This is a genomic window from Blochmannia endosymbiont of Camponotus modoc (assembly GCF_023585785.1).
Classification (GTDB): domain Bacteria; phylum Pseudomonadota; class Gammaproteobacteria; order Enterobacterales; family Enterobacteriaceae; genus Blochmanniella.
The window spans coordinates 749,728-790,674 of the sequence record NZ_CP097765.1; the positions used below are offsets into that span (position 1 = coordinate 749,728).

Genomic DNA, 40,947 nt, shown 5'->3' on the forward strand with positions numbered 1-40,947 from the left:
GGCTCGTTTTATATATGCACTAGGTATTTATGGCGTAGGAGAAACAGTAGCTAGTAATTTAGCTATTGTATATAAAACCATAGAAAATTTGGCCTCTGCTGATTTACAGTCATTATCAAATTTGAAATATGTAGGACCAATTATAGCTAATAACATATATCATTTTTTCAGAAATCCAGACAATTTAAAAAATGTTCAAGATTTAATTGATCCGGCTATTGGTATTCAGTTACATGTTATTGCATGAAAATGAGAAATTTAAAAGATTAAAAATTATGGGTATATTAAAATTAGAGTTATGTATATTAGGAGATATCTATGATTAACAATCAAAAGGATGCAAATTCAAATTGGGTAATGAATACATCTTAACTATGTTTTAAGAGAGTTTTTGTTGTTTACATCCGATTTTAAAAAATGTATTCATTTTAAAATCGGATGCTTCGGCTTAGAGGTAGTGGAGATTGAGTTGATTACCTAGCAATCGATAAAATTGTTAGTGTGATAGAAAATAAACAATTTTTGGGTCGTGCAGGATTCGAACCTGCGACCAATTGATTAAAAGTCAACTGCTCTACCTTCTGAGCTAACGACCCTAATTAAAATTTAGAACGATAAAATAGGTGATGGCGGACTCGAACCGCCGACCCTCTCCTTGTAAGGGAGATGCTCTGCCAAACTGAGCTAATCACCTTTTCTGTTGAATTGCATTATATGGATTCATTGATACGAGTCAATGGGTTTTTATAAAAATAGAGATTTTTTAATTGTATTTTATTAATGTGAAAATTAAATTTCATTTTGTATTGACTTAAATGAAAATTTAATGATTATCTACAGTCAGGTACTTAATTTTTATGAATATTAAAACTCGATTTGCACCCAGTCCTACAGGTTCTATACATATTGGAAATATTCGTACTGCTTTGTATTCTTGGTTGTTTGCTAGAAAGCAAGGTGGTAAATTTTTATTACGTATAGAAGATTCTGATTCGCAACGTTCTATAGATGATACAGTTGAGCTAATTGTTGCAGGGATGAATTGGCTTAGTTTAAATTGGGATGAAGGTCCTTATTTTCAAACTGATAGGTTTAGTCGTTATAACAGTATAATAAGTTATATGATTCAACATGATATGGCTTATAAGTGTTATTGTTCATCAGAAAGATTAGAATCATTGCGATCAAATCAAATAAAAAACGGAGAAAAACCTAAATATGATGGTTATTGTCGTTTTAAATCTACGGCTATACATAATTCTTCTATTAGTTCTTATGTGGTACGTTTTTGTAATCCTAAGGAAGGCGTAGTAATATTTAATGATCAAATCAGAGGTACAATTACATTTAATAACAAAGAATTAGATGATCTAATTATTCGCCGAGCCGATGGTTCTCCAACATATAATTTTTGCGTTGTAATAGACGATATGGATATGCAAATTACTCATATCATACGAGGTGAAGAACATATTAATAATACTCCGCGACAGATTAATATTTTAAAAGCATTGCGAGCTCCAATACCAACGTATGCTCATGTGTCAATGATATTAGATAAGAATTCAAAAAAACTATCAAAACGCCGTGGAACATTGGGTATTATGCAATATCGTAATGATGGATTTCTCCCTGAAGCAATACTTAATTATTTAGTAAGATTGGGATGGTCGCATGGAGATCAAGAAATTTTTAGTATTGAAGAGATGATAAAATATTTTGATTTGAGTAGAATTAGTAAATCTCCTAGTATTTTAAATCTTGAAAAATTACTTTGGTTGAATCATTATTATATTAATCATTTACCAATAGACTACGTAGCTTCACATTTATCATGGCATATGCATCAACAAAAAATCAATATACAAAATGGTCCAAAATTAACTGATATAATAAAATTATTTGCAAGACGTTCACGTACATTAAAAGAAATTGTAAATAATTGTCTATATTTTTATATAGATTTTGATTTATTCGATAATAAGGTAGCTAAAGATTATTTAAAACCTATTGCGATAACACCATTAAAATTTTTAAGAAAAAAATTCAGTAATATAGTTGATTGGACGCCAGAGATTATTAAATCTATAATTATAGAAACCGTCAATGAATTTAATACTAGCATAGATAAAATAGGTATGCCACTTCGTGTAGCATTAACTGGAACGGATTGTTCTCCAACGCTCAGTATTACCATACATGCAATTGGTCAGTCTCGTGTATTAGAGCGCATTGATCAGGCTGTACGCTATATTTCAATATAGTATTAGATGGGAAATACAAAAAAATAATGACTGTTGTGCATATACTTATTTTTAATTCTTATGTTAAGGTTATATTGTCTATATATATAGCGTTTTAATAGTTATTGTTATTCAACACAGGTGTAAAAATATCATCAGGATTATGATTGTATAGAACAGATGATAAAAAGGGGAGATTTATAAATGGGGCTGTAGCTCAACTGGGAGAGCGCTTGCATGGCATGCAAGAGGTTGGCGGTTCGATCCCGCTTGGCTCCATTTATTTTCTTGATAATATTATATGATTTTTAAATCACATAATATTAATGTGTGCGTGTTTTTATTTTATTTTTTGTTTTATGAGATTGTATTTTGCCTGTATTAAATAAAAAATTATATGCTACATGCAATTTAGATTATTAGCAGTTTTATCTCTAAATAATATTAAAATATCTTGATTTATCATTTAATCGTTAGCAATAATCATCATATAAGTAAACCAACTATTGAAGCAGATAGCATATTGATAAGCGTAGAGCTATATATTAGCTTAAATCCGAGATGTGAAATCATATTACCTTGTGTTTCATTAAGTCCTTTAATAGCACCTGCAATAATACCAATAGATGAGAAGTTAGAAAATGAAACTAAGAAAACTGATGCTATTCCTACAGTTTGAGGCGATAAATCATTAGAAATTGTTTGTAGGTTTATAATTGCAATAAATTCATTAGAAATTAATTTAGTTGCCATAATACTGCTGACTGGTAGTATTTCATCAGTAGGTATACCCATAATCCAAGCACAAGGAAAGAAAATATATCCTAAAATTTCTTGTAAAGATGTATTAAATAATATTTTAAATGTGAAATTAAGAGCGGAAATGAGCGCAATAAACCCTATCAACATTGCAGCAACAGTAACAGCTATTTTAAATCCAATTAAAATATATTCTCCTATAATTTCAAAAATATTTTGGTTACTGATGTAAAAATCGGTGATGTCTAAATCTCTTTCTTTATCTACTACATAAGGATTAAGTAATGATAATATGATAAAAGCACTAAACATATTTAATATTAATGCCGCTACAACATATTTTGGAGCTAGCATGGTCATATAGGCACCAATTATAGAAAGAGATACTGTAGACATGGCAGTTGCCGCCATGGTATACATTCGTGGTGCAGGTATTTTTCCTATAATATTTTTATATACTATAAAATTTTCAGATTGCCCTAAGATCAATGAACTGACAGCATTGAAAGATTCTAACTTTCCCATGCCATTAATTTTAGATAAAATAGTTCCAATTATTCGAATAGAAAATATTAATACATGAGTATATTGTAAAATACCAATTAGCGCGGAAATAAAAATTATTGGACAAAGTATGTTTAAGAAAAAAGTAGCCAATCCCTGTGCATGCATTCCTCCAAAGACAAAGTTTGTTCCTTCTGACGCAAAAATTAACAGTGTATTAAACAAAGTACATAATTTTCGTATAGAATTTGATCCTAATTGGGAATGTAAAATAAAATATCCAAATAAAATTTCTATTATTAATACTTGAAAAATAAAGCGTACACGAATGTTTTTTGGATTACTACTGGCAATTAGTGACAGAATTATTATTGCAGTAAATCCTAAGATAAAATGAAAAATGCGAGACACAATCTTTACTCCAGCAATATTGTACAGAAATTATTTGTATTATTCTATATAAAATAGCAATTCAATAAAGTTATTTGTACATCTTGTAATTTAATGAAAACTCTATTTGCACGTTATGCATCGTATTTATTCAAAGATAATTAATGGATTTAAAAAAAATATAATTTAAAAAGTTAGCCTATGCTATACTTATTTGTATTCAAAAACGTAACCATCTATAGTGAAATTAGATCTTCATATTCGATCGCTAATTATATATATCCATTATAGTACAATTACTTTATTTAATGTACATAAAATAAGCTCGAATAAGATGATTCTATGAGGATTGCCAGTATGCTAAATGAGCAAGATTCAGTAGCGGAACATCGTTCTACAAGAAAAATCAAATTCGCGTTGCTTGGTCCTGCCTTTATAGCTGCTATTGGATATATCGATCCCGGAAATTTTGCAACTAATATACAAGCTGGAGCTACTTTTGGTTATCAGTTGCTGTGGGTTGTAGTATGGGCAAATATAATGGCTATGCTAATTCAATTACTTTCTGCAAAATTAGGTATTGCTACTGGTAAGAATTTGGCAGAACATATTCGAGATCAATTTCCAAGATCAGTGGTATGGATGTATTGGATTCAAGCTGAAATTATTGCTATGGCTACAGATTTAGCAGAATTTATTGGAGCTGCTATTGGATTTAAAATATTACTCGGTATATCTTTGTTACAAGGTGCATTATTAACGGGCTTGATTACTTTTTTAATTTTAACTTTACAAAGATATGGAAAAAAACCATTAGAATTTGTTGTGGGAGGTTTGTTATTTTTTGTTGCAATTGCTTATGTTATTGAACTTTTTTATTCAAAACCTAAATTTATTATGTTAGGTATGAGCATGTTACTTCCAATACTTCCAAATAGAGAAGCAGTGTTTTTATCAGCAGGAGTGTTAGGTGCTACAATTATGCCGCATGTTATTTATTTACATTCTTCTCTTACTCAAGATGAGAGTATAATCGCAAGTAGATCGGAGCGATATTCTTCTACAAAATTGGATGTCGCAATCGCAATGACTATTGCTGGATTTGTAAATCTATCTATGATGGCTACTGCAGCGGCGGTGTTTCATTACGGCGGATATACTGGCATTTCTAATTTAGATGAAGCTTATTTAACATTGTCTCCTTTGTTAAATCATACTGCTGCTATAGTTTTCGGTTTAAGTTTAACAGCAGCTGGATTATCTTCAACAGTAGTAGGTACTTTGGCGGGTCAAGTGGTCATGCAAGGATTTGTTCGTTTTCATATTCCTTTGTTGTTGCGCCGTGTTATTACCATGTTGCCGTCATTTATAGTTATTTCTTGTGGAATTGATTCCACACGTATTTTAATAATGAGTCAAGTGTTACTTAGTTTTGGAATTGCGCTTGCGTTAATACCGTTGTTAGTATTTACTGGGGATGTTAAATTAATGAATGAATTAGTGAATTCTTTATGGATTAAATTAGTTGGTTGGTTAATAACAGTAGTAGTAATAATTTTGAATATATATTTATTAATTGGCATTATTATTTGATAAATCAATAAATTAATGTAGGTGATTGCTTTAAAAATTTTCTATTTTACCGTGTAGTGGTTTATTATGCGTGTTTTTATTATCATTAGAATTTGTTTTAATTTAATCAAATAAAACGTTTTATAGATTTTTATATAGAGCTAAATATTAGTTATAAATTTTTGTCTCTATTTTAGAGAAAATATATAATTATTAATTATTTAATTTTTTATAATTGTTTATATTTATGTGTTTATCACATAGATATATCTTACGATTATATATTATTGTATTTAATAGGAAGTTGTGATGTGAAAATGTCTATTTTAAAGTTGTAAATTTAACAGAAACAAGATTATGTTTAGTACTGTAATGCACTTATTTAAATGTATTTAATATCGAGTTATATATGATTATATAACTGTGTGTCTTCGACAGGAATCGAACCTGTAATTAGCCTTTAGGAGAGGCTCGTTATATCCTTTTAACTACGAAGACCTGTTAATTATACATTCAAATTATTATTACATTCCAATAAACATAAATCTATGTATGTTATTTGTACGTTTTTTTTGGATACTGCAAAATGATAGATGTCTTTATATATAAAGACAGATATCTGTGTGCATAGAACTGTTTCAAAATGTAAAATTTGTTAAAAAATGATTTTATTGATTTAATATAGATAACATTATATCTACTTATGATTTGATTTTTGCATGCATAATTGTAAAGATATTGCGCGTGGTTTTTAGTAAACATACATGTGTTTATTTTTTAGTTTAACCCTATATTTTATTTTTAGATTATTATATTTTTTCACATTGTGCGCGTTGTCTAAGTAGATGATCCATTACAACAATTGCCACCATAGCTTCTGCTATGGGTACTACTCTAATTCCTATGCAAGGATCATGTCGTCCTATAGTAATTACGTGTGTTTCTTCATTTTCACGTGTAATAGTTTTTCCTGGTACTGTTATGCTTGAGGTTGGTTTAATAGCTATATGCATGATTATTGGTTGACCATTGCTAATTCCTCCTAATATTCCTCCGGCATTATTGCTGTTAAATCCATCTAATGTCATTTCGTCTCGATGTTCGCTACCACGTTTAGTAACAACTGAAAATCCATCCCCAATTTCTACGCCTTTTACTGCATTAATACTCATCAATGCATGAGCTAAATCAGCATCAAGTCGATCGAATACAGGTTCACCTAAACCAATTGGTACATTTTCTGCTATTATTGTTATTTTTGCGCCAATAGAGTCTCCAGATTTTTGTAAATTATTTATTAATGTATCTAATGCAGTTAATTGTTCAATATCAGGGCAAAAAAATGGATTGTTATTGACTTGCCGCCAATCTTTTAAATTACAATGAATATCGCCCATTTGTGCTAAGAATCCACGAATTTTTATATTTTTTTTATTAAATAGATATTTTTTAGCAACAGCTCCTGCTGCTACTCGTACTGCTGTTTCACGCGCTGAAGAACGTCCTCCGCCACGGTAATCTCTAAAACCATATTTTTTTTCATAAGTATAATCAGCATGTCCAGGTCGGTATAGATTTTTTATTTTTTCGTAATCTTGAGGCCGATGATCAGTATTTTTAATGATTAATCCTATACTAGTGCCCGTTGTTTTTCCATTAAAGACACCAGATACAATTTCTACCGTATCTAATTCTGATCGCTGACTAGTATAACTAGAAGAACCCGGACGTCTACGATCTAAATCGTATTGTAGATCTTTTTCTGCTAAAGGAAGGCTTGGCGGTACTCCATCAACAATACCACCTAATGCAGATCCATGTGATTCTCCAAATGTTGTAACTCTAAAAAATTGCCCAATACTATTCCCAGCCATTATTAAAATTTCCTCAATTGTTGACTATTCAGTGTTGTTAAAAGATAATAATTGCTTATAAGTTAACATAAATACGCCTTTTCCTCCGTTAGAAAGACGCAACCAACGAAATGGTATATTTGGATAACGTTTTATTAATGCCATTTTAGTACTACCTACTTCGCATATTAAAGTTCCGTTTGTATTTAAATGATGCATAACGTTCATTAATATTTTTTGAATTATTTTTAATCCATCATTATCTGCAGATAATGATATCACAGGTTCATAATGAAATTCTTTCGGTAATTTATATATATCCGAATTCTTTACATAAGGAGGGTTAGTTATGATTAGATCGTATTTTAATTGTGGCAAATTGCTAAATAAATCGGAATGAATAGGGAAAACACGATGTTCTAAATTATATAGTTTTATATTGTGTTCAGCTACTTTTAATGCATCGATAGAAATATCTACTGCATCTATTTCGGATTTTTGGTAAACCGTAGCTATTGCAACAGCGATACATCCGCTGCCAGTGCCTATATCAAGAATACGATATGGGTAATGGGGTAACAGATCATTAAAACATGATGTAATTAGCTCTCCAATTGGAGAGCGAGGAATAAACACTCGTTTATCTACGTAAAACTTTAAACCACAAAACCATGCTTGATAAGTTAAGTAAGGGACTGGTATGCGTTTATTGATGCGATAGTTAACTAACTTGATTATCTTAGAGCGCTCGCTAGAGGTTAAACGAGCTTGATATATTTGGGTTGGAATATTTATAGGCAAATATAAACTAGGTAGTATTAAATGTAATGTTTCGTCCCAAAAATTATTAGTACCATGTCCATAAAAAATTGGGTTAGCATTAAATTGACTACTACTCCAACGTAATATGTCTAATATAGTATGAATTTCTGGCAGTGTTTCCTTAGTTATTTTCTTCATAGATTGTAATTCCTGTGATTATATTCATATACGGATTTTATAAAGTTATTGTGTTCGAGAGTGTAATTTGTTTTATAATTAAAAATTAAAGTATTATATATTTGTAATATATGTACAAATAGTGATATTGGTGTTATAGCTAATTTAATAAATGTATAATATGAGAATGGTTATCATGTAATGACGTATTAGTGTTTATTGACTGTATATATAGATATTTTATATATGATTTTGTACTTTGTTGTAGTTATATGTTGATTTTAATTTATTAAACTTACTAATTTTATGCATATGCAATACAATTGCATTAAATGCGCTTTGTAATTAATACAATATTTTGGTTTAAAATCAGTACTAGTTGTAAATATATGTTTATGTTTCTAGTGAACTATCATTGTTGTGTTTATATTTTCCATAAATGTGTTACGATTTTTTTTGTTCTATGAGATGTAGTGTTATTTATTTTGAAACAGTATACTTTGATGATTAAATCACATTATATATAATTATATTAGTATACGTTTGATACTATCATATATTATAACGGTATAAATAATTATTAGATCGTAAAATAATACAGTTTTTGTAGTTGGATTACAATTTAAGGGGATATATCCTGAAGATCAATAGAATATTCTTTTAAATATTTATATAAGTAATGGTTTGGTTTTTAAATTATTGAGTTCTTTCTTATGTTAATAATTTTTACCGTACGATTTAACATTTTAAGTAGATATGTTTAGGTTTAGTACGATTTTGATATTACAAAACATTATTATCATGAGGGTATATAAAAAAAATGAAACGCGCTGTTATCACTGGTTTAGGGATTATATCAAGTATTGGAAATAATCAGAATGAAGTTTTGGTTTCTTTAAAAAATGGTAAATCTGGGGTCACTTTTTCTCAAGAATTAGAAGAATCTGGAATGCGTAGTCATGTTTGGGGTAATATTAAACTTAATACATCAGGATTAATTGATCGTAAGATTGCTCGCTTTATGAGTGATGCATCTATTTATACTTATTTATCTATGGAACAGGCCATAATAGATTCTGGATTGTCTGAAGGTATGGTTTCTAATGATCAAACAGGATTGATTGTCGGATCTGGAGGGGGATCTCCACGTAATCAAGTTTCTGGATCTAATGGAATGCGTTTGCGTGGTTTGAGAGGAGTGGGTCCTTATATGGTAACTAAATCTATGGCTTCAGGTGTATCAGCATGCTTGGCTACTTCTTTTAAAATTCGTGGGGTCAGTTATTCTATTAGCTCCGCTTGTTCTACATCTACACATTGTATCGGAAATGCGGTTGAATTAATTCAATCAGGAAAACAATCTATTATTTTTGCTGGAGGCGGAGAGGAATTATGTTGGGAAATGGCTTGTGAATTTGATGCTATGGGCGCCTTATCTACGAAGTATAATACGACACCAGAGAGAGCATCTCGTCCTTATGACATTAATAGAGATGGATTCGTAATTGCGGGAGGCGGAGGGATAGTTGTAATAGAAGAGTTAACGCATGCTTTAAGTCGTGGAGCTTATATTTATGCAGAAATTGTTGGGTATGGAGCTACGTCTGATGGATGTGACATGGTTGCTCCTTCTGGAGAAGGAGCAATTCGATGCATGAAAATGGCATTAAGAAATGTTGGAGGTTCGATAGATTATCTTAATGTGCACGGTACATCAACTCAAATAGGTGATATTAAAGAAATTTGGGCTATTCGTGAAATTTTTGGTGATCAACATCCTTCTTTTTCTTCTACTAAGTCAATGACCGGCCATTCATTAGGTGCCGCTGGAGTTCATGAAACTATTTTTACTTTATTAATGTTAAAACATAATTTTATCGCTCCAAGTATTAATATCGATCATTTAGATCCATATATGAAAAACATGAAAATTATTGTTAATAATTCTGTTTATCGTAAATTGAAAACAGCCATGACTAATAGTTTTGGGTTCGGAGGAACAAATGCTACATTAATTATGAGTAAATATTCCTGAATGTTTTGTCAATATTTTGGTTATATAAGATTTAGTGCCGTACATTGTATTTTATGTGTATAAAATACAATGTATAATTGTAAATGTGTATGTTCAGGGATGTTGAGGTTTAAACTTATATTACATTTATATGATCGGATATGACGAATCATGCAAGCGTGGTGAGTAGTTATTATGATTATTTTAATTTTTGCATAATATAGTAATTTGTTTGGAGGATTAATTTGAGAATTTTGGCTGATAAAAATATACCACATATTTATAAATTATTTGGTTTACATAATACAGTGACAATTTGTGAAGGACGTGTTATTTCTGGTAAAGATGTAAGAGATATAGATATTTTGATAGTACGTTCAGTGACAAAAGTCAATAAATTATTATTAGATGATAGTTCTGTAACATTTGTGGGTACTGCAACCGCTGGAGTTGATCATATTGACCAAAATTATTTAAAAAAATATGGAATTAATTTTGTTTATGCTCCAGGAAACAATGCTGTAGCAGTAGTAGAATATGTTTTTTCAGCATTACTTTGGTTGGCGCAGCGCGGTAGGTTCTTTTTGCGCGACAAAATTGTTGGAATTGTGGGGGTAGGACATATTGGTAGTTTGTTGAATAAGAGATTACGTAACTTCGGTATACATACTTTATTGTGCGATCCGCCATTAGAAAAAACAAACTCAAATAAACCTTGGAAGTCTTTTGAAACGTTAGTTGCTGAAGCAGATATTTTAACTTTTCATACTCCTTTAATTTATTATGGAGATTATCCTACATGGCATATGGTTGATATTGATGTGTTAGAGGCGTTGCCTTCTAATCGTGTTTTAATTAATACTTGCCGAGGCTCTGTAATAGATAACAATGCTTTGCTAAAAGTTTTAGAAAATGGTAAACAATTAAATGTGATATTGGATGTGTGGGAAACAGAACCAGAATTATCTTTACCTTTGTTATCTTACGTGGATATAGGGACTCCTCACATTGCTGGATACTCTACTGAAAGCAAAACACGTAGTATTGTACAAATATATAATGCATACTGTAATTATTTTAACATTTTTAATGTAATTAATTTATCTGCGTTGGATCCTTCTGTGATTTATTATTTAAGAGTTCAGAAAGAAATAGATGAAAAGTTGTTATATAAATTGGTTAAATTTGTGTATAACATACAATATGATGATGTTATATTAAGACGATTTGCTGCTAAATCAGGAGGATTTGACAAGATACGTAAACATTATTTAGCTCGTAGAGAGTGGTCTTCATTACGCGTAGAAACATACATAGATTCTAATAATGAAATATTAACTAAGTTAGGTTTTAATGTATGTTGTGTGTAAAATTATATTTGTGTATGTGTTGTATTGCATCTATGTTTACTAGTTTTGGATTGTAATGCATATTGAGTGGGTTATGACTGTATTTTTTTAGGGTAAAGAGTTTTTGTATTATACAAGCATTTTTTAAGGATTATTGTGTGTATGTGTTGAAAAGTGTTTTATGTACAATTTATTCTGAGTTAGGTATATCTATTTTTATATATAGTAGATAAGCGTTCATATTTTTTGTTGATAAAAGAATGACATGTAGTATATGGATTTTCCCATTAACAGTTATTACGTGTTGATTTTACGATATTTTTTATCTTTTGAAGATATAGATTATGAACCCATTGTGCTTTGCGGTTCCATTTTCATTGAATTTAATTAGCTTGTGTTTTATGTGTATGCATTGTTTTGTTAATATAAAATATCAGTTATGTATCTTTATATTTAATTGGAACTCATGTAAACAGTATTAATCTCATATAGATTCATCATATATTTATAAAAGTTATAGTGTAATGCAAAAATTAGCTTTAGGCATTGAATACGATGGGTCTTGGTACTGCGGCTGGCAAAGACAAAGAGATGCGCCAAGTATCCAGAGTTACATAGAAAACGCTATAAAAAAAATAACAGATGAGTCAGTAACGGTATTTTGTGCGGGCAGAACCGATTCTGGAGTACACGCTTTGGGACAAGTTGTTCATTTTGAAACTTATTCTCGGCGCTCAAAATCAGCTTGGACATTGGGTATGAATCGTTATTTGCCGTCAAGTATTTGCGTACGCTGGGCTAAATTAGTAAATAAAAACTTCCATGCTCGCTTTAGCGCTATTTCTCGTCGTTACTGTTATATAATCAATAATAGTTGTATACGATCTGCTTTGTTATTTAGAAAAACTTGGCATTATAAAAAATATTTAGATCACAATAAAATGTGTGATGCTGCTCAGTATTTATTAGGAGAAAATGACTTCTCTTCGTTTCGTGCCGCAGGGTGTCAGTCATATTCAACGCGAAGGAAATTATATCATATACGTATCATACGAAAAGGTCAATGTATTGTGATAGATATTAAAGCTAATTCTTTTATGTATCGTATGGTACGAAATATTGTAGGTAGTTTAGTAAAAGTTGGTTGTGGGGAGCAACCAGAAACATGGATTGCAGAGTTATTAGAAAATTGCAATAGATCACTAGCTGGTGTAACAGCTCCAGCTAGTGGTTTATATTTGGTGGAAGTTAAATATCCTTCAGATTTTTCTATCCCTTCTTCTTTCATCGAAGAACTGTGGTGTGCATAAATATTTTACATTTTGTATTGCATTATTATCATATTTGCACATATTTCTGTGAATCTATGTTCTAATGAGAAATGAATTACATGTTTATAATTATTTTTATAAGATGTCTTTATGCGATTGAATTATTTTTATTATATTTTGAAAAATATGTACATGAAAATAATTATATATATCATATATTCGACGTAGTATATTACTCTCAATGAGGCGGTAGTTCTATTAAGCTATATTTTTAATAATGGATTTATTTTTTATAAATAATTTATGAACATGGAATTATTAATATTTACAATATATAAATATATGTTAAACATGTTTAATTTTGTTAAAAATTTAAAGGTTAAAAATGAGTTGGATTGAACGAATTCTTAATAAAAGCACCATTATACCCACCAGAAAAATAAATATTCCAGAGGGAATATGGACTAAGTGTGATAATTGTGGCCAATTATTATATAAAAAAGAGTTAGAACGTAATTTAGAAGTGTGTCCTAAATGCGATCATCATATGAGAATTGCAGCGAGGGTACGTTTATTTTCCTTTTTAGATCAAGGAAGTACATCTGAATTAGGAAGTGAATTCGAACCCAAAGATATTTTGAAGTTTAGAGATTCGAAAAGATATAAAGATCGTTTAATTTCAGCACAAAAAATAACAAAAGAAAAAGATGCATTGATAGTTATGCAGGGTACTTTATATGGTATGAAGATTGTTGCTGCTTCTTTTGAATTCGCTTTTATTGGCGGATCGATGTCTTCTGTAGTGGGAGCTCGTTTTGTGCATGCAGTAAATCAAGCCTTAAAAATTAGGTGTCCATTAGTTTGTTTTACTGCAAGTGGTGGTGCTCGTATGCAAGAAGCTCTTATGTCTTTAATGCAAATGGCGAGGACTAGTGCCGCGTTAGCTAATTTACATGAGCGGTGTTTACCATATATTTCTGTTTTAACTAATCCTACTATGGGAGGAGTATCCGCTAGCTTAGCCATGCTAGGCGATCTGAATATTGCTGAGCCAAAAGCACTGATAGGATTTGCTGGGCCTAGGATTATTGAGCAAACAGTTCGAGAAAAATTACCGTTGGGATTTCAACGCAGTGAATTTTTGTTGGAAAAAGGATCGATTGATCTAATTGTACGTAGACCAGATTTACGATTTAAAGTAGCAGGATTATTAGCTAAGTTAACTCAACAACCAATACCAAAAGTTGATTATAGGCATTCTGTTGAATAGATACCTATATTTGTATTAATTTATATCCATGCAAAATACTACAATAATTAAAATTTTTGTAAAATATGAATAAAATTTTTCATACTCCCACCGTGCAATCATCTCTTGGAAAATGGCTGCATTATATTGAATCTTTAAGTCATATATTAATTGATTTAAATCTCGATAGGGTACGAAAAATAGCTACTGATCTTGACTTAATACATCCCGCAGAGTATGTTATACTAGTCGGAGGTACAAATGGTAAGGGTACCACATGTTGTTTATTAGAAACTATTTTATTAAATAATAATAATACAGTTGGTTTGTATACTTCTCCCCATCTACTTTCTTATAATGAACGGATTCGAGTGTGTGGAAAAGAGCTGCCGGATAGTACGCATATTGAAGCATTATCTGTTATAGAGTCCGCACGTCATCATATTGCACTAACTTATTTTGAATTTATTACTTTGTCTGCTTTGTATATATTTAAACGGGCTAAATTAGATTTAGTTATTCTTGAAGTTGGATTAGGTGGTAGATTAGATGCTACAAATATTGTCAACCCTGATATTTCTGTAATTACTAATTTTGCAATAGATCATACTGATTTTTTAGGTATAAACCGTGATATGATTGCACAGGAAAAATCAGGTATTTTTCGTTTTAAAAAACCAGCAGTAATTGGTGAAAGTTGTTTTCCAGTGATTGCGCGAAAAATGGCGCAATATTGCGGAGCAATGTTGTTTGCGCGTGGAAGGGATTGGAATTTTCGTGTTTATGGAAATAAATGGATTTGGTGGGGGGAGCGCTCTAATGATTGTAGATTATTACATGATTTACCGTTACCTATAATCCCAATAGAAAATGCCGCTACAGCGTTAAGCGTATTATATTGGTTACCTTTTTTGGTTGATAAAACAGCAATAAGCTATGGGTTGCAAGTAGCTACTTTGCCAGGACGTTTTCAAATAGTTACTCGCAGACCGTTTGCAATATTAGATGTAGGGCATAATCCTCATGCTGCTCATTATTTGACTCAACGATTATCTGTTATTCTTTTAAGAAGGACAGGTAAAGTGAGAATGGTTATAGGAATGTTAAAAAATAAGGATATTAAAGGTACCATATGTTGTTTAAATCATTTAGTTGATATCTGGTATTGTTCTGATTTAAATGTCCCGTTTTCTGCGAGTTCTGTAGAACTATCTGATTGTTTGTTGAATTGTAATGTTCAGAGATTTAGTAATATATTAGATGCTTGGAATCAGGCTGTATTAGATGCATCATTTGATGATTGCATTTTAGTATTTGGATCCTTTCATGCTGTCAGTCCAATTATGAGAAATATAATGAAATAGTTATAAATTTATATTTTGGTGTATATGCTGATCAGTGTTAGGAAATTATGGTCTTTGATGTTCTTGTTATTAAATAGTTTTACATTAATTATTTAATATTAATATAAGTAGAAAATAGAAAATCAAAAACTAATGATCTTAGGTCGTTAGATATTTTAGTTGTATATAAATTGTATGTGTCAGAAAATTGATCGTAAATTAATTAAATAAATTTAGAGAAATTATTTTTCTATTATTTTGTGATTATTTATTTGGAAATTGCATTCTTTAAGAGAATGCTATCAGTAATATATTGAATTTTAAATTTTAGTTAATTTAATTTATATTTTATACTTATGATCGCTGTAATATATATTATATATGTTCTATATATAATATATATTTTGTGCAAGGATACACCAGTTACTATATAGTATACAGAATCATATCGCCCATTGTGTTGTATAATGCTGTATGTATGGGGTTTTGTATCATTTTTTTAATTTTAACTTGTACCAAATAAAAATGGATATAGTAAATAGTTTTATAGATTCATGAAATCAATTATTAAGTATGTCATTATGAGTGTATTTTTAATGAAACGGGATAGTAAAAATTTAAATGTTTATGTTTTATAGTAGTGAAACTTATAATTTGATGTAAATGTAGTGTTCAATAACAAAAAAAAGCAGGTATATAATTTGTGTGATACTTATCATTGGGGTTTAATAGCATTTATAGTTGGAATCTTATTTTTATGTGTTTTTATGTTGTCTTGTGGATATTTTCTGGGAGGATGTTCAAGTTCACGTTCTAAAAATGTGCCATTTGAGTCGGGAATTAAATCTATAGGGAATGCTAGAATACAATTCTCTGTTAAATTTTACTTAATTGCGATGTTTTTTGTAATTTTTGATGTAGAAGGAATATATGTATATGCTTGGGCTGTATCTGTGCGAGATGTGGGTTGGATAGGGTTTAGTGAGATTTTTATTTTTATTTTTGTTTTATTAGTAAGTTTAGTATATTTGATACGAATTGGTATGTTTGATTGGATAGAACAATCATCACGATATGTCCATTGTGTAGATGATTTTGATATTGATACTTCGAGATATTTAAAAAAGTAATAAAAGGTAGCAGATATGAAATATACTTTAACGACAGCTCGAACAGATAATAGTGAAGATGAGCAATATCCTCTTCAAGAAAAGAAGATTGTGACAGATCCGTTAGAAAAGAATATTCAACGGAATGTTTTTTTTGGAAAATTAAGTGTTTTTTTACATAAAATTGTTAATTGGGGACGAGGCAATTCTTTATGGCCTTATAATTTTGGATTATCCTGTTGTTATGTTGAAATGACTACCGCGTTCACTGCAGTACATGATGTTGCTCGGTTTGGTTCAGAAGTGCTACGCGCCTCTCCTCGTCAAGCGGATTTTATGGTTATAGCGGGTACTCCGTTTCTTAAAATGGTGCCAGTAATACAACGATTATATGATCAAATGTTAGAGCCTAAGTGGGTGATTTCTATGGGGGCTTGCGCGAATTCTGGAGGTATGTATGATATTTATTCTGTGGTGCAAGGAGTAGATAAATTTCTTCCTGTAGACGTCTATATTCCTGGATGCCCACCTAGACCTGAAGCGTATATTCAGGGGTTATTATTATTAAAAAAGTCTATTAATGAAGAACGACGTCCACTTTCTTGGGTGTTGGGAGGTAAAGGAATATATAGAAGAAATATGGAGTCAGAGCGTCAACGTAAACATAATGCCCGCATAGCAGAAACTATTTTCTCTTCTCCAGATGATGAACTTAATGTATATTCAAAACAAAATGGCGAGGCATAATCAATATTTTAAGAGTTTTTGTGATATAATTATCATTAGTTGGTAGATATTATGCGTAATGATTCTACAGGTGCATCTTTAATTAAAAATATTTACCCGATATTAGATGATTTATTTTCTGTATTCAGTTCTGTAGACTTTGTGCTACAACCTACTCATACTGGAATTTTGATCATTTGGATCAAACGTGAGATGGTAATCCCGGTGTTGACATTTTTAAAAACAACATCAAAACCGTATATTATGTTATATGATTTGCATGGTATAGATGAAAGGTTGCGTATACATCGCGAAGGATTGCCAAAATCAGATTTTACAGTGTTTTATCATTTAATTTCCATATTACGTAATGATGATGTAATAATAAAAGTTCCTTTGCTAGAGCAATCTCTATACGTGGAGACAATAGTGTCTGTGTTTAAAAATGCGAATTGGTATGAACGGGAAACGTGGGAAATGTTTGGAATTCATTTTGATAAGCATCCTAATTTAACGCGTATAATTATGCCAAAAAACTGGAATGGATATCCGTTACGCAAAGAATATCCAGCTCGTGCTACAGAATTTAATCCTTTTATTCTTACGAAACAAAAAGAAGATTTAGCAATGGAAGGATTATTATTTAAACCTGAAGAATGGGGAATGCATAGACATAGTAAACATGAAAATTTTATGTTTCTTAATTTAGGACCTAATCATCCTTCAGTGCATGGAGTATTTCGTATGATTTTACAATTAAATGGAGAAGAAATTATAGATTGTGTTCCAGATATTGGTTATCATCATCGAGGTGCTGAAAAAATGGGAGAACGACAAACTTGGCATAGTTACATTCCTTATACTGATCGCATTGAATATTTAGGGGGCTGCGTCAATGAAATGCCCTATATTTTAGCTGTTGAAAAACTTGCTGGAATTGTGGTACCGGATAGAGTAAAAGTGATCCGCATTATGCTGTCTGAATTATTTAGAATTAATAGTCATTTGTTGTATATTAGCACTTATTTACAAGATGTAGGTGCTATGTCTCCAGTTTTTTTAGCGTTCACTGACAGACAGAAGATTTATGATGTTATTGAATCAATTACCGGCTCTCGTATGCATCCGGCATGGTTTCGTATTGGGGGGGTTGCTCATGATTTGCCTAGAGGTTGGGAGTGTTTATTAAGAAAATGTCTTGACTGGATTCCAAATCGTGTTTCTTTTTATGTTAAATCAACATTGGAAAACAGTATATTTAAAAAACGAGCGTGTGGTATTGGTGCATATAATTCCAAAGACGCATTAGATTGGGGAGTAACTGGAGCAGGATTGCGTGCAACTGGCATTGAATTTGATATACGTAAGTCACGTCCTTATTCTGGATATGAAAATTTTGATTTTGATGTACCAATAGGAAATGGAATCAGCGATTCTTACAGTCGAGTAATGTTAAAAGTAGAAGAAATATATCAAAGTGTACGTATTTTGGAACAATGTTTGCAGAACATGCCAATAGGTCCATTTAAATCAGATCACCCTTTAGCAACTCCTCCTATGAAAGAATACGCCCTACAACATATAGAGACTCTCATTAATCATTTTCTGCAAGTATCATGGGGTCCTGTTATCCCAGCTAATGAGTCCTTTCAAATGATTGAAGCCACAAAAGGTATTAATAGTTATTATTTAATTAGTGATGGAAATACCATGAGTTATCGTACTCGTATTCGTACTCCTAGTTTTCCTCATTTACAGCAGATTCCACATGTTATTCGTGGTAGTTTAATATCTGATTTAATTGTGTATTTAGGTAGCATTGATTTTGTTATGTCTGATGTAGATCGTTAATAAATGGAGAAATATGAGTAATATTAAAATTAATGATACGTCTACTGGTTTAACTAGTAATGGTTTTTTTCAATTAAGTCAAGAAGAATATAATGCTATTCAAGAGGAATGTACACATTATGAAGATATGCGCTCCGTTTCTATTGAAGCGTTAAAAATTATTCAAAAAAATCATGGGTGGGTACCAGATGAAGCAATTATATTGGTTGCTAAAATATTATGTATTTCTGCTGCTGATTTAGAAGGTGTCGCGACATTTTATAATCAAATTTTTCGTCAACCGGTAGGTCGTCATATCATTAGGTATTGTGATAGCGCGGTGTGTTACTTGGTTGGGTGTGAAAAAATTAAAAACACTTTAACATATCTGTTGAATATTACAGTGGGTAGTACAACTTCAGATAATCGCTTTACCTTATTGCCTACTTGTTGTTTAGGTATTTGCGATAAAGCTCCAGTCATTATGATAGACAAAGATATTTATCCTTGTATAGTTCCGGAAACAATTACAAAATTGTTAGGACAGTATTTATGAGCAATACTTATGATATTAGCGCAGAAAATAATCCACTTACATGGAGAATGCGTGACGATAAACAACCAGTATGGTTGCATGAATATAAATCTAAAAATGGGTATCGAGCCGCGTATAAAGCAATTACTCGAATGTCTCCAGAAGAGATTATTGGATTAGTTAGAAATTCAGGTTTAAGAGGTCGTGGCGGCGGGGGTTTTTTTACCGGAATAAAATGGTCCATGATGTCTCAAAGTAAGTCAGGCTGCTCTCGTTATTTAGTGTGTAATGCAGATGAAATGGAACCAGGAACTTATAAAGATCGATTTTTAATGGAACGATTGCCTCATTTATTATTAGAAGGTATATTAATTTCAAGTTATGCTTTAGGGGTATCACGAGCGTATATTTTTTTGAGATATGAATACATAATTGTGGCGAAATATTTAACTCGCGCTATAGCCGAGATTAAATCAATTGGATTGATTGGTAAAAACATATTGAATAGTGAGTTTAATTTTGAGTTATTCTTACATACAGGAGCTGGAAGATATATTTGTGGAGAAGAAACAGCGTTGATTAACGCTTTAGAAGGTCGTCGAGCAGTACCGCGTTCTAAACCACCGTTTCCAAGTCATGTAGGATTGTGGGGAAAACCTACATGTGTCAATAATGTTGAGACGTTATGTAACATTCCAGGAATTATTGAACATGGGACCATTTGGTATCAAAATATTTCTTCTAAAAAAAGCAATGATTCAGGTACAAAACTAATGGGATTTTCTGGTCGAGTAAAAAACCCAGGGGTTTGGGAGTTACCTTTTGGTACAACTGCTAGAGAAATTTTAGAAGATTATTCTCAAGGAATGTGTCCTGGTTTTAGCTTAAAAGCATGGCAACCTGGGGGTGTGAGTACAGATTTTTTAACTAAAGATCATTTAGATACACCTATGGATTTTGATAATATTGCTATTTCTGGCAGTAGATTTGGAACTGGTATGGCAATAGCAATAGATAATACCATAAATATGGTGTCTTTAGTGCGTAATTTAGAAGAGTTTTTTTCACGAGAATCTTGTGGTTGGTGTACTCCTTGTAGAGATGGTTTACCGTGGATAGTAAAGTTATTGATTTCTTTGGAAAATAAAGATGGTAGGCCTGGAGACATAGAATTGTTAGAGAAATTGTGTTGTGTACTTGGACCTGGAAGGACTTTTTGTGCTCACGCCCCAGGAGCTATAGAACCTTTGAAAAGTGCTTTAAAATATTTCAAAAATGAATTTGAATTGGGTATTTATAAAGTTTATAAAAAGGAATTGAATCGTATTGCTTGTGTGCAAATTAATTAAAGAATTTTTTATCAAACATAAATATAATAATCATTTATATGTTCAATATAAAGAATGTACATTGATGATTTTTAAACTTTTTCAGGCACCAACAAAATATAAAATTGGTATATTAAAATGATGATTTCTATTTATATAGAAGGGAAAAAGTATACGGTGGAAGATTCAAAAAATATACTGGAAACATGTTTGTCTCTTGGATTCGACATTCCTTATTTTTGTTGGCATCCTGCTTTAGGCAGTGTTGGAGCTTGCAGGCAATGCGCAGTGAAACAACAACATTTTGGTAACACAATAAAAGATACAAAAAGTCATTTGGTGATGTCTTGTATGACACCAGTATCAAATGGTAGTTCTATTATTATTTTTGATGATGAGGTAGAAGAATTTAGAAAGAATATATTGGAGTTGTTAATGATTAATCATCCTCATGATTGTCCGATATGCGAGGAAGGAGGTAATTGCCATCTTCAAGATATGACAGCAATGGTTGGACAAACATATCGTCGTTATAGGTTTAATAAGCGTACACATTATAATCAATATTTGGGACCGTTTATTGGGCATGAAATGAATAGGTGTATTACTTGTTATCGCTGCATACGATATTATAATGATTACGCCGGAGGTGATGATTTAGGGGTATTTGGGGTGCATGATAACATTTATTTTGGACGAGTACAAGATGGTATGTTACGAAGTGAGTTTTCTGGAAATTTAATAGAGATATGCCCTACTGGAGTGTTTACTGATAAAACACAGCCACAAAATTATACCCGTAAATGGGATATGATTTTTGCGCCGAGTATTTGTCAACAATGTAGCGTTGGGTGTAATATTATTATAGGTGAGCGTTACGGAAAGTTGTGTCGTGTTGAAAATCGCTATAATGGCAATATTAATGGTTATTTTTTGTGTGATCGTGGCCGATTTGGATGCGATTACGTTAATATTGATAATAGACCTAAAATTCCATCGAATAAGCAAGGCGATAATTGGGTTGTGTTGAATGAAAGACAAGCGATACAAGAGGCTGCTAATGGATTAAAATATAATTGTAATAGGATAATTGGTATTGGATCTTCTCGTGCCAGTATGGAAAGCAATTTTTCTTTATTAAAATTGGTAGGACCAGATAATTTTTATAATGGGATTAATAATCTTGAACAAGAGCGATTATTATTAATAGTTGAAATACTGTGTAATAGTGGTATTCAAGTCCCGTCATTACATGAAGTGGAAAGTTATGATACAGTGTTAATATTAGGAGAGGATTTAACTCAAACTGGAGCACGAGTAGCACTGTCGATACGTCAGGTAGTTAAAGGAAAAGCTCGTAAAGACGCAGGGGATCAAGGAATTTTTGATTGGCAATCTGCGGCTATTATAAATAGCGCTCAAGGTATTAAAAATAATATATTGATAACTGGGGTTGACAAGACTAAATTAGACGATGTTGCTATATTAACATATTATGATTCAGTACAAAATCAAGCACGGTTTGGTTTTGCTGTTGCTCACGCTTTAGATCATACTGCTCCCGAGGTTAAAGATTTTGATTCTAAACTGAATGAGAAATTAGATATAGTTGTACAAAAATTAATGGAAGCGCGCAAGCCATTAATTATTTCAGGAAGTAATGCAGGTAGTAAAGAATTAATTGCTTCAGCAGCAAATATTGCTCGTGCTTTAAAAAATCGTGGGAGTGAAGTTGGAATTACTTTTATCGTAGGAGAAGTAAATAGCATAGGTTTAGTAATGTTAGGTAAAAAAAGTCTCGATGTTGCTCTTGTAGATATTTGTAGCACTAACACTTCATCCGTTGGTTTAATTGTCTTAGAAAGTGATTTGTATCGTCATGCACAGGCAAATCAAGTTGATGTTGCTTTAAATAAGGTTAATTATTTAATTGTATTAGATCATCAATATACTCTGATTCAAAAGAAGGCAAATTTAGTTTTACCAGTTTCTAGTTTTGTTGAAAGCGATGGGACTGTGATTAATTACGAAGGGCGTGCACAAAGGTTTTTTCGCGTATATAAGCCACAAAGTTATGAAAAAAATACAGTTATTTTAGAAAGTTGGAGATGGTTATATTTAATACATGATTGCTATATAAATTATATTAGAAAGAAAAATTTGAATATTGATCAGATTATAGATGCTATTATTCATTATTTTCCAAAATTAATTGGTATTAAACAGGCATCTCCGGACGCATCTTTTCGTATATATGGGCGAAAACTAGCTCGTGCACCGCATCGTTATAGTGGACGTACAGCGATGTATGCTAATGTTGATGTACACGAACCCTATATATCACAAGATGATGATACGATGTTTTCTTTTTCTATGGAAGGTAATCATGATGTTCAATCTTTTCATAAACAAGTGGCGTTTGCATGGGCTCCGGGATGGAATTCTCCACAAGCATGGAATAAATTTCAAGATAAAGTAGGTGGGAATTTGCATTTTGGTAATCCGGGAATACGTGTATTACACACTGACAATGGTTCAACATTGAATTGGTTTAATATGATTCCTCAATCCTTTAAAATTATGAAAAATGTTGATCGGTGGTTGATAGTACCTTATTGGCATTTATTTGGTAGTGAAGAAACTTCTCAGCGATCCAAGTGTATTCAAGATTGTATGCCAAATCCTTATGTAATGCTCAATCAATTAGATGCGTTGCAATTAAAAATACAAAAAAATATGTTGCTTAAATTTACATGTGTTGATCAAATTTTATGTTTACCGATTAAATTTAGTACTAATTTACCTATAGGCCATATTGGATTACCTTTAGGTTTTCCAGGTATTCCTTTATTTTTATCTGGTATGTATGCACAAGATGTTCAAGGGGTATTATTGTGATGTTTGGTTCGTCAGAAATTGTTACGAAACATTGTTTTTCCTCCATTTTTCATGCGGTAATTATTTTGTTAGTGGTATTTGCTTGTGGTGCATACATGAGTTTTTTAGAACGCAGGTTATTGGCGTTGTTTCAAAATCGTTATGGTCCTAATAGAGTAGGTTGGCATGGTTCATTACAATTATGCGCTGATTTAATTAAGGTTATGTTCAAGGAGGATTGGATCCCTCCATTTTCTGATCGTATCGTATTTGTTTTAGCCCCAGTGATAGCTTTTATTTCATCATTAATGAGTGTATTGATTATTCCTTTTACGCCTACGTGGATAATATGGGATTGCAATATTGGTGTATTATTCTTTCTTATGATGTCAGGGTTAATGGTTTATTCAGTGTTGCTTGCGGGTTGGGCAAGCAACAATAAATATGCTTTAATTGGAGCTGTGCGTGCTGCGGCTCAAACTCTTAGTTATGAGGTATTTTTAGGTTTATCTATAATGGGTGTAGTTGCCAAAGCTGGATCGTTTAATTTAAAAAATATAGTTGAAGATCAATTATATCTGTGGAATGTAATTCCTCAATTTTTAGGATTTATTACTTTTTTTTTAGCGGGTATGGCTTTATGTCATAGACATCCATTTGATCAACCAGAATCAGAACAAGAGTTGGCAGATGGTTATCATATTGAATATTCCGGTATTAAATTTAGTTTATTTTTTATTTCTGGATATATCAATATGATTGTCATTGCGTCATTCATTGTAACACTGTTTTTTGGAGGGTGGAAAGGACCTTGGTTTCCTCCTGTAGTTTGGTTTATTACTAAAACTTTTTTATTGTTGATTCTGTTTATATTGATACGTGCGGCGTTACCACGTCCACGTTATGATCAAGTTATGTTGATAGGTTGGAAAATTTGTTTACCAATGACGTTGTTTAATTTATTAAGTACTGCTGTTGTTATTTTATTATAATTATTAATATAGGTTACATATATTATGATGAAGTTAAAAAAGTTTTTTATAGATATTGGTTCTATATTACGTAGTATTTGGATGATAGGCATGCAAGCATTTAGTAAACGTGAAACTCGGATGTATCCCGACGTTCCGTATATTCCATCACCTAGATATCGTGGTCGTATCGTATTGACTCGAGACTCTTCGGGTCGAGAACGTTGTGTAGCTTGTAATTTATGCGCTGTAGCTTGTCCAGTAGGGTGTATTTCTTTGAAAAAAGGAGAATCTACAGATGGTCGGTGGTATCCAAAATTTTTTAGAATCAATTTTTCTAGATGTATTTTTTGTGGTATGTGTGAAGAGGCATGTCCAACAGCAGCTATTCAATTAACTCCAGATTTTGAAATGAGTGACTTTAAAAGACATGATTTAGTGTATGAAAAGTCTGATTTATTAATATCGGGTCCTGGAAAATATTTAGAGTATGATTTTTATCGATTTTCTGGTAAGGAAATATTAGATAAAAAAAAGGGGGACGCGATAAAAGAATCAAAGCCTATAAATGTTAAAAACATATTACCTTAATTTTAAAGTGATGGTTAATGAGAGGAGTGTGGCATGATGGCTCTATTTTATATTTCTGGAATTATAGCAATATTGTCTACGATATGTGTAATACTGCATTATAATCCAATGCGTGCTTTATTATACTTAATAGTTTCATTTTTATCTATATCATGCAATTTTTTTTCTGTAGGAGCATCTTTTGCTGCTGCCTTGGAAATTATTGTTTATGCCGGAGCTATCATGATTTTATTCGTATTTGCGATAATGATGCTTAATACAAAAAATATTATATTTGGTATACAAAAAGAAAGTAGATTTTTAAACCCCATATTATGTTGTGGTTCTGCGTTGTTGGTAGGTATTTTGTTTGCGATTTTACTGTACATATCCTTTGGGTTAAAAGATGATTTTATAAATGTAAACAACTCAATAATAGATTCAAAACAAGTTAGTGTTGTATTATTTGGTCCATATATATTAATGGTAGAGCTAGCGTCATTTTTATTATTAGGTGCGTTGATTTCTGTGTTTCATTTGTCTCAAAATCATACATTATCTGATGATTGCATTGATTCTACTTAATTAAAAAAATATAAAATATGATTCCTTTATCGCATGCTTTTAGTTTATCTATAATTTTATTTATATTAGGTTTAATAGCTATAATAATAAGACGTGATTTGTTGTTTATATTATTAGGTTTAGAAATTATGATTAACGCTGCTGCTTCAGCATTTGTGATAGTAGGATCTTGTTTGGGGCAATCAGATGGTCAGGTTATGTATATTTTAGTAATTACTTTATCTGCTTCTGAATCTGCAGTTTCTTTAGCATTATTACTTCAATTATATCGTCGTTATCATACATTGCACATTGATAATATTAGTGAGATGCGTGGATGAATTTACTTTTTTTAACTATACTTTTCCCATTATTAGGATTTATTACGTTAGCTATTTCTCAAGGAAAATGGTCAGAAAAGACTTCTTCTATAATAGGAGTAGGTACGGTAGGTATATCAGTATTGGTTGCTATATACATCATATTTAATTTTTATTGCAATTCCAGTAATGACATTAATTTTGTGTTTGTACAGGAACTTTGGACCTGGTTTACTATTGATACCTTATGTATTACTGTAGCACTTAGATTAGATGGGTTGTCCTTAATCATGTTATCAGTAATTATTGGTGTTGGATTTATCATTCATTTATATGCCGCTTGGTATATGAGTGGATGTGAAGGATATTCTCGTTTTTTTGCTTACACTAATTTATTTATGGCAAATATGGTGCTTTTGGTGCTTTCAGATAATTTGTTATTGATGTACTTTGGATGGGAAGGCGTAGGACTGTGTAGTTATTTATTAATCGGATTTTACTATTCTGATTCTAGGAATGGAATAGCAGCTTTAAAAGCATTTATTATTACTCGTGTTGGAGACATATGTTTGGTATGTGCGTTATTCATGATTTATGATCAATATCATACCTTGAGTTTTAGTAAATTACTAACGTTGGAACTAAAATGTTCATCGTGTCATATTTTTAATGATATCACATGGGTATCTTTTATGTTACTTATTGGGGCAATAGGCAAATCAGCTCAGTTACCCTTACAAAATTGGTTAACTAGCGCTATGGCTGGTCCAACTCCAGTGTCGGCATTGATTCACGCAGCTACTATGGTCACTTCTGGTGTGTATTTAATAATTCGTATGAATAAATTTTTTTTAATGACTCCAAATATTTTATACTTGACTGGTGTTATTGGTTCATTAACTGTGATTTTATTTAGTTGTTCCGCGTTATTTCAGAGCAATATTAAAAAGATTTTAGCATATTCTACTATAAGTCAAATAGGATACATGTTTTTAGCGCTCGGAGGTCGACATTGGGATGCAGCTATGTTTCATTTAGTAACACATTCTTTTTTTAAAGCGTTGTTGTTTTTATCTGCGGGTTCATTAATTTACGCTTGCAGATATGAACAAAATATTTTTAAGATGGGAGGGTTATATAAATTTATACCTTTAATTTATGTTTGTTTTTTAATAGGCGGAGCATCTTTATCTGGAGTACCTATAATTACTGCTGGAGTTTATTCAAAAGAAATGATCATGTTAAAAACATTAGCTAATCATGATTATTTTTTCTTGTTATCTGGATTAATAGGAATGTTTTTAACACCTATTTATACGTTTCGAATGATTTTTGTTGTGTTTCATGGTGAAAAAAAAATAGAGCCATGTGTATGTAATAAAATCACTCAAAATTTACCATTAATCTTATTGTTATTGTTATCGACGTTTATTGGTGGATGGATAAAATTACCTTTGTTAACAGATACTATAATTACTAACGTTGGTGAAGTGTATAATTATAGTCAAATATATTTTGAAATAATATCGGGGCTTTTAGTAATGTTTGGTATTTGGTTGGCATCAATTTTTTGGATGGATTTTTTGCGTGGGATTACAAGACCGGTTATTAGACCTCGTGCAACAGAAGTAGTAGAACGATACATAGTATTGTTATGTTATTATGGATGGGGATTTGATTGGTTTTACAAATTGATATTTATAAAGCCATATTTATTTATAACAAAAAAATTGTCTTATTCTGATCCAGTTGATGTAATAGTGAATGTTATCGTATCGTTATTATGTTGGATTAAGAATGGTTTGATATGTAGTGAAAATGGTAAACTCAGTTGGTACATAGTATCAATGAACATAGGGGCAATTATGATATTAATCATGATATTAATTTATGATCGTCTGTAAATCAGTATAGTATTCTTGATTTATAATATGAGGAAATACAAATATTTAATGTATATGTTTTAGAGAGAAAAACAAAAACAATATGTTATTAATTATCTTAATATTTATTCCTTTTGTTTTTGGACTGTTATGTTGGCAATCAGAACGTATTGGATATTGGGTACCGCGTTGGGTTGCTTTATCTGGGATGAGCATAACATTCATTACTACTGTTTTTTTATGGCAGTATGAGTGCCATAATCTATTAAATGTGCATCCAACAGAACATGTGTTTCCTAAATGGCAATTAGAATACATATATCCTTGGATCCCAAGATTTGGAATTAGCGTGCATTTAGCGTTAGATGGATTTTCTTTGTTGATGGTAACATTAACTGGATTTTTAGGATGCATGGCAGTGTTATGTTCTTGGTGTGAGATTCAGCGTTATCACGGTCTTTTTTATCTTAATTTATTGTGGATTTTAGGTGGAGTTATTGGTGTTTTTTTATCAATTGATATGCTTTTGTTCTTTTTTTTCTGGGAAATAATGCTTATTCCAATGTATTTTTTGATATCTTTATGGGGACACAAAGAGGTTAATAGAAGCGGTCGTATTAATACTGCTATTAAATTTTTTGTTTATACTCAATTTAGCGGATTATTTATGTTAATTTCTATTATTACTCTTGTTTCTATATATCATGATATACATGGTGTGTGGTCGTTTAATTATCAAGATTTATTGAATATGTTGCTGCCAGTGAATACGGAATATTTAATTATGTTGGGGTTTTTTTTTGCTTTTGCAGTAAAAATGCCAATCGTTCCTTTTCATGTTTGGTTGCCTGATGTTCATAGCCAAGCTCCTACTGCTGGGTCAGTAGATTTAGCAGGAATTTTATTAAAAACAGCGGCTTATGGATTTTTCCGATTTGTTTTACCGTTATTTCCTTGTGCTTCAAAAGCTTTTGCCCCAATTGCTATGTGTTTGGGTCTGGTAAATATTTTTTATGGAGCTTTTATGGCATTCGCACAAACTGATGTTAAACGTTTAATTGCGTATACTAGTATATCTCATATGGGATTTGTATTGATCGCAATTTATAGTGGTACTCACTTATCATATCAGGGTGCTGTGATACAAATGATTTCTCATAGTTTATCTGTTTCTGGAATGTTTATAATTTGTGGTCAATTATACGAGCGAACACGTACTCGAGATATGCGTTTGATGGGAGGGTTATGGAGTCGCATGCATTTAATTCCTGCTTTTTCTTTATGTTTCGCAGTAGCAACACTTGGATTACCCGGTACTGGAAATTTTATAGGAGAAGTAACGATTTTGTTTGGTAATTTTCAATCAGCACCTATAATTACAATAATAGCTTGTTTTGGGATAATATTATCATCAATTTATTCTCTTATTTTAATGCAACGTATATATTATGGTCCAATATTGGTTCCCAGAGTTACTAAAAGCAGGTTATTAAGAAATATGACACTACGGGAAAAGAATATTATTATAACGTTGTTATTATGTATTTTTTTAATTGGTTTTTTTCCGCAATATATTTTGAATGTTTCATATACGACAATGCACAATCTTTGTATTTTGTTAAAAGAATATAACTGTTCAATGTGATTACATTATAACGATAATAGGATCTTAATTTATTATGCTAATAACTTGGACACAAATAATTCTATTGCTGCCTGTATTAATTATTGGAATGACAACAGTCATTATTATGTTATCTATTGCATATCGTCGTAATTTATTTTTACATACCTCATTAACAATATTCGGATTTAGTTTAGCAATTATATCGATTGGATTGGTATGGGATCAAAGAGCTCAAAACGTTTTTCAATTAATGTGTGTTGATGATTTTTCTATATTATACATAATATTGGTATTAGTTTCTGGTTTATCAAGCTCCGTATTGGCTTATAAATGGTTGTTAATTTATCCGAGTAATAATCGTGATGAGTTTTATTTATTATTACTTATTTCTAGTATTGGTGGTATTTTATTGGCAACTGCGAATCATTTAGTAATATTATTTTTAGGAATGGAACTGATTTCATTGCCGTTATTTGGGTTGATAGGTTATTCTTTTTTTAAAAAATTTTCTTTAGAAGCAAGTATTAAATATATTATATTATCTGGAGTATCTTCATCATTTATATTATTTGGTATAGCATTGATATATGCTGCAACTGGTTTTTTGTCTTTTACTAGTATTAATCAATTGTTACGTTTACATATTATTGCGTCGAATCAATCTATACTTATGTCAACCATAGGACTAGGTATGATGATGGTTGGGTTCGGATTTAAATTGTCATTAGTTCCTTTTCATTTATGGACTCCTGATGTATATCAAGGAGCGCCATCTTCAATATCATTGTATCTGACAACTAGCAGTAAAATAGCTGTAATATCTGTATTAATACGATTATTGATGGTGTTTCCTAATCAGTATAATAAGGTATTTTGTGTATTTTTATCAGGTATTGCATGTTGTTCAGCGTTATTTGGTAATTTAATGGCTATTAAACAAGATAATATTAAGCGGGTTTTAGCTTATTCTTCAATTGCACATACAGGTTATGTTTTGATTGGTGTAATTGCGATACTACAGGTCAACCCCATTGCTTTGGAAACTATTGGTATTTATCTTACAAGTTACGTGCTGACTAGTATTGGCGCATTTGGTATTATCAGTATAATGTCGTTTTTTTATGCCAATGAGGACACAGACGTAGATTCTTTATTTGTATATCGTGGTCTTTTTTGGCATCAGCCAATGTTATCGGTATTATTTACGATTATTATATTGTCTCTAGCAGGTATACCTATGACATTAGGTTTCATTGGGAAATTTTATTTGTTTTTTTTGGGAATAGACAGTAAATTATGGTGGCTTACTATTTTTATATCAATGAGTAGTGTTATTAGTATATTTTATTATTTAAGAGTTATAATAAATTTATATCTTAGTCCTACAAATCGTTTAAATATCAACTCTGATTCTTTATCTAGTTGGAGTGTTACTCCTGATGGGATAATAGTGATTATAGTATCTTTTTCTATATTATTTTTAGGATTATACCCAAAGCCTTTGATTTATTTTGTGCATTTAATATACCCACCGGTAGTTTAATTGCAATCCAAATGTAATTGGACGATTTTGATTTATATTTTAAATTATTTAACGAATGATTTTATGAGTTTATGAATTTATAATAATGTCGTTTAAGACACATATTACAGTAGTTTTAATATAATATGTTCTATAGGAACGCAGCAGCATATTAAAATTTCATTAGAACGAATAGAACCTAAAGGTTCTGTGTAATATTGTACTTTTCCTCTTATTAATAAGGCACGGCAACTTCCACAGTAACCCGATCGACATTGATAATTTAATGATGGTATATGATGCATTTCCAATGCTTCTAATAAGGAACGATATGTTCTGTTATTATGCACAAATTGTATATTTAAATATTTTTTTTGAAGAAAAAATATTTTACAATTGAAAATCATGAAATTCATTTTCGTCAATATTAGGATCTATTTGACCTACTAGATAAGAACTGGCTTCTACTTCTTGTGGTGCCACTTGAACATTATCTGATGACAACCAAGAATTAATCCAGGGTATCACATTAGATTTGGTGTTAAAGGGTGTTCCTAGCCCGATTGCTTGCATACGTATATTGGTAATATATTCAATGTATTGACAAAGTATATCTTTATTTAAACCTATCATAGAGCCATCTTTAAATAAATAGTTAGCCCAATTTTTTTCTTGTTCTGCAGCCATTAAAAATAGCGCATAACTTTCTTTTTGGCATTCTGTACTGATATCGGCCATTTCTGGATCATCTGACCCAGAGCGCATTAAGTTTAAAATATGTTGAGTAGCGTTTAAATGCAAAGCTTCGTCACGTGCTATAAGTCGTATAATTTTTGCATTACCTTCCATGAGTTTTCGTTCAGCAAATGCAAAAGAACAGGCGAAGCTGACATAAAAACGAATAGCTTCTAGCACGTTAACGCTAATTAAACATAAATATAATTTCTTTTTAAGTTCATGTAAGTTTACTGCGACAGTGTTATTATTGATTCGATGAATACCGGGGCCTAAGATATGATAATAACTGGTTAATTCAATTAAATTATCATAGTATGTCGAAATATCTTTAGCACGTTTTAGAATTTCTTTGTTGCTGATAATATCATCAAATATCAAAGATGGATGATTAACAATATTACGAATAATATGGGTGTAGGAACGGGAGTGGATGGTTTCGAAAAATGACCAAGTTTCTACCCAAATTTCCAGTTCTGGTATAGAAATTAATGGTAGTAATGCAATATTAGGACTGCGTCCTTGAATAGAATCCAATAAAGTTTGGTATTTTAAATTGCTAATAAAAATGTGTTTTTCATGATCTGGTAATGATTGAAAATCTATACGATCTTTAGAAATATCTATTTCTTCTGGACGCCAAAAGAACGAAAGTTGTTTTTCAATTAATTTTTCAAAAATGGAATGTTTTTGTTGATCAAATCGAGCGATATTTACTGGTTGTCCTAAAAACATTGGTTCGAGCAGTTGATTATTTTTATTTTGAGAAAAAGTTGTATAAATCATTGTTATTCCTTTTTTAAAAGTAAATATAAATATGTGGGGTTTTAGTAAATAGTAGTTGCTTTTCTAAATTGTACAAGCATCACTTGTACAAATATTTGATTGGTTATGTGGTAGTGTTTTTTGTACATCTTGAGCTCCATCACGGGTGTTATGATAGTATAATGTTTTAATACCAAGTCTGTATGCGTATAATAAATCTGAAAGTAGCTGTTTCATAGGCACTTTGTGTTCTGGAAATCGAGAGGGATCGTAATTAGTATTAGTTGAAATAGATTGGTCAATGAATTTTTGCATAATTCCTACTAATTGTAGATATCCCCGATTATCCGGTATTTGCCATAATAATTCATAATCAGATTTTAGTTTAATAAATTCAGGTACCACTTGACGCAAAATTCCGTCTTTTGAAGCTTTTATGCTAATGTAACCTCTGGGAGGTTCTATGCCATTGGTAGCATTAGAAATTTGTGACGAAGTTTCTGATGGCATTAATGCAGATAATGTAGAATTTCGTAATCCATATTTTTTAATCTTAACACGTAAATCTTCCCAGTTATAATGTAATGGTTCATTAATAAATGAATTCAGTTCTGTTTTATATGTATCAATAGGTAGGATTCCTTTTGAATATGAAGTATCGTCAAACCACTCGCAAGATCCTTTTTCTTGAGCCAAATTGTTAGATGCTCTTAATAAATAGTATTGAATAGCTTCGAAAGTACGATGCGTTAGTTTATTAGCACTACCATCTGAATAACGTACCCCATGTTTAGCAAGATAATAAGCATAATTAATTACTCCAATTCCTAAAGAACGTCTTCTTACAGCACTACGTTGCGCAGCAGGAATAGGATAATGTTGATAATCTAATAAAGCGTCAAGAGCTCGTACTATTAAAGTAGAAAGTTCAGATAAGTCATCAAGATTTTCAATGTTACCAAGATTAAAAGCAGATAATGTACATAAAGCAATTTCACCATTATGGTCATTAATGTTATTTAAAGGTTTGGTTGGTAAAGTGATTTCCAAGCATAAATTGGATTGACGAACTGGAGCGGCAATACTATCAAAAGCACTATGAGTATTACAGTGATCTGTATGTTGAATATAGATTCTTCCAGTAGAAGCTCGCTCTTGCATCATTAAAGAAAACAATTCTATTGCTTTAATTTTTCGATGTCTAATATTACGATCATTTTCATATGTGTTATATAAGTGTTCGAATTCATTTTGATTATTAAAAAAAGCTTCATATAATCCTGGCACATCAGATGGGCTAAATAGTGTAATATATTTTCCTTCAATAAGACGTTGGTACATTAATTTATTAATTTGTACGCCATAATCTAAATGACGTATTCGGTTGGAATCGATTCCGCGATTATTTTTTAAAACAAGTAAATTTTCTATTTCTAAATGCCAAATAGGATAAAATAGTGTGGCCGCTCCTCCACGTACGCCTCCCTGAGAGCATGATTTTACTGCTGTTTGAAAATGTTTATAGAATGGGATACATCCGGTGTGGAATGCTTCTCCGTTACGTATTGGGCTGCCTAATGCTCTAATGCGTCCAGCGTTAATGCCTATTCCAGCACGTTGCGCAACATATTTTACAATAGAACTGGATGTTGCATTGATAGAATCAAGACTATCATCACATTCGATTAATACACAAGAACTAAATTGGCGTGTTGGTGTGCGTACTCCAGACATAATAGGTGTTGCTAAAGAAATTTTAAAAGTTGATATCGCATTGTAAAATTGTTGAATGTAATGCATCCGAGTTTTTTTAGGATATTTAGAAAATAAACAGGCTGCAGTTAGTATATATAAAAACTGAGCACTTTCATAAATTTCTCCGGTTACTCTATTTTGTACTAAGTATTTACCTTCTAATTGTTTGACAGCAGCATATGAAAAATTCATGTCCCGCCAATGATCAACAAATGTATCCATTTGGTTAAACTCTTCCGCATTGTAATCATCTAGCAAATGTTGATCGTATTTACCAATTTTTGTTAATCGTAACACATGATTATATAGTTTTGGTGGTTCAAATTGACCGTAAGCTTTTTTACGTAAATGAAATACCGCTAAACGTGCTGCTAAATATTGATAGTCTGGTTCTTCTTCAGAAATCAAGTCTGCTGCTGCTTTTATGATTGTTTCTTGAATATCGGAAGTTTTTATTCCATTATAAAATTGTATGTGGGAACGCAATTCTACTTGTGAAACAGAGACTTGCTCTAAGCCTTTGGCGGCCCAATTAATAACTCGGTGAATTTTGTCAAGATTAATAGGTTCGTGATGACCGTTTCGTTTAGTAACTAGTAGAGTTTGGTTCATATAAATGTATACCCTTTGTGTAATATTAATAATATTAGGCCACAGTAATTTGTGATGAATAAATTATGGCTCAGACTCGTGATAATTTGATGAATTAATAATGACATCATAATTTTTATGTATAAAATAGTAATTAATTAAATAGTAATACAGGTGGAAAAAATTGCATGGTTCTTATTTGGCATAAATATTCTAAGTGTCTATACATAGTAATCATGCCGTACCGTCTTATTATTTTAATATAATTGAACAATTGGATTATGTCTTTAATATTATATTGATCATATTAAAAAAAATTATTCTTATAATAGTAAATGTTTATTATTTATTAATTTGTAATCACTCTATATTATATAGAGTGATTACTTTTTAGTTTAGCATGTAAGATATAGTTTGTATTGAGGTTATGTATTAAGGCGCATTTATGCGTGCAGGGATTATAGCATAATCCGGTGATGTTTTGTTCTTCTAAAATGGTAGAGTCAATCCATTCTAGTAATTCAGATGGGGTAATAAATTTATTAAAATTATGAGTGCCTTTTGGAATAATGCGAAAAATATATTCAGCGCCTATTATAACGAGCAGCCATGATTTAAATGTACGATTTAATGTGGAAAAAAATACTGATCCATCTATCTTAATCATGGTAGAGCAAGCATGAACAATTGATGAGGGACACGGTACATGCTCTAAAACTTCCATACAGGTTACTACATCGTAGTGATTAGCATGTTTTAAGGCATGGTTTTCTATTGTTTCTTGTATGTAATGAATATTTAAACCTTGATGTAAGGCATGTGATTTTGCAACTTCTAAAGCGGAAGCATTGATATCTAACCCAACGACTTTTGCGCCTGCTTGCGCCATACTTTCTGACAAAATACCCCCACCGCAGCCAATATCTAATATTTTTTTTCCAAATAGTCCATTACTGTGCTCAATAATATAATTAAAGCGTGTCGAATTAATGTGATGCAATGGTTTAAATGTATTAAAAGGACCCCACCATTGTGATGTGGATGTTTTGAATTTATCGATTTCTTTTTTATTCATATTCTTTTGATTTTCTGTAAGTTCATCAATAATTGTGTCTTTCATGTTAAGATCTTCTTAAAATAAGAAAATAGGAATGCTATAGATTTGAATGTTAGTATGTAGATTATTTACAACTATTAGTTCATTGAAATATGGTTATGAACTGATTTATATATAACATGATAAATGTATTTATCTTTGTAGAGTAATTTAAATATTACTAAAACAGTTTATATTATAGTTTAATAGATTATTTAAACAATTTTTTAATATATATATGAATTCAAAATAAATAGAGGATATAAATGCATGAATGATTTTGCTAAAGAAATCACACAAATTAACATAGAAGAAGAATTAACGCATTCTTATTTAGATTATGCTATGTCAGTGATCGTTGGGCGTGCATTGCCAGATGTTCGAGATGGATTAAAACCTGTGCATCGTCGTATATTATTTGCCATGCAAGTACTTGGGAATTGTTGGAATAGAAATTATAAAAAATCAGCTAGAGTAGTAGGCGATGTTATTGGAAAATATCATCCTCATGGGGATACCGCAGTATATGAAACTATAGTGCGCATGGCACAACCTTTTTTAATGCGCTATGCTTTAGTAGATGGACAGGGTAATTTTGGTTCAGTAGATGGTGATCCAGCGGCGGCTATGCGTTATACTGAAGTACGTATGTCTAAAATAGCAAATGAATTATTGTTAGATTTAGACAAAGAAACTGTTGATTATGAACTGAATTATGATGGCACTGAAAGTATTCCAGGAATACTGCCTGCTAGAATTCCAAATCTTTTGGTTAATGGTTCTTCTGGTATTGCTGTAGGAATGGCTACTAATATCCCTCCTCACAATCTTTCTGAGGTAATTAATGGATGTTTGGCGTTTATAGATAATGAGGATATTACTATTGAAGGATTAATGAAATATATTCCAGGCCCAGATTTTCCTACTGCTGCTATTATTAATGATAGCGGTGGTCTGAAAGAAGCATATAGTACCGGACGAGGTAAAATTTATATTCGGGCCCGATCGGAAATTGAAACTGATGTTAAAAGTGGTCGTGAATCTATCGTAATATATGAAATTCCTTATCAAGTTAATAAGGCTCGATTGTTAGAAAAGATCGCGGAATTAGCAAAATTAAAACGCATTGAGGGAATATATAATTTGCGTGATGAATCTGATAAGGACGGTATGCGGATAGTTGTTGAAATTAAACGTGATGCTATTAGTGAGGTAATTTTAAATAATTTATATTCTTTAACTGCGTTACAAACTTCATTCGGCATTAATATGGTAGCATTACATCAAGGACAACCAAAAATTATGTCATTAAAAGACATTTTATCTGCTTTTGTATGTCATCGTCGCGCAGTGGTAATACGTCGTGTTACTTTTGAATTAAAGAAAGCTCGTAATCGCATTCATATTTTAGAGGGGTTAGCGATTGCATTATTTAATATTGATTCAGTTATTAACCTTATCCGTCAATCTAATAGTTCTGTGGAAGCTAGTTCTGTTTTAATATCTTCGTCATGGAATATAGGCAATGGCTTTGATATAAAACAAAGAACTTTTATTAACTTGATGAAATCTGAAGGGTCAGAAGTAAAGAATGTTGTTCACAATAATCAATATTATCTTACCAAGAATCAAGTACAAGCTATTTTAGATTTAAAATTACATAAACTTACTACTTTGGAGTATGAAAAATTATTAAAAGAATATAGCAGTTTGTTAGAAAAAATAGAAAATTTAGTCTCTATCTTAAAAGATCCTAAATGCCTTATGAAGGTAATTCGTCAAGAACTATTGATGATACAAGAAGAATATAATGATTCTCGTCGTACTGAAATTAGTAGCAATATTGAAAATATTAATGTTGAAAATTTAATTAATCAAAAAGATGTGGTAGTAACTTTATCATATCAAGGTTATGTTAAATATCAACCATTAACAGATTATGAGGCGCAAAAACGAGGAGGAAAAGGAAAGTTAGCAACACGAATTAAGGAAGAAGATTTTATTACGCGATTACTAATAGCTAATACTCATGATACGGTTTTGTTATTTTCTAATTATGGGCGTATATATTGGATGAAAGTCTATCGATTACCTGCAGCTAGTCGTGGATCACGAGGTAAACCAATTATTAACCTGTTGCCATTAGATGTGAATGAACGAATTACTGCTATTTTACCAATTCAAAACTATACAACAGGACATCAAGTATTTATGGCGACTAGTAGTGGAGTTGTAAAAAAAACACCGCTTACCGAGTTTAGTCGGCCACGTAATGTTGGTATTATTGCATTGAATCTTAATGATGGGGATGAATTAATTGGAGCCGATGTAACCGATGGCAGTAATGAGGTAATGTTGTTTACTGCTTACGGAAAAGTTGTACGATTTAAAGAAACACAGGTGCGAAGTGTAGGTCGCTCGGCGATCGGCGTAAAAGGTATTCATTTATTACAAGGTGATCGCGTAGTATCTTTAATTATACCAAAAGACAAGAGTTCTATTCTTACTGTTACTCGAAATGGTTTCGGAAAGCGTACTAATCAATCAGAATATCCGATTAAGTCTCGCGCGACTCAAGGTGTGATTTCTATTAAGGTTACTGAGCGAAATGGTAATGTAATTGGTGCTGTGCAAGTAAATCAATCTGATCAAATAGTAATGATCACTGACTCAGGCCGATTAGTACGCACTCGTGTTTCTGAAGTTAATATTATTAGACGTAATACTCAAGGAGTTATGTTAATTCGTACAGCATGTGATGAATGTGTAGTTGGGTTACAGTGTGTTGTGGAGTCAGTAGAAAATTAAAATTGTTTTATTTAACTCAGTATCGAAGAGAATTTATCGTTATTAACTGTTGGTTTTAATAATGAAATTTTATTCAATAATATGAGATTTTTGTGTCTGTGAAATTAATATTGTATTTTCTGTTGTTTATTCATGTTTTTAATATTTATTATGTTAATATATAGTATACAATAATTATTTCTAATATAATTATAAAAAATGATTACTATGATTTTTAAAATAGTTAATTGGAGTAGTGATTATTTAAGTTGAGGAAATGTAACAAACATGCAATATTATATTATAATACGATCATTCTATTATTGATATTTAACATTATGATCATAAGTAATATGATATTCAATGAAAGGAATTGTTAGATATATATATATTGAATGAGAAATCGTTGTGTAATTAGATAGCAAATAATATAGATAGAGAGAAACATGGGGTTTTTTATGTTTTATGCGTAGGATTTTTGTGTGTATTGTTTAAATATGAGTTGAATTTTGGAGAATTGTATTTTATATATATGCCGATATTGTTAATACAAATGTGAGCACAGTGGTCGGTTTATTATGTAATCACTCACTAATAATTAGAAATGGATTGATGCATATAAAGTGTTGATTTATTTTTGAAGAAAGTTAATGGGTGTTATTGAGTTGTTAAATAGTATTTTTTACTTACTATATGGTGAGGTATTGATATGAAATTACGGTGTTTTACTAGCCTGGTCGCAACTATGGTTATGGCAAGCACTGCCGTGGCTTCTGAAATTTACAATAAAGATGGAAATATATTAGATATGTTTGGTAGTCTTGTTGGAGGTCATTATTTTTCTAAAGATAATACTAAAAATGGGGATAATTCGTTTGTAAGATATGGTTTTTCTGGAACAACATATATTAATGACCAAATTGTTGGTTTTGGGATGTGGGAGCATGAAATTTCCCTAAAGAATACTGAAGGAACCATCGTAAATAATAATGATAAGGTGTTACTTGGCTATGCAGGAATAAAATTTGGAAATTTAGGAAGCATTGATTATGGAAGAAATTATGGAGTATTGTATGATGTGGGAGCATGGACAGATGTAACACCAGGATTTGGAGGAGATATATTGTTTGTAGATAATTTTTTATCTAATCGTAGTTCAAATGTGATTACATATCGTAATAAAAATTTTTTTGGTTTCGTGAATGGACTGGATTTTGCCTTACAATATCAAGGTAAGAATGATGTGAACAAAGCAACAGGTCGTACTTTAAAAACGGCTAACGGAGAAGGATACGGGGTGTCTGCATCTTACTCATTGGATAATGGGTTTGCTGCGTCCGTGGCTTACACTAATAATAAACGTATCACTGAACAAACTGCTTTAGATAGCAATCTTTGTTGCAATGATAATGCTGAAGCGTATTCTTTGGGCATAAAATATGATGGAAATGGTATGTATGTAGCAGCTGTTTATGGAGAGACTTATAATATGACTCCATTTGGTAGTTTCTGTGATAATCTTAATCCAGAATATATTTATGGCTTTATTAATAAAGCTAAGAATGTTGAATTAGTGGCCCAATATCAATTTAATTTTGGTTTACGTCCTTCTGTATCTTATTTGTATTCAAAAGCTAATGATGCGGAAAATGATGGCTACAGGAATTTTTTAAAAAAATGTGTTACAGTTGGAACAAGTTATGTTTTTAATAAAAATATTTGTACTACTATGGATTATAGAATTAATTTATTACATAAGGATAGTTTTACTAGTGCATCTCAGATTTGTACCGATAATGTTATTGCGTTGGGCGTAGCTTACGCATTTTAAAGATAGGTCAACATTAAATACTAAAACAGGCGAATTAAT

Annotated in this window: 30 protein-coding genes and 4 tRNA genes (1 of these 34 only partly in view); 24 read left to right on the top strand and 10 right to left on the bottom strand. The window is 31.3% G+C overall.

The features are described 5' to 3' along the window. Positions 1 to 247, top strand: partial view of an NAD-dependent DNA ligase LigA gene (gene ligA / locus M9396_RS03145; protein WP_250256655.1) — the final stretch only. The gene continues 1,541 nt to the left of window position 1, outside the view; the window shows 247 of its 1,788 coding nt (coding positions 1,542-1,788); its start codon lies beyond the left edge, outside the window; the stop codon is at positions 245 to 247. 276 nt (positions 248 to 523) lie between these two features. Here ligA and M9396_RS03150 read toward each other — a convergent pair. Together M9396_RS03150 and M9396_RS03155 are read right to left on the bottom strand one after the other, a co-directional pair. Then, positions 524 to 596: transfer RNA gene (locus M9396_RS03150), tRNA-Lys, on the bottom strand. A 24-nt stretch (positions 597 to 620) separates the two neighbouring features. Continuing rightward, positions 621 to 694, bottom strand: a tRNA-Val gene (locus tag M9396_RS03155). Between the two features lie 163 nt (positions 695 to 857). Between M9396_RS03155 and gltX the strand changes: the two genes are divergently transcribed. Beyond that, complete coding sequence (gene gltX / locus M9396_RS03160) at positions 858 to 2,264, top strand: glutamate--tRNA ligase (RefSeq protein WP_250256656.1); 1,407 nt, start codon at positions 858 to 860, stop codon at positions 2,262 to 2,264. 185 nt (positions 2,265 to 2,449) lie between these two features. After that, positions 2,450 to 2,522: transfer RNA gene (locus tag M9396_RS03165), tRNA-Ala, on the top strand. Positions 2,523 to 2,729: 207 nt separating this feature from the next. On the opposite strand, the gene M9396_RS03170 is transcribed toward M9396_RS03165, so the two are convergent. Then, positions 2,730 to 3,917 carry a NupC/NupG family nucleoside CNT transporter gene (locus M9396_RS03170; protein ID WP_250256657.1) on the bottom strand — a complete coding sequence of 396 codons (1,188 nt, stop codon included), beginning with the start codon at positions 3,915 to 3,917 and terminating at the stop codon, positions 2,730 to 2,732. A 336-nt stretch (positions 3,918 to 4,253) separates the two neighbouring features. Between M9396_RS03170 and M9396_RS03175 the strand changes: the two genes are divergently transcribed. Continuing rightward, positions 4,254 to 5,489 carry an Nramp family divalent metal transporter gene (locus M9396_RS03175; RefSeq protein WP_250256658.1) on the top strand — a complete coding sequence of 412 codons (1,236 nt, stop codon included), beginning with the start codon at positions 4,254 to 4,256 and terminating at the stop codon, positions 5,487 to 5,489. 405 nt (positions 5,490 to 5,894) lie between these two features. Here M9396_RS03175 and M9396_RS03180 read toward each other — a convergent pair. The 3 genes from M9396_RS03180 to prmB all read right to left on the bottom strand — a co-directional run bounded on the left by M9396_RS03180 (position 5,895) and on the right by prmB (position 8,281). Then, a tRNA-Arg gene (locus M9396_RS03180) sits at positions 5,895 to 5,966 on the bottom strand. A 311-nt stretch (positions 5,967 to 6,277) separates the two neighbouring features. After that, a complete protein-coding gene (gene aroC / locus M9396_RS03185; RefSeq protein ID WP_250256659.1) occupies positions 6,278 to 7,342 on the bottom strand; it encodes a chorismate synthase in 1,065 nt (354 codons plus the stop codon). A 24-nt stretch (positions 7,343 to 7,366) separates the two neighbouring features. Continuing rightward, positions 7,367 to 8,281: a 50S ribosomal protein L3 N(5)-glutamine methyltransferase gene (gene prmB / locus M9396_RS03190; RefSeq protein ID WP_250256660.1), complete on the bottom strand. Its 915-nt coding sequence runs from the start codon at positions 8,279 to 8,281 to the stop codon at positions 7,367 to 7,369. A gap of 799 nt (positions 8,282 to 9,080) precedes the next feature. On the opposite strand from prmB, the gene fabB reads away from it, so the two are divergent. The 18 genes from fabB (at position 9,081) to nuoN (ending at position 31,369) form a co-directional block, all read left to right on the top strand. Next, on the top strand, positions 9,081 to 10,295 hold the full coding sequence (fabB, locus tag M9396_RS03195; protein WP_250256661.1) for a beta-ketoacyl-ACP synthase I: 1,215 nt from the start codon (positions 9,081 to 9,083) through the stop codon (positions 10,293 to 10,295). A 224-nt stretch (positions 10,296 to 10,519) separates the two neighbouring features. Then, a complete protein-coding gene (locus tag M9396_RS03200) occupies positions 10,520 to 11,644 on the top strand; it encodes a 4-phosphoerythronate dehydrogenase (protein WP_250241366.1) in 1,125 nt (374 codons plus the stop codon). 503 nt (positions 11,645 to 12,147) lie between these two features. Then, a complete protein-coding gene (gene truA, locus M9396_RS03205) occupies positions 12,148 to 12,933 on the top strand; it encodes a tRNA pseudouridine(38-40) synthase TruA (RefSeq protein ID WP_250241364.1) in 786 nt (261 codons plus the stop codon). Positions 12,934 to 13,279: 346 nt separating this feature from the next. Further along, positions 13,280 to 14,164: an acetyl-CoA carboxylase, carboxyltransferase subunit beta gene (accD, locus tag M9396_RS03210; RefSeq protein WP_250241362.1), complete on the top strand. Its 885-nt coding sequence runs from the start codon at positions 13,280 to 13,282 to the stop codon at positions 14,162 to 14,164. 65 nt (positions 14,165 to 14,229) lie between these two features. Then, positions 14,230 to 15,507 carry a bifunctional tetrahydrofolate synthase/dihydrofolate synthase gene (gene folC, locus M9396_RS03215; protein WP_250256662.1) on the top strand — a complete coding sequence of 426 codons (1,278 nt, stop codon included), beginning with the start codon at positions 14,230 to 14,232 and terminating at the stop codon, positions 15,505 to 15,507. A 746-nt stretch (positions 15,508 to 16,253) separates the two neighbouring features. Continuing rightward, positions 16,254 to 16,616, top strand: coding sequence for an NADH-quinone oxidoreductase subunit A (ndhC, locus tag M9396_RS03220; RefSeq protein ID WP_250256889.1), 363 nt, complete (start codon positions 16,254 to 16,256; stop codon positions 16,614 to 16,616). 15 nt (positions 16,617 to 16,631) lie between these two features. Then, a complete protein-coding gene (locus M9396_RS03225) occupies positions 16,632 to 17,342 on the top strand; it encodes a NuoB/complex I 20 kDa subunit family protein (RefSeq protein ID WP_250256663.1) in 711 nt (236 codons plus the stop codon). 39 nt (positions 17,343 to 17,381) lie between these two features. After that, positions 17,382 to 19,172: an NADH-quinone oxidoreductase subunit C/D gene (nuoC, locus tag M9396_RS03230; protein ID WP_420022210.1), complete on the top strand. Its 1,791-nt coding sequence runs from the start codon at positions 17,382 to 17,384 to the stop codon at positions 19,170 to 19,172. 13 nt (positions 19,173 to 19,185) lie between these two features. Beyond that, positions 19,186 to 19,707, top strand: a complete 522-nt coding sequence (nuoE, locus tag M9396_RS03235) for an NADH-quinone oxidoreductase subunit NuoE (protein ID WP_250256665.1) — start codon at positions 19,186 to 19,188, stop codon at positions 19,705 to 19,707. Next, positions 19,704 to 21,035 carry an NADH-quinone oxidoreductase subunit NuoF gene (gene nuoF, locus M9396_RS03240; RefSeq protein WP_250256666.1) on the top strand — a complete coding sequence of 444 codons (1,332 nt, stop codon included), beginning with the start codon at positions 19,704 to 19,706 and terminating at the stop codon, positions 21,033 to 21,035. The genes nuoE and nuoF overlap by 4 nt, the downstream gene beginning before the upstream one ends. 117 nt (positions 21,036 to 21,152) lie before the next feature. Further along, positions 21,153 to 23,912, top strand: a complete 2,760-nt coding sequence (gene nuoG, locus M9396_RS03245; RefSeq protein WP_250256667.1) for an NADH-quinone oxidoreductase subunit NuoG — start codon at positions 21,153 to 21,155, stop codon at positions 23,910 to 23,912. Continuing rightward, positions 23,912 to 24,883, top strand: a complete 972-nt coding sequence (gene nuoH, locus M9396_RS03250; RefSeq protein ID WP_250256891.1) for an NADH-quinone oxidoreductase subunit NuoH — start codon at positions 23,912 to 23,914, stop codon at positions 24,881 to 24,883. Before nuoG ends, nuoH begins: the two co-directional genes overlap by 1 nt. A 27-nt stretch (positions 24,884 to 24,910) precedes the next feature. Then, positions 24,911 to 25,453, top strand: a complete 543-nt coding sequence (gene nuoI / locus M9396_RS03255) for an NADH-quinone oxidoreductase subunit NuoI (RefSeq protein ID WP_250242459.1) — start codon at positions 24,911 to 24,913, stop codon at positions 25,451 to 25,453. Between the two features lie 33 nt (positions 25,454 to 25,486). Further along, positions 25,487 to 26,017 (top strand): NADH-quinone oxidoreductase subunit J, encoded by a 531-nt coding sequence (nuoJ, locus tag M9396_RS03260; RefSeq protein WP_250256668.1) that lies wholly within the window; start codon positions 25,487 to 25,489, stop codon positions 26,015 to 26,017. A 17-nt stretch (positions 26,018 to 26,034) separates the two neighbouring features. Continuing rightward, positions 26,035 to 26,337 (top strand): NADH-quinone oxidoreductase subunit NuoK, encoded by a 303-nt coding sequence (nuoK, locus tag M9396_RS03265; protein WP_250241341.1) that lies wholly within the window; start codon positions 26,035 to 26,037, stop codon positions 26,335 to 26,337. Continuing rightward, positions 26,334 to 28,220, top strand: a complete 1,887-nt coding sequence (gene nuoL / locus M9396_RS03270; protein ID WP_250256669.1) for an NADH-quinone oxidoreductase subunit L — start codon at positions 26,334 to 26,336, stop codon at positions 28,218 to 28,220. The genes nuoK and nuoL overlap by 4 nt, the downstream gene beginning before the upstream one ends. 82 nt (positions 28,221 to 28,302) lie before the next feature. Further along, positions 28,303 to 29,844, top strand: coding sequence for an NADH-quinone oxidoreductase subunit M (nuoM, locus tag M9396_RS03275; RefSeq protein WP_250256670.1), 1,542 nt, complete (start codon positions 28,303 to 28,305; stop codon positions 29,842 to 29,844). Positions 29,845 to 29,878: 34 nt separating this feature from the next. Further along, the gene (gene nuoN, locus M9396_RS03280) at positions 29,879 to 31,369 is read left to right on the top strand and encodes an NADH-quinone oxidoreductase subunit NuoN (RefSeq protein ID WP_250256671.1); all 1,491 of its coding nucleotides are present in this window, start codon (positions 29,879 to 29,881) and stop codon (positions 31,367 to 31,369) included. A 104-nt stretch (positions 31,370 to 31,473) separates the two neighbouring features. Here the strand turns inward: nuoN and yfaE are convergent, their stop codons facing one another. The 4 genes from yfaE to ubiG form a co-directional block, all read right to left on the bottom strand. Next, positions 31,474 to 31,698: a class I ribonucleotide reductase maintenance protein YfaE gene (gene yfaE, locus M9396_RS03285; protein ID WP_250241328.1), complete on the bottom strand. Its 225-nt coding sequence runs from the start codon at positions 31,696 to 31,698 to the stop codon at positions 31,474 to 31,476. A 40-nt stretch (positions 31,699 to 31,738) separates the two neighbouring features. Continuing rightward, complete coding sequence (nrdB, locus tag M9396_RS03290; RefSeq protein WP_250256672.1) at positions 31,739 to 32,869, bottom strand: class Ia ribonucleoside-diphosphate reductase subunit beta; 1,131 nt, start codon at positions 32,867 to 32,869, stop codon at positions 31,739 to 31,741. A gap of 63 nt (positions 32,870 to 32,932) precedes the next feature. Next, complete coding sequence (gene nrdA, locus M9396_RS03295) at positions 32,933 to 35,215, bottom strand: class 1a ribonucleoside-diphosphate reductase subunit alpha (protein WP_250241324.1); 2,283 nt, start codon at positions 35,213 to 35,215, stop codon at positions 32,933 to 32,935. Positions 35,216 to 35,564: 349 nt separating this feature from the next. Then, positions 35,565 to 36,314 (bottom strand): bifunctional 2-polyprenyl-6-hydroxyphenol methylase/3-demethylubiquinol 3-O-methyltransferase UbiG, encoded by a 750-nt coding sequence (gene ubiG / locus M9396_RS03300; RefSeq protein ID WP_250256673.1) that lies wholly within the window; start codon positions 36,312 to 36,314, stop codon positions 35,565 to 35,567. A 246-nt stretch (positions 36,315 to 36,560) separates the two neighbouring features. Here ubiG and gyrA point away from each other — a divergent pair, with 246 nt between their 5' ends. Together gyrA and M9396_RS03310 are read left to right on the top strand one after the other, a co-directional pair. Next, positions 36,561 to 39,098, top strand: a complete 2,538-nt coding sequence (gyrA, locus tag M9396_RS03305) for a DNA gyrase subunit A (protein WP_250256674.1) — start codon at positions 36,561 to 36,563, stop codon at positions 39,096 to 39,098. 688 nt (positions 39,099 to 39,786) lie between these two features. Further along, a complete protein-coding gene (locus M9396_RS03310) occupies positions 39,787 to 40,908 on the top strand; it encodes a porin (RefSeq protein WP_250256675.1) in 1,122 nt (373 codons plus the stop codon). Positions 40,909 to 40,947 lie beyond the last annotated feature (39 nt).

Excerpts from the sequence above, each read along its gene's own strand:
- prmB (WP_250256660.1), bottom strand. The coding sequence starts at position 8,281 with ATGAAGAAAATAACTAAGGAAACACTGCCAGAAATTCATACTATATTA.
- gyrA (WP_250256674.1), top strand. The coding sequence starts at position 36,561 with ATGAATGATTTTGCTAAAGAAATCACACAAATTAACATAGAAGAAGAA.
- truA (WP_250241364.1), top strand. The coding sequence starts at position 12,148 with ATGCAAAAATTAGCTTTAGGCATTGAATACGATGGGTCTTGGTACTGC.
- nuoM (WP_250256670.1), top strand. The coding sequence starts at position 28,303 with ATGTTATTAATTATCTTAATATTTATTCCTTTTGTTTTTGGACTGTTA.
- gltX (WP_250256656.1), top strand. The coding sequence starts at position 858 with ATGAATATTAAAACTCGATTTGCACCCAGTCCTACAGGTTCTATACAT.
- nuoK (WP_250241341.1), top strand. The coding sequence starts at position 26,035 with ATGATTCCTTTATCGCATGCTTTTAGTTTATCTATAATTTTATTTATA.
- ubiG (WP_250256673.1), bottom strand. The coding sequence starts at position 36,314 with ATGAAAGACACAATTATTGATGAACTTACAGAAAATCAAAAGAATATG.
- M9396_RS03225 (WP_250256663.1), top strand. The coding sequence starts at position 16,632 with ATGAAATATACTTTAACGACAGCTCGAACAGATAATAGTGAAGATGAG.
- nuoH (WP_250256891.1), top strand. The coding sequence starts at position 23,912 with ATGTTTGGTTCGTCAGAAATTGTTACGAAACATTGTTTTTCCTCCATT.
- nuoN (WP_250256671.1), top strand. The coding sequence starts at position 29,879 with ATGCTAATAACTTGGACACAAATAATTCTATTGCTGCCTGTATTAATT.
- fabB (WP_250256661.1), top strand. The coding sequence starts at position 9,081 with ATGAAACGCGCTGTTATCACTGGTTTAGGGATTATATCAAGTATTGGA.
- aroC (WP_250256659.1), bottom strand. The coding sequence starts at position 7,342 with ATGGCTGGGAATAGTATTGGGCAATTTTTTAGAGTTACAACATTTGGA.
- accD (WP_250241362.1), top strand. The coding sequence starts at position 13,280 with ATGAGTTGGATTGAACGAATTCTTAATAAAAGCACCATTATACCCACC.
- M9396_RS03310 (WP_250256675.1), top strand. The coding sequence starts at position 39,787 with ATGAAATTACGGTGTTTTACTAGCCTGGTCGCAACTATGGTTATGGCA.
- nuoF (WP_250256666.1), top strand. The coding sequence starts at position 19,704 with ATGAGCAATACTTATGATATTAGCGCAGAAAATAATCCACTTACATGG.
- nrdB (WP_250256672.1), bottom strand. The coding sequence starts at position 32,869 with ATGATTTATACAACTTTTTCTCAAAATAAAAATAATCAACTGCTCGAA.
- ndhC (WP_250256889.1), top strand. The coding sequence starts at position 16,254 with ATGTTGTCTTGTGGATATTTTCTGGGAGGATGTTCAAGTTCACGTTCT.
- nrdA (WP_250241324.1), bottom strand. The coding sequence starts at position 35,215 with ATGAACCAAACTCTACTAGTTACTAAACGAAACGGTCATCACGAACCT.
- nuoJ (WP_250256668.1), top strand. The coding sequence starts at position 25,487 with ATGATGGCTCTATTTTATATTTCTGGAATTATAGCAATATTGTCTACG.
- nuoI (WP_250242459.1), top strand. The coding sequence starts at position 24,911 with ATGAAGTTAAAAAAGTTTTTTATAGATATTGGTTCTATATTACGTAGT.
- nuoL (WP_250256669.1), top strand. The coding sequence starts at position 26,334 with ATGAATTTACTTTTTTTAACTATACTTTTCCCATTATTAGGATTTATT.
- M9396_RS03175 (WP_250256658.1), top strand. The coding sequence starts at position 4,254 with ATGCTAAATGAGCAAGATTCAGTAGCGGAACATCGTTCTACAAGAAAA.
- folC (WP_250256662.1), top strand. The coding sequence starts at position 14,230 with ATGAATAAAATTTTTCATACTCCCACCGTGCAATCATCTCTTGGAAAA.
- nuoG (WP_250256667.1), top strand. The coding sequence starts at position 21,153 with ATGATGATTTCTATTTATATAGAAGGGAAAAAGTATACGGTGGAAGAT.
- nuoE (WP_250256665.1), top strand. The coding sequence starts at position 19,186 with ATGAGTAATATTAAAATTAATGATACGTCTACTGGTTTAACTAGTAAT.